The following is a 55031-nucleotide window of genomic DNA, read 5'->3' on the forward strand; positions in this document are numbered from 1 at the left end:
CTGTCTGACACAGAATTAAGGTGGACGAGCTTCATTGACCGCGTATGACCAGTGCAAAACGTACATTATCGACAAAACTCGCGCAACCTTCAACATCTACCCAATGTACATTACCTACAAAATGTACAAAATCCACTTCTTACGGGGGTGCTGAGCTATGAGTGCTGACGAGTTTGAAGGGCTCCCCGGAGCAGCTGTCTCGTTGCTCAAGGGAGGGGTAGGGAAATCCACGATCGCGCTCAACATCGCTGATCGACTCGCTGCTCGTGGCCATGAGACGGTACTATTGGATCTGGATAAGGACGGGCACATGACGACTCAGTTGGGATACGACGATGCGTACGACCGAGATGCGAACCTCGGTGACGCCCTTATCGATGGTGAGGACCCCGAAGACCTGCTTATCGAGACGGACTTCGGCGTTCACCTCCTCCCGTCGAGTAACGAGCTCGAGAATGTTGAGACGAGGCTGAAGGACGAACGGTTCGCAGACGTGAAGCTTCGGCGGAACGTTGTCGATCCGCTCATTCAAAACGGATACGACTACGTGATAATTGATGCCGCAGGCGGCCGTGGGAAACTCTCCGACAACGCCCTCATCGCCGTCCAGCGCGTCATAATCCCGCTAATCCCGCGTGCTGGCTCGATCAACGGCCTCAATAAGATGATTGAACGCCAGATCTCCCCAATCCGGCAGAATATCGGGTTGGATATCCTCGCAGTCACTCCGAATATGATTCGCGAAACAATGGGACAACGCAACGAGCATCGGACTCTCGTTGAAAATCTCAACCGGGAGTTCGGTTCATTCGTCCCCGAGTACGCTCGTGTGGACCCGGAGATCTTCGATGCCCTCGATGATTCGGGACGCACCATCGATAGTATTCCGAAGCCAGGGATTCGCGAACGGACCGCAATTTCCCGCGCCTTCAAGCAAGGAATGCCGGTCTCGGAGTTCGACGAAGATTGCGACCAGATCCCGAATTTCGATCACTTAGCGGACCTCGTGGAGGAACACAGCCATGCCTAATGAGGACGACCGTTTCGGGGACGTCGCTGAACAGCTCAAACAAACGGAGGAAGGAGCCGAATCGGATGACGACGAACGTACTGACGCCCAGGATGAACCGCAACCGGATGAAGAGATAACTACTGAGGACACAGAGTCGGAGACTGAGTCCATTCCTGAGCAGGATGAGGAGGATGTGGACGAATCCACCGGTGGACCGGCCTTCTCCTTTGATGAGACCGATATGCACGGCTTCTATGTCCGGGAGGACACGTGGGATGGCGTCACCCGGATGCGATCATCGGTAACTGCTGCGTGTTCTATGTTTGATGTTCCCGAGTTTGAGGGAAGAGAGTTTCAAGATGCGTGTCTCCGGGTAATTGCGGACCACGGTGATGAGGTTGCCCTCCAGATCCTCCGGGAGCGTGGTATCGAAGCCGATGAGGAACGTGTTCAGGAAGTTGTTGAGATGCTGAGCGAGCAAGCTACGAACGACTAACATTGGATTTGGCTGATTTTCCTCACCATTCAAATTTTGTGCGCATTGTACATTATGCAGATTGTGTAGCAAGCTATCTGCTTGCAGTCTTGCGATTATTCTCAGAACCGGGTCCGAACGGCGGTCGCGCAACAGTTGAGACTGGCAGTCTCAATGCATACGGTTCCGCTCGACTCTATTGGTATAGAATTGGGTAGATACTGGGCGGGATGAAACCGGTGGCGAACATCGCCCGTTTATCTGATCCAACTTATCCGTGAAGGTAGCTGCAACGACCTCTCGGCTCTATTCGATGGCGACGACGGCATCCACGGTAACTGCAGCATCGCCGAGCAGTTCACAGACGCCGATCGTCGTTCGGGCTGGATACGTCTCATCAAAGTACTGCTCATAGGCGTCATTCACACGCTCGTATGCATCCATCTCAGCGAGATACAGGGTGAGCTGCAGAACGTCACTCATTTCTTTCCCGTGCCGTTCAAGCTGGGTTTCGAGGTTTCCTAAACACAATTCGAGCTGACGCACAGGGGATGCATCGCTCGCGATCCGGTCTCCATCCTCCGGCAGTTGGCCTTCGATGAAGAGGAGGTCCGAATCTCCCGTTTTCTTGCCATAGCCGCCGATAAATTTTGTTCCGTCACGCTGCTTGCGGCTACTCTCACTGGCACGACTTAGCTGTGATTCGGTCACTGAGTTCGCCTCCATATTTTGATTTAGAGTATATTCAAGTATAATGTTTTCCGTCTGTTCTCGATTCTCGAGCACCACCGCACTGTGAGGCGCTTGAGTGAACAATACCTCGGCTATACCGCAACAATTAATTGAGAATCTACTCAAGTCGATATTGATGGCACAAACTACAGAACGACTTCGCCGCTATCTCGATGATGAACTCGGGGAGTGTCGCAACGAGGATGTTGAGCGCCGCCTCGACGAACTCAGCACCCTCGAAGCAGCACTCGGGACAGCGCAGGTGAACGCTGAACTCGATGTGCTCTCAGCACTCTCCAACGAGACACGATATACGCTCGTCCGTGTGCTCGTTGCCGCACAAGAGGAACTCTGCGTCTGTGAACTGAATGCGGTCGTCGACGTGACCGAGAGCGGGCTCAGCCACGCGCTCTCGAAACTTCTCGATGCAGGACTCGTTTCGGGCCGAAAAGATGGCCGGTGGAAGAAGTACCGTGCAACAAACCGGGCTGTCGCGCTTATCACTGTCCTCGAGGGGAGCGTGACCGATGAGTAACGTCGATGCTCACGACCATGGGCCGAACTGCGACTGTGAGAGCTGTGGCGACCCGCGGTCGATGGACTTCCTCGATAAGTACCTCACCGTCTGGATTCTCGGTGCGATGGCCGTCGGCGTGGGACTCGGATTCGTCGCCCCGTCGGTAACCCAGCCGATTCAGGACTTCCATCTCGTCGAAATCGGCCTCATCGCGATGATGTATCCGCCGCTGGCGAAGGCTGACTACTCCCAACTGCGGGCCGTGTTCAGCAACTGGCGTGTGCTCGGACTAAGCCTAATTCAAAACTGGTTGATCGGCCCGACGCTTATGTTCGGACTCGCTGTGATCTTCTTCAGTGGACTCGTGCCTGGCCTGCCTGCTCGTCCCGAGTTCTTCCTCGGCCTCGTGTTCATCGGAATGGCCCGCTGTATCGCGATGGTCCTCGTCTGGAACGAACTCGCAGAAGGCTCGACGGAGTACGTGACTGGGCTGGTCGCGTTCAACAGCCTCTTCCAGATCGTCACGTACGGTGTCTACGTCTGGTTCTTCGGGCTATTCCTCCCGCCACTGCTCGGGATGGAAACGCTCGTCGCGGGCATCGAGACGTTCAATGTGACGCCGATGCAGGTGTTCCAGGCGATCGTTATTTTCCTCGGCATCCCGTTCATCGGCGGGTTCCTCACGCGGTACATCGGCACGCGAGCCAAGAGCGAGGAGTGGTACGACGAGACGTTGGTCCCCAAGATCGACCCAGTCACGCTCGTTGCGCTCCTCTTTACGGTCATCGTGATGTTCGCCACGCAAGGCGAGAACATCGTCGCCTCGCCCGGTGACGTCCTCCTGATCGCCGTCCCGCTGACGATCTACTTCGTCGTGATGTTCCTCGTCAGCTTCGGGATGGGTAGGGGCATCGGCGCGGATTACTCGACGACGACGGCCATTGGGTTCACCGCCGCCTCGAACAACTTCGAACTCGCGATTGCGGTGGCGGTCGCGGTGTTCGGTGTCGGCTCCGGCGTCGCCTTCACCACCGTCGTCGGCCCGCTCATCGAGGTCCCGGTCCTATTAGCGTTGGTCAACGTGGCGCTGTACTTCCAGCGCAAGTTCGACTGGAGTGGTGCCACAACCGGACAGCTCAGCACCTCTTCCTCCCCACCGCCCGCTGAAGACGACTGATGGGGGAGCCACTGATGGTATCACACACAGACACCCTCGGTCCGCTTCGCCTCGGGTTCGTCTGCGTGCAGAACGCAGGCCGGAGCCAGATCGCCGCCGCGCTCGCCGAAACCCAAGTTCAGGTTCAGATGCGAAGTGACATCGAGATCGTTTCTGGTGGGACCGATCCCGCTGTCGCGATACATCCGACCGTCATAGAGGTGATGTCTGAGAAAGGCTACGACTTATCTGACCGGTCACCGACGAAGATCACCCGTGAGTCGCTCGAGGCGTGCGATTTTATCGTATTGATGGGCTGTGCACTGTCAATCGAGGACCTTCCACCCGGAGTCGTCGTTCGAGACTGGGGGTTTGTCGACCCAGTAGACTCCGATCGGGAGTCTGTCTGGGCGATCAGTACCGAAATCGAACAGCAGGTGATCGAACTTTTCGACGAGCTGCCGACACAGGCGGAGCGTCGCGCGAACTACGTAACACATGAATGAGAACACAGAATCCGAACCGCTGAGAATTGCCTTCGTCTGCGTGCAGAACGCAGGTCGCTCGCAGATGGCCTACGCGCTCGCACAGCGAGAAGTTGAACAGCGAGGACTCCAGGACGAAATCGAAATCATAACTGGTGGAACACGCCCTGCTGACCATGTCCACGACGAGGTGGTTCGGGCGATGCACGCAGTTGGCATCGATATCTCGGGACGGACACCTCGGGAGATCGCGTTCGAGGAAACACAGGGGAGCGATTACGTCATCACGATGGGTTGTTCGGCCGACGACGTCTGTCCCGCGGGATGGGCGGGCGAGAACCGTGACTGGAATCTCGACGACCCGGACGGGAAGTCGGCTGCTGAGGTCGGTCGCATCCGCGACGAAATCGAACGACGGGTAAACGACCTCTTCGATGAACTCGGATCGACGTAGCAACCCTCGTCACACCGATCGGTACCTGCGGTGTTGATCTCGTTGTTCTATCTTAGACGCAGATATGAGGCACTCTTGACCCTGTTTTGGCTCAACACTTGGTAATGTCCCAATCCCCAAAGTCTAACCGAACCGTGTTTCGTCGGATTGCACGGCAGTCACACGTTGATTATCCGGTGTATGATTCGACACCACTGTACGATAGAACCTCACTTGCAGGATTGGAATCGGATATTCGCGTTGTCTCGGCGACGTGGTTCAGACACGATAGCCACGTCTCAGTCGAGGAGTTCGTCTGTGAACTCCCGCTAGCCTACTTTCGGTTCAACACGCATGACTGCTATGGAGGGCTAACACGCTACGAGATGGACACGCTCTTTCGCGTGTTCGTCCTGAAGGAACTTCACGGATGGGACCACGAAACACCCCTGGTCGAGTATCTCGGTTCTCACCCAAAACTCAGTGAGGGAATCGGGTTGGACACGGTTCCTGATCAGTCGACGCTGTGGCGCAGCTGGAACCAACGCTTCACCACAGACCTTCGCGAAACCGTCGAGACCGCTGCTCGAACGATTCTGATTAAGGCTCAGAATGCGGGCGTCGATGTTCCCCATGAACCAGAGCGAAAGCTGCAACACCGCCTCGACGATTCTGACGAGCCGGAACCGGACGACCAGACTGTCTTGGACCAGGCGGAGAAGCTCACTGACCACGTCAGCCGCGTCGTCTTCCCAGCGTTCTCGTTGGACCGTGGTGGGGGCTGTGAGATCCACGAGAACGCGTACTGGGACTTACAAACGTATCTGGGGCTCCGAGAGAACTTAGCCGCAAATGAAGGCGCTCGCAGCTTCGTCTACGAGTCGACCCGGAAGAGAACACCACTCGGTCACACCCATCGCGAGCACATTCGAGATCTCTCGATCGAACAGATTCGGGAAATGTATCGGCAGGCTATCGGCCAATTGTTGGGTGAGGTAGCAGCGACGGAGGAGTTCTTCCGAGCAGGGGTCGTCGCCATCGACATCACCGAAGCCGATCCGTTCACGGGCGACCGAACCGGCCACGAAGACGAGATTATCGGGACGAAAGAGCAGACCGACGAGTATGCCTATCAGTGGGCAACGGTCCAGCTGGTCGGGAACGCCGTCCCAATCGTGCTGGACGCGCGCCCGGTACGGAAAGGCGAGTCACGAAAGGAGATCGTCGAGGACCTGCTGGATTCGGCTGAAGAGCTCGTCCACGTCGATAACTTGCTGATGGACCGAGAGTTCGACAGTCAGCACGTCTTGGAGAGGATCAGCCAGCGCGGGCTCTCTTACGTCGTTCCGAAGCGGATGCAGACCAGCGAGAAAGCCCAGGCCAAGCGGTTGCTCCAGCGTGACAAGGATCGGTATGAAACCGACCGGAAACTCCATCTCGGAAAGAACGAGTGGCACCAGACGACGCTGATCTATCGTCGAAAAGAGGACTCAGAGCACGACGACCATCGACAGTATTCAGTGTTCATGACGAATTGCGGGAGTGGTCACCTCACGGAGTACGGCGATCGCTGGGAGATCGAGAGCGGGTACCGGTCGATCAAGCGGTTCATGGCGGCGACGACGTCGAAAGATTTCGGGCTACGGTTCTTCTACTTCGCATTCGCGTGTCTCCTGTACTCAATCTGGCGTGCCGTTGATCTGCTTGTACAGGTCGAGTTGACTGGTGAGTACGAACACTCCCCGATGGTGACGGCTGACAACACGCTGACACTGTTGAAGAAAGAGACTGGAATCGGGTAGTGAGCAACTCTGTTCGGGTTAGCGTGCCGCTAAGTGGCTACGCTGCTGGAAGTCTCGAAAATTTGCCCATGTGATTGAGTATGTGACAGGAATAGCCGCTTGGAAAGCCATCTGGAGCAGTTTTCGCTGGCCGAATCGGTCAAATTCACGCATCACAGCCCTGCTAAACCCCCTGTAGTCTCAACTGTTCCCGGCTCAGTTTTGGTATAGCGATATATGGTTTATAGTTGGACGATTTGGCTTATTAGGGCTTGTAATTCCGGAAAACGACACTTTGGGTTGATGCCTGGTTGGTTGTGATTAGAATAGTAATCACGACCACTTTGAAGTACCCCGGCGCCGTCGGTGAAGCACGAATGCTGCAACCGCCTCACGACGACGCTTCCCCCAGGGTAGAGGACCCGAGACCGGGGCTGCAGGACGGTGGAGGGCCGGTGAATGCCTGACCGAGCGCTTTCGACGCCGCTCGACGACAGCTTCGAGCGCTACCTCCAAGACAAGGGGAAAGGCCGGGGCGGCGGCGGTGGGAACTATCGACGTAACGCTGCACGCGAGCTCGAACGGTTCGCCGAGTGGGCCGCCGGCGACCGCGGCGCCGACGACTGGACCGGGATCGCCGACGACGTCGGCCGCGAGCCGACCTTCGACGATCTCGACGAACGCGTGTTCCGGGAGTACGCCCGACATCTCGGTGGAGATCGGGGACTCAAGCAGAACACAGTACAAACCTATTACCGCTATATCTCTGCGTGGTGTGGCTGGTGCGTCAACGAGGGATATCTTGAGGCCCACTACGCGCAGCGAGCGAGTGCGATGGCGCCGCTGCCGGAGGACGACGGCCGCAAGCCCGGCGACCAGCAGGCCTGGACGTCTGAACAGCGCCACGCCCTCACCCGCCACGTCGACGAACGGGCCCGCGACGCTGTCGAGGCGTACACGACACTCCCAGAGGATACTGACCCCCTCGACAAGCAGCGAGCACGCTACGCGGCGCTGAAGGCGACTCGTGACCGGGCTCTGGTGTTCGTTCTCGCGTACACAGCTGTCCGCGTCGGCGAACTGCTCCGGGATCCGAACGACCCGCGCCGGCGCGGCGTCCGCTGGGAGGACCTCTCGCTCGACGACGGGAGCATGGACGTCTACCGGAAGAAACAGCAGTGGGACGCCGCCAGTCTTCCCGATCCGGTGATCTCGCCGCTCCGGAGCTATCGCCAGCTGATGGATCCGCCGACGGAGCGCTGGCCGGTGTTTCCGACGTTTGACCAACGGACGCTCGCAGAGCTCGTCCGGGAAGAGCTAGCCGAACGAGGGGAACGCCCAGAAGCAATCATTGAACGCCGTGCGGAGTACGCTCGCGACCTGCTGCTGGCGCTCGATGTGGACATTCGGCCGCCGTCGATCACGACGGACGGCGCACGGTCGATTCTCCAACGACTCTCGGAGGCCGCGGAGATCGACATCGACCATCCGAAACACGATTATCTTGCTCCGCACGGTGGCCGTCGTGGCATGGGCGAGGTTCTGGTCCGGGCATTCGGATATACTGTGGCGGCCCGATATCTCGATAATTCTGAGGAGATGGTTCGTGAGCGGTACTCGCATATCGAGGCTGGTGAGTTAGGTGATGTCGCTACTGAGGCCCTTGAGGAGATCGATAGTGTACCGCAGTAACTTATTTCGAGTGAGAGGGGTAGACCGTCGCGTTCACACCGCGTCGACGGTGAACAGCGAGTCGTCGCTGAGGACGACCTGTACCCGGCGGTGCCAGGCGTCAGCGAAAGCCTCTCGTTGCTGGTCAGTTGCCGATTCGTCGAGAATCCCTTGGAGGTTCCCGATTGCGGGTCCACCGTCAGGAACGTCGCTGACGTGGTAGGTCACTTCGACGGTCTCGTCCGTGTCGGTTCGCCGGAACCGGAACGTCGGGTCCGCCGTGTCCGGGTCGAACGCGTCGAAGCGCAGGAGGTCGCGGCGGCCGCCATAGCCGCCGGCGAGCCCGCTGAATCCGTCATCGCCGGTCGCGCCAGTCACGTACGAGATGATGCGGCTCATCACGCCGTACGCGGCATCGTCCTGCGGGCCGGCCGTCTGGACCTCGATTTCGCTCCGGACTGGATAGTCGTCGGGATACAGGGCGTCGAGCCCGAGCTGGACGATCCGATAGGCACCCGAGGCTGTCGGACAGGAGTGTCCGGCTTCTTTCACCGCGTCCCGGTAGGTGACGACGAACGGCTCGCCCGGTTCGAGGACGCCGAGGGCCTCCGCGACGGGGTCGCGGATTTCGATCGGGTCGGCGTCGTAGTCGACCTGCCAATTGGTTCTCGTCTGGGTCGTGTCAGTCGCAGTCGAATTCGATGTCATGAGTTGTGGTTGTGATCGTGTCTCGTGGTCAGTAGCGGAGCAGTCGCATCCCGTTGAGGATGACGAGGAGGACGCTGGCCTCGTGGACCAGCATTCCCGACGCGAGGGTGACGTAGCTGGTGAGCACGCCCGCGAGGAGGACGGTCACGGTCAGCACCGCGAGCCCGACGTTCTCGAGGACGTTCCAGCGCGTCGCCTTGCTGAGTTTGACCGCGTACGGGATGCGTTCGAGGTCGTCGGCCATCAACGCCATGTCAGCCGTTTCGATAGCGGTGTCCGTTCCCGCAGCACCCATCGCGATGCCGACATCGGCAGTGGCCAGCGATGGCGCGTCGTTGATGCCGTCGCCGACCATCGCGACGACGTGGCCGTCGGCCTGGTAGCCCTCGATGACGGACTGCTTGTCCTCGGGGAGGAGTTCGGCACGGTACTCGTCGATACCGACCTCCTCGGCAACGGCAGCGGCCGTCCGCTCGTTGTCGCCGGTGAGCATCACCGTCTCGATGCCAGCGTCTTGGAGCGCCGCGACGACCCCAGGAGCGGCCTCCCGGAGCTCGTCCCGCATCGCAATCGCGCCGATGATGTCCCCGTCCCGAACGACGTGGACGACTGTCTCGCCGCGCCCCTCACGCTCGCGGACGTAGTCGGCGACCCGATCGGGGACATCGACGTCGCGGTCGTCCAGCAGCGCGCGGTTGCCGACGACGACTTCCTGGCCATCGGCATGGGCGATGACGCCCTTGCCGGCGACCACGTCGAAGTCGTCGGGATCGGGGACCGACCTGCGCCCCACGTCCGTATCGTCCGCTTGGGCGACCGTCGCTCCACCGTCCGTCGCAGCCGTCTGGCGTTCGCGGGCCATGTCGACGATGGCGTCCGCGAGGTGGTGTTCGCTCTTCTTCTCGGCGGTCGCTGCGAGCGAGAGGACGTCGGCGGCGGCGACGCCGAACCCCTCGATACCGGAGACGGTGGTCTCGCCCTTCGTGAGCGTCCCCGTCTTGTCGAAGGCGACGAGATCGATCTTGCCGGCGCGTTCGAGGTGTTCGCCGCCCTTCATCAGCACGCCCGACCGGGCGGCGTTACCGATGGCCGAGACGATGCTGACCGGTGGCCCGATGACCAGCGCGCCCGGACAGCCGATGACCAGCAGCGTCAGCGACAGGATCGCGTTCTGCGTGACCGCGTACGCGCCGATAGCCAGGGCAATGACGGCCGGCGTGTAGTACTTCGCGAACCGGTCGATGAGACTCTCCGTGGGCGACTGAGCCTCCTGGGCCTCCTCGACGCGACGGATGATCCGTTCGAGAGTCGTATCCGATCCCGCTCCCGTCGTCCGGATTTCTAGCGCGCCCTCCTGGTTGACCGTCCCGGCGTACACCTCGTCGCTGTCGGCCTTGTGGACGGGCGCGCTCTCGCCGGTGACCGGCGCCTGGTTGACTGCGCTCTCGCCGTCGACGACGGTTCCGTCGACCGGGATCTTCCCGCCCGGCTTTACGACGACGACTTCGCCCTCTTCGACATCGCGGGCGGAGACCTTTTGGAGTGTCCCGTCGCGACGGACGGTCGCCGTGTCGGGCGTCATCTCCAGTAGCTCCTGAAGTGCCGTCCGGGTCTTCCGCATCGTCCGGCCTTCGAGGTAGCTGCCAAGGCTGAACAGGAAGACGACGGCGGCGGCTTCCCAGTACTCCCCGATGACGATAGCACCGATGGCGGCCAGCGTCACCAGCGTCTTGATGCCGAGCGTCCGGTTGGTGACCTCGTGGTAAGCGGTCTTGGCGATGTCGTAGCCACCCACGACCGTCGCGAGGACGAGGATGGCGGCGCTTGCCATCTCGAAACTCGTGAGGTAGCCGAGACTCCAGCCACCGCCGTACAGCAGGCCGCTTGTCGCCGTGACGATGGCCTTCCGGTGGTTCCGGTAGTACTGCGTGATCGATTGTTTGTTCATAGTGTTAGGCGGGCTGGGGAGTGTACCCCTGGTTTTCGATGGTCTCTGCGAAGGCGTCGGGGTCAGCGACGCTGTCGTCGTACTCGATCTCGACGCGGCCGGTCGCGTAGTGGACTTCGACGTGCTGGACGCCGTCGACGTTCGACAGGGCGCGTTCGACGGTACTCGCGCAGGTCGGGCAGTCGAAGTCGAGGACGCGGAATTGGGTTGTGTCGCTCATTACAGTTTGAGATAGTGCCCGTACCTCAATAAGTATTTTTTATATGATATGTTTGAATTCGCATACGAGTCGTTGGAACAGTCAAACGGGTCGTCTAGGGCTTTCGCTATCGCGGGTCCATCCTGTACTGGATACCTCGACAGACACCTACCCGACTCCTGCCCCGCTACCTTTTCCCGCGTGCTCGCGCTCAGTCCTCGTATGAGTGATTCCGATACCGACCACCGTCTCGACGACATCGCGGTGCGAGACACTCGGATTTCGGACGCCATCGACGAGCCGATGCGGGCGATGGTCCTCGACATTCTGTCCGAGGAAGCCCTAACTGCGACCGAGGTCCACGAACGCCTCGACGATCGCGGCATCGACCGGACGGAGAACACGGTCCGCCATCACATCAACGAGCTCCGGGATGCGGGCCTCGTCGACGTCGTTCGCTTCGAGGAGGGGCGTGGTGGGACGACGAAGTACTACCACGCGAACACGATCGTCCTCTCGTACTCACTACCAGATTCGGCCGACGCCGCCGTCGAGGAGATGATCGACGCTGCCCAGCCCCAGATCACGGACGCGCTCACTACGCTCACCGACGAGTACGACGACGCTATTGAGGAGATCGTCGAGGATATGCAGCCCTGCGAGCACTGCCAGACCCAGAAGTACGAGACGTACGTTCTTCTGACCGTCCTGCGACGTGCGTTCGTTCGCGCCCACAGAAATTCCTGAGGGGGAACCACCCCTACGCTGGCAGGGTCTTAGAAGGAGAACCGATCACGCGCGGATTGCATCGCGAGGCGAGTCAGGAGTCGCGCAGGGCCACGCTTTGGGAGGTCCCGTACAGTCTCGATGCTGGTCGGCGGTTCACTACCACCAATGTCTAACTCCCAGCCTGTCTCGTCCATGAAGCGTTCGACAGCCTGATTTACTCGCTGTCGCACGTCGTCCGAGTCCATTGTCTCGGGCACACCATTCCGGAGGACGACGTCGCCGTCAACGATCACTGTCTCGACGTCGGCCGGGACCGCGTTGTTCACGACGTGTGCGGGAACGTTGGTCAGTGGCGTGAACTTCGGTTTGTCGACGTCGAGGAGGATAATATCCGCGCGCTTTCCCGCTTCGATACTGCCGATCTCGTCGCCCATCCCCAGCGCGCGTGCGCCCTCGATAGTGAGCATTCGTATCAGTTCCATCGAGTCGAACTGCCCGGCTGAACGCTTGAGATTTGCCGCCAGCCGAGCTTGCCGCGCTTCACCGAACATGCTGTACGAGTCGTGCCAGTAGTGGTCGTCAATCCCTACTCCGACGTCGACGCCGGCGGCTCGAAGCTCGGGAACGGGCGTCCACTGCGTCTCCCCGTCCGGATTCCAGTAACAGAAGACGGACGGGCAGTGCGCAACAGCCGCGTCCGCCTCGGCGGTTCGCTGGATGTCCTCTTCGTCGCCGAGGCGGAAGTGAGCAGCGACCAGTCGGTCGTCCAGGAGTCCAACGTCGTCGAGCAATCCTACCGAGTCCTCGCCACCGTTCGCTCGTGCCATCGTGTTACTCTCCTCGAGTTCGAGCAAGTGCGTGTGGACGAGCAGGTCCGGATACTCTGCGGCGAGGGATGCGGTCCGTTCCCACAGCTGCCGGGTACACGACCAGTCGTCGTGCGGGCAGATCGTCGCCCTGATTCGGCCGTCGTACGTGTCGTGGTACGTTTCGACGAACTCGCGAGCACGGGAGAACTGCTGATCGACTGGTTGGTCCCAGAAGAGGTCCGAGATCGCCGGGCCGAAAAATCCGCGGAGCCCTGCTTCCCCGAACGCCTCTGCACCTGCGGCAGGCCGTGCGTCCATCGAGTTCACGGTCGTGACACCGCCCAAGAGGAAATTGAGCGCTGCGAGCTCGACGCCTGCCTCGACGAGGTACTCGAATTCGCCGTTCCCTAATCTGTTAAACAAGGCCGTCCCACTCCCAAGCATCTCCGTCAGCTCGAGTTCGCTAAACGCACCGATGAGCGGTGTCATCTCCAAGTGCGTGTGGGCGTTCACCAACCCCGGCATCACCAGTTTCCCGTTCCCGTCGATAACGGTGGACGCTTCTAATTCTCCGTCTCCTGCACGTGATGGTCGGACTTCTTCGATACAGCCATCGGTGATGCATACTGTGCCGCGCTCGTACAGGCGGTTCCGCTCGTCGGCTGTGAGAACGAGTGCATCATGGATTGCCAGATCGACAGCCATCGTAAATTAGGAAGTGGATGTGACAGTTACCGTACTGGACAACCGAGCAGGCCGGCGAAGGCTGTTCTTCCAGGTGGTGTTCCCCTCATTTGGGATATCATCGGTCTCTACTGGTCCCATTAGCCTCTAATACGTCGGCGTGATTTAATCAGATTCCCCTTTTGAATCTGAAGTCGGATTCCGTGGAGCTTGTGGAGGTTTGCAATGTTTTCCCCTCTTCACGATAGATCATCTATGGCCGACGGTTACGATGCCATAGTACTGATACCCTCATAGGCAGTATATTCTAATCAAAACCGCAATAGATGATCCCTACAATGATACACCTATGCAGGCGACGATAATCGACGGAGTTCTTGAATCCCTTCGTATCGGTGTCGGATTTCTCTGGACGGCGGCGTGGGCGATCATCATGGGCCTCACGATTACGAGTCTCGTCCAGGTCTACGTCTCGAAGGAGCGGATGGCACAGGTGCTGGGTGAGGGCGATCTAACTGGACTTACCAAGGCGACTGTGTTCGGAGCAGCAAGCAGTGGCTGTAGTTTCGGCGCCGTCGCCATCGGGAAGGGCCTGTTCAAGAAGGGGGCGCACGCGGTGAACTTCCTCGCGTTCATGTTCGCGTCGACGAACCTCATCGTCGAACTAGGGCTGATGATTCTCATCCTGCTTGGCTGGGAGTTCCTCGTCGCGGAACTGCTCGGCGGCCTGATTCTCATCGCCGTCATGGCCGCCATCGTCCACCTCACGCTTCCCGAAAACCTGTTTAACGAAGTCCGCGAGAAGCTCAACGAGCGCGACCGCCAGGCGGGCGTCACGGAAGATCCCACCTGCGGGATGGAGGGGAAAGACGAGTACACGCTCACGACCGACGGCGGTGAGACGCTCAAATTCTGCTCGGAGGGCTGTATGGAGACCTATCGCCAGGAGACGTCGAGTAGCGGCGGGTGGCGTGACGAGTTGCTGTCGTGGGGTGGCTGGTACAAGGTCGGGAATCAGTACCGCAAGGAGTGGTCGATGATCTGGAAAGACATCGTCGCCGGCTTCCTTATTTCTGGGTTCGTCATCGTCTTCGTCCCGCAGTGGGTGTGGAACACGCTGTTCATTCAGGGCGACGGCCTGCTCGTGACTGCCGAGAACGCCGTCATGGGCGTCATCATCGCCGTCCTCAGTTTCGTCGGCAGTATGGGCAACGTCCCGTTCGCCGTCGCGCTCTGGGGTGGTGGCGTCAGCTTCGCCGGGATCATCGCGTTCGTCTACGCCGACCTCATCACCGTGCCCGTCCTGAACGTCTACCGGAAGTACTACGGCTGGAAGGTGATGCTGTACATCCTCGGCGTCTTCTTCGTCACGATGGCGTTCACCGGCTTCCTCATGGAGCTGCTGTTCGACGCGCTGGGTATCGTTCCAGATCTGGCGGGCGGCGAGACGGCGACTGAACAGACGTACTTCGAGCTCAACTACACGTTCTACCTCAATATTATCGCCTTTGCGCTCTCCGGGTTCCTTCTGTATGTCTACCGGCGGGGACTCGGCGCACCAGGTCAGTATCGAGATCCGGTGTGCGGGATGCGAACCGACGATGAGGGCCCGAGTGCGTCCCACGATGGGACGACGTACTATTTTTGCTCAAAGAAATGCAAGCGTACGTTCGAAGAAGAACCAACGGAATTTACTAATCAAAGCCCGCAAATATCGAGCCACGATCACGATCATGACCACTGATGATCGCACTGTGGTTCATCCGCTGTGATGGGGTTCATCATCACAGTTTCAATCCGCAATTGTCACACCTACTGCGCTCAAATAGACGGTATGAATAGTCAAATCCCGCAACTCGGGGCTGTCATATGAATCGCCGTCGAGCAGATACTGTCGTCGGTGTGCTTCTCGGGTTCGTTCTCCTGGCCGGCGGGGTACTCAGTTGGCGGGCCTATCAACAGCGTCGGGCTATCGAGCAATCGATGGGGTCAATGATGGGTTCATCTATGGGAACGATGCACGGCCCAGACCCCCTCTGGTACGTGGTTGGAACCCTGCTGGTTGCTGGCGTTATCGGTGGCGTCTATTACGTGGTCCGGGGAGAACTCACCGATCCAGAAGTGGCCGACACAACGGCGCCTGTCGATCCTGCACAGACATCGGCGGCAACAGCTACGTCGATGGATGATGACGCTGCACCGGCGACGTCTATCAATCCTGAATCGGACCCCCAAGCACGCGTTCTCGATCTCTTACCGGATGATGAACGACGCGTCCTCGAACCCGTCCTGAACTCCCCCGGAATCACGCAGATTGAACTTCGGGATCGATCTGAGTTCTCGAAGAGTAAAGTAAGCCAGACCGTGAGTTCACTCGAGGAGCGAGGTCTGCTGTATCGGGAACGACAGGGTCGGACCTATCGTGTGTATCCGAGTGATGACCTTCGGCAGCAACAACCGGGAAAATAGTCGCTATCTATCGGGCGCTCTCCCTCTCGAATTCCGTAGGTATGAACGGTCTCCCTCGAGCAAAACGGTTAGAAGATGTTATAGACGTTCTCGAACGTTCTCCTGTATGGATTCACACCCATGTCGATAACTCCCGAGCAGGCCTACGAGTAACCGAGGAGAGAGACAATGACCAACTTCAAACTCGGCCGGTGGCTGCTCGTGGCGCTCGCGATTGTCGGACTCGCGTTCGCCGCACCGGCAGTCAGCGCACACGACAACGCAACGACCGCTGACGACGCGCCTACGGACAATGCCACCGCAGATGAATGGGCCACTTGGATGGAGGCACAGATGACCGAACACATGGGCCCGGGTAGCGTCGAGTGGATGGAGTCGCACATGGGTGTGACCGTCGACGAGATGGCCCAGGACATGGCTGACGGGGAATACCACGACGGGGCTGACGACGGCTACAACGGCGGGATGTACGGGCAGGGCCACTGCTGACGGCTCTGGCCGTTTCGATCGCTCCAATCGAACACCACAACTCACCAACGCAAGATAATGACGCAACTCACCACTCACATCGGACGCACTGCTCGGCGACTCGCGATCCTCGCCGTCCCGCTGCTAGTTGCGGCGACTGGACCGGCTGTTGCCCACGGTAGTGGGAGCTACGGCGGCGGCATGATGGGGGGCGGCTGGGGCCTCTTCGGTGGAGCGATGGGGCTCTGGGGGTTCCTCTGGATGGGGCTCCTCATCGCCGTTCCGCTCTACATTGTCTATGCGCTCCTCAATCGAGGCTCCGGTGGGAACGAAGAGCAGTCGCTGTCGGTTCTCCGTGAGCGCTACGCCCGCGGAGAGCTCTCGGATGACGAATTCGATCGGCGGCGAGAACAGCTCGAACGCACCGGATGACTGGAGCAGCTGCTGTTCCAGCCGATACATCATATTCCCAACGGCCGCCGTTGCGGCACCCAACCGTTAACCCCGTAGACGGGGTATGATACTTCATGGAATACACAATACAGACTTCAGTCACCGGTGAGTTCGACGACGTCGTCGACACGACGATTGCGGCGCTCAAAGACGAAGGATTCGGCGTCCTCTGTGACATCGACGTCCAAGCGACGCTCGAGGAGAAACTCGGCGAGGAGTTTCGACAGTACTGCATCCTCGGTGCGTGCAACCCGGGGCTGGCACACGAGGGCCTGAACGAAGAGATCGAACTCGGCGCACTCCTCCCGTGTAACGTCATTGTCTACGAAACCGACGGCGGCGAGGTCATGGTGAGTGCCGTCGACCCACAACAGCTCGTCGGCATCGCCGACAACGAGGCACTCGACTCGATCGCGAACGAGGTCCACGACCGGTTCGAACGCGTTCTCGCCAGCGTCGCGGACGAACTCGAATCATCGACCGAGATCTGAACCATGACATCATCAAACCAACTCGACACCACAACCATCGTCCTCCTCATCCTCGGGGCGATCATCGTCCTCCCCTTGCTCACGATGGGGATGGGATTCGGCGGGATGATGGGATACGGTGGAATGATGGGTGGATACGGGACGACCAGCGGCTGGTGGCCACTCGTCGGGATGCTCGTCCAGCTGGTCTTCCTCCTCCTCCTGCTCGGTGGCGGATATCTCGTCTTCCGTCGCGTGACGGCATCGCAGTCGTCGCGGAATCCCGCAATGGAGGAGCTGCGTATGGCATACGCCCGCGGAGATCTCACCGAGGAAGAGTTCGAGGCGCGTCGGAACAAGCTCGAACGCTCGGAGTGACGGTCCGACCACCAACCTCCGGCGTTACTCACGTCCGGCCCCTTGGAATCCGAAATCTGTGACCCTCACAGCTTTCGGATGTGAATAGAAGTGTGCTAAAAGCATAAGACCATACTAGCTACTATGACGGAAGTTATCCTGTTCACACAGGAGACTTGTGGAGCGTGCGCAACGCAGCGAGAGAAAAACGAGGGTATCGAAGATGCGTATCCGGATGTCGAGTTCCGGGAGGTCGACATCCAGACCGATCTGGAGACGGCCGAGGAGTACGGTGTCCGAAAGACGCCAACGACGCTCGTGTATGCAAACGGGGAACAGACGGCCGAGTTCATCGGCATCGTCGACCGGGACGAATTGGAGGCTGCCATCGAGAGCGCCGGCCAGCAATCGCCCGGACTCACGAACCGGCTCGCCAGCATCATCCGTGGATAACAGAAGCCAACCAGCTACAATGACAGACTACAGTAGACGCCAGTTCCTGGGAGCGCTCGGTGCTGGCACAGTCGCGAGTGCGGGATTCACCCAACCAGTCGCCGCACAGGAGACGCCCGTCGTGAAGATGGGCAACAACTACTTCGACCCGATCGGGCTCCACGTCGAACCTGGCACGACCGTCCGCTTCGAGATAGCAGCCGGAGCTCACTCGGCGACGGCCTATCCGGACCGCGTTCCCGCCGACGCCACCGCCTTCGACAGCGGGACCATCTCGCAGGGGAGCTTCGAGCACACGTTCGAGGTGCCCGGAACGTACGACTACTACTGCATCCCTCACAAGACGGTCGGCATGGTCGGTCGCATCGTCGTTGGTAGCCCTGGCGGTCCAGCTGAAGACAGCCCGATCCCGGACGGCGAGGTCCCAGACAGCGAAACGATCGTCCAGAACGGCGCCGTTGCCGTCGGCTCGGACGTCGACGGCAGTGGGAGTACCGATGGCGGAATGATGGGTCCAGGGATGATGCACGGCCGGAACGGTGGATGGTTCGGTGGGCTGCCGTTCGTCGGCGGGGCACTCGGGATGCTGGGGCTGGTCGGCGGCTTCCTCTACTGGGCAATGGGTCGAGGCGATGCACCTCCAGAGAGTGACGATTCCGCTATGGAAACCCTCCAACGTCGTTACGCACGAGGCGAGATCGACGAAGAAGAGTTCCAGAAGCGTCGTGAACGGTTGGAGACTGGGAGTGAAGACCCATCTCGGTAAGGCGCGGTGTCGTCGCCATTTCTACACGCCTGAGGTCCCTCGCTCAGGAGTCCTTCGAAGACCTGTTCCTACGCCGCGGCACTTCTCCGCGGAACGTAAGCCGCACTCATCGGTGCCCAGAGAACGAGGGACACAGCAGCAACCAGAGTCCACCGAACCGTTTGCCCGATCAGACGGTCGTAGTGAAATCCGAGTCAAACTATCCAATTGAGCGAAGCTGGATATAGTGCTGTTTGGGTCTTCTCCCCTACAGTTACCGGAGTAAGTAGTCTACTGGCCTGATCTTACTTCTCCTGTGTAATTCGGTAGTAGACGCCGATTGTGAGGACAGCTACGAGGAGGAGGTATCCAGTAGCCCACACCAATGAGAGAGTCGTATCTACGTCCGTTGTGAGTCCGGTATCGACCATCACACGGACGGGCCAATAGCCGGGGAGTAGTTTCATCCACCATTCGGGCTCGGACTGGATGAACAGCGGATCCTGGAAGAGTCCGATATCGAGCATCGGGAGAATCAGCATTAGCCACATCCCGGCTAGGCGGTCGAAAACGGCCCCGACGAGCATCCCGATGAGACCATACGTGACCGAGACGACGAGCATCGCTGCGACGAACCACCAGAGATGCTCAGGCTGGAAATCGACGAGCATCACGCCGACTGAGACGCCGGTAACGATGAGAGTGATTGCTGCGAGGACCCCAAACCGGGCAGTGATTACCTGTCGTGCACGATAGCCGGCGACTGCCAGACGACCGTCTGTGTCTTTGGCTTCTCGCATCAGGAACAACCCGGCGAGTCCCGCGATGAGGGCGCTCGTAATCGGCGTCATAATCACGCCGTGGACCTCAGGCATCCCTCGCATGACCGTCACCGTCTCACCGTCGACGAGCGTCCGAACCGGCATCTCGACGTCCTGGGTGACTGCGAACGCCAACGTGATGAACGAGACCGGTAGGACGACCAGTAGAGCGACGAGGACGTAGTTTCGCGCCTGTTCTTTGATGCCGATTGTGAACGCCGTTGTCGTACGACTCATGCGGACCACCCACCACTGGTGCGCATCGTCACTCCGAACACTGCGGTGACGAGTACAAGCAGGACTAGCAGGTATCCGGCGACGAAGCCGAGATCACCCGTCGTATATGTGCCTTGGAACATCGCCTCCTGAAGGAGTTCCTTTGGATGATAGAGCGGGAAGTATTCCACGAACTCGGGAACGTCGGCGGCCAGCGGACTGTCGCCACTGAGGAACGCATCCATCATCGCAAGGAACACCACGACGAGCGAGCCTTCGAACAGTCGTGGAAGGAGCGCCCCGACGAGTGCGCCAAGAAACGCATAGACGAGGCCGGCAAGTACGAGGAATACGAACGTCAGGACAGGGGCTTCCGGTGAAATCGTCAGCCAGAGAACGCCGTAGTTTACGGCAGCCACGACGACGGTCACACCTCCGAGCGTCGCTAATCGAGTCGCAAGCAGTGTTCGGGGTGGATAGCCTGTCTGAACGAGTCGCCGATCGGCTGCACGCGCACTAATCATCTGCGCGAGTCCCATCAGGCCGGCAATGATGGCGACCCCGAATATCGCTCCGAGGAGGCGACCTAGCTCGATCGGAATCGCCTCGACCGTCGGCATACTTGGTAACCCAGCCATTGCTTGTCCCCAGCCTTCGATAACGACAATCGGAAGGAGAAGTGCTAGGACAACATTCAGGGGGGTTCTGAGGAAGGTGGAGACGTTCGCCCGAATCCCCGTCCAAACCCTATTCATCGGTCTCTTCCCCCCGTTCACTGGCCGTTGCATCAGTCTCGCCTTCCTGGTCAGTCACGTCGTAGACCTGTCCGTCACGAACCTCATAGATGCGGTCGAGACGACTTTGCTCTTCGATCAGGTGTGAAATCATCGTGACAGCTGTTCCGTCGGCAGCGAGTTCCTCGGCGAGATCCCAGAACGTGAGATACGTTTCCCAGTCGAATCCAGTGTAGGGCTCGTCCAGCATGAGGACGTCCGGATCGTGCATCAGGGCGATACTGAGATTGATTTTCTGCCGGTTTCCACCACTGAGTTGGTCGATTCGGTAGTCAAGGTACTGCTCGAAATCGAGTTTCGACGCCAAGCGGTGTTTGGCCTCGTCGATTTCTTCGGCGGTCATTCCGTATCCGGAACCGAACAGTCGGAACGTCTCTCCGACCGTCAAGCGGTCGTAAAGCAGTGGTTCCTGTGGACACCAGCCAACGGTTCCCGTCCGTTCGACTGTTCCGGAATCCTGTTCGAGGACACCGACGAGGATGTTCATGAGCGTGGATTTGCCCGACCCGTTCGCGCCGACGATCCCGACGATTTCCCCCGTCCGAATTTCGAGATCGGCATCGGTGAGGACGGTCACTGACCGCGTAAATGGAAAACTCGATCCGTACGTTTTTTCAATCTCATTAGCACGGACGAGTACCTTGTTGCTTGTAGCTTCTCCTTTGGTGGTTGTGGACGCTTCCATAGGTGTATACACACGCTTCTAATTCACTGCGATTACTGTTTCAAATCAAAACTATTTGCAGCAAACTCGTAAGCAATCAGGAATTGAGTATACAGCTAATGCTAGACTCTAAGCATCAGATTTCTCTTGACTTTCTGTATACTGTTCCCTATACGTTGTTTCACAGTTCTCACTGCAAAACTGCTGGAGTGAACCACCGACACGGGTGGCTAGTCCGTCTTCACCGACAGTGGTTCCGCAATTTGCACATTTGAGTGCGGATTCAGTCCCCTCGGCATACGCTGATTGAGCAGCGTTCGACAGCAGTTGTACGTCGTATCGCCGCACGTCAGTCAGTGGTAGATATTGCTGCGCCCAGTTTCCGACTGTATTCCGCGGCGGCGTCGCAACAGCTACGATTTCGCCCTCCGCAGTTGTGAATACGTGTTCTACGGCTGGGGTCTCGAGGATCGATTCTCGAAGAGAATCCGTCTTTCCGAGCTCAGGCTGGAGGCGTACCATGACGTGTATCCGGTTTTCGTACTGTGTGAGGTCGAGATCAACGGTGAATCGACGAATGACATCTTCTTGCTCCAACTGACGGACGCGTGCTGAAACGGACGGGGGTGAAAGATTTACAGCCTCAGCAATAGTGCTGTAGGGTCGTCTCGCGTTCTCCGCTAAAAGACGGAGGATTTCGCGATCCGTGTCGTCAAGTTCTGGTTGGGTCATCGAAAGGCGGAATGGGGGTGGGTGTGGGGGAGCTACGACGCAGGTGTGGGGTGTGACGGTTAGACGTACTCCTCCGGTGTCGAGGTGAACGTCTCCTTGCAGCCCTCGGCACAGAAGTAGTACGTCTGACCGTCGTACTCAGCTGTGGCCGCCGGATCACTTTCATCGACGTCCATTCCACAGACTGGATCAGTTGCCATTCGGTTTCACCCCACATCAATGGTACGAGGGCCTGAATCAAGCAATTTGTTCTTAGCAATCCAAAGTCGGGATACATAGCGATTTGAGCCGTGCTGCACGGTTTGGCTTTTCTGACTCCACAATCAACGGTTAGTACCTCACAATCCCGAACTATCGTTCGAGTATACCAACGGATTCCTATCTGTGTCCTATATAAATACTGGAGTCTGAACCAATTCTAAACCTATGGGTCACGATCCACCACACGACAATCACGAGCAGTGAAGACCCCACAGGTCCATCCAAATTCGTGGATGCTCAAGCGTCGACGTGACGATCCGATTCTTTCTTGCGCCGTGCAAGTAGCAGTCAAGTAGTCTCTAGTTCCGCAACGAAGATAACGTGTCGCAGGAACGGCAGCGCGTGGTGAGCCTTCCGTACCTGCTCAGTAATCGCTGGGGGATCGAGATCATACGCTCCTAACAGTCGTTCAATGAGAGCCCGGAGCGGGCTCGTGAGTAGCTGGAGGTACAGCGTCGTCCACTTTCGGAAGCGTCCGACGCTGTGTTTCGTGATATCTTCGACCGCTTTGAGCTCAAAGCTCGTCTCGTCGAGAGCAGCTTTGTATCCTTCAACAGTACCCAAGGACGGCATATCCCACGCATCCGCAAATGAATCGACCAATCTCCGTTCCGTTTCAGTCACGTCTGACTGCATCACGAGATCGGAGACTACGAGAACCCCCTCGGGTTCGAGGGTATCTGCGACTGTAGCGAAAACGCGATTCCGCTCGGGGAGGTATACGAGTGCGTCGATGGCTGTACACGCGGTAAACGAGTCCCTGGTAAACGGGAGTTGTGTCGCGTCACCGATGATGAACTCGGAATCGAGGTGCTTACCCCGTGCGTTCTCGGTTGCCATCTGGATGTTGTACGGAACGAGGTCGACACCAGTGACGTTGAAGCCGAACTGATAGGCGAGGTGGAGGGCTGGACCCCCCCGACCGCAGCCGACATCGAGGAGGCGCACTCCGTCGGTTGTGGGTAGATGCGACGCGACCCTTGAGCCGACTTCCGTGACGAGGCGACGTTGACTCGAACCGGCTATATGTGGCTGGTACCACTCCGAGTAGCCGAGATTGAGGAACTCGTCAGTATCGAACAGGAGGTCGAACGCCCGCCAGATATCGGCTCGCTCGCCGCGGTAAGAAAACTGGTCGGTGATTCGGTGGCGGAGAGTACTCTGATCCATCGGCCACCTACTCGAGTTCGGAAACCTCCGAATAGCAGTACTCGGATTCGTCGCAGTACGCGAGGTCGGCACACCCGCGAGGACGCTGGTAGTCGATTCCCTTGTGCCGCCGGAGATACGTCACGTAGCCGTCGTCCACGCGGTCTAGGATGTCATGACAAATCCACTTCTCCCCGAACCAAGTGGCGCCCAGATTTCGGTACGGACACAGGAAGATCGTCCGTTCGACCGAATCGATCTGTGGCGTCTCGACGATCCGGACACCGACAAGACGATACGCGATACGAAGACGGGTGACGACCGAGTCCGGCGTATTCGCGCCAAGGAAAAGTACGTACGCGAACACATACCCGAGGCCATGGAGGAGTCGTCGAATCATCGTTCAGGCTGTCGACTGCCGTCCCAAAGTATCTTGACCAGATGTTCTCTGTTCAGATCTCGGTGTACACGTCACCTGTCTTTCCGCCGCCGAGTTTGTAGACGGTGAATGTGTCGGACTTCGTCCCGCCCATCCCCGGCGATCCAGCCGGCATCCCGGGCAACGCGATGCCGTCAATCGCCGGCTCTTCCTCGAGCATCGTCGCGATAACCTCGGCAGGAACATGTCCTTCGACGACGTACTCGTCGAGGACGAGTGTGTGACAGCTCTGTAGATCCGATGGAATACCGTGTTGGCGCTTGAGATCCGTCACGTCCTCGGTTTCGGTTTCCCCGAGCGTCGTGTCGAGCTGTTCCCGCAGGTACGACGCATATTTTCCACAACAGCTACAGCCTGGTGAACTGTATTGTTGGGCGTTCGTCACCGCTAGCGTTCCCTCGATATCCCACTCATCCCCACTCGATGACCCCAAACAACCGGCGGTTCCGAGTGCGACTGTCGTCGCACCGACCCGTAGTAGTTCGCGACGAGTTACGGCCCGTTCCATATGCTCGTCACTTGGCTCGGAAGTATTCAATTGTACGTCGACCTTTCCTGTGTATTGAGAACGGATTCAAGCACGACGGGGAAGGTGACTTTCAGTTCTGAGGAGGAAACCCCAAAGGTCAGAGTCCCGTATTCGTCTCTATGTGGCGACCCTCATCGGTCGAGGGTGCTGCCGTGACGGTTTTCCGTCAACGAGCATATCGGCCTTAAATTGCGCCCAACATGACCCAGAGCATGACTCGTCGCACCGACTCCGACACTTCACTCCTCGAAACTGTGGGAAATACGCTCTCGTCGAACTGATGCGACTCCAAACGACGTCTCCACTCTTTTCGAAATAGACGTGCTATAGCGAGTTACTTGCGATAAAAGCCTCAAGTCACCACCCCAGAGACTGTTCTCCCGGTTTCGATTCTTAACAGAAAGCACGGTAAATCGTCGTTACGTATAGATATGTATGAACTCCCCCAGCCATCTAGAAGTTCGAGAAGGTGCGGACATCAACCTGTACAACCAGATCCTCATTCCACTCTACGGAGCTGATATAAGGGACTCAGTGGTCCAATATGGCCTATCACTTGCAGAAACGTATGATGCGGCTCTCCACGTGTTATATATTCAAGATGAGGAACGCACGGAGGTGGAATCCGATCAAGTCACTAAACAAGAGGAATGGGACGCAGCAGCGGTAATTGAACCCGTGGTGGATCAGGCCCACTCGCTCGGACTCAATGTGATACCAGCAGTGGATAGTGGGCACTCTCCAGGTGTTATTCGGGAATACGCTGAGGAGAATGATATCGATTTGCTTGTCCACCAGAAACCTACACAGACTAGATTAGCACGAATTCTCCGGAGAGACGTCTCCAGCCACATCATTCAAAATATCTCTCTTCCTGTCTTGACGATACCTGATATGGATCCCTCTGATCCGGTAGGAGAGTTATCTACTAGTCAGTTCACAGATATTCTCGTGCCTACGGATGGATACGACGAGGCATCTGTGGCCTTCAAACATGGGCTACAAATTGCTAAACGGTATGATGCAACCCTACATGGACTTTTTATCATTTCCGAACAGTCCTATTCGAGTCGGCCTGGATTCACGTGGGAAGAGGTCACTGACTCTTGGGAACAGCGGGGAACTCGGCTCTTGGAGGACATTACGGAGAAGGCAGCGACCTTGGACGTTCCTGTCCGAACTACGTTGAGCTTTGGTCAACCTCAGCAGGAGATTCTCAAATACACTGAGGTGACTGACATCGACCTTGTTACAATGGGGACACGAGGATTGACTGGCATTCGTCGGCTATTACAGGGAAGCGTCGCAGCTCAAGTGATCGAGGAAGCAGATTACCCCGTTCTAACGATTAACCGAAGGACAGCTGAATTGAAAAAACACCCGTACACCTTTCTTCGAAAGACAAACCAGAATCGGAAGTCAAGGCTATATTGAAATATTATTTGTAATATACTAATTTCAGTCTTAAATTCGGAAATTCTAATTGCGTATTAATCCCCGTTTCTTCTACCAAACCAAAGAGTGTTAAGTTCGTTCTGCTGAATAAAGCGCGCGTACTGACCAGAAGGAAAACCAAGAAACGACAGGGCTACTCCTAAAAATCGTGTTTGTCTTCACGTTTAGGTGCATCAGATGGACGTTAGTGCGAGCAACGCGAAAAGTTAACTGGCAAATGGCTCCACGGACTGAGTTGTTGAACTAGTCGTCCATGCCGGATGGGGTTTGGCCCGTAGTCGATCCCGACGGTGCCGACCCTGCGGCAAACTTGTAAACGGCGACGAGTCCCCAAATCACCAAGCCGAGCAGGATGATGCCCGCCCTAATGTCGATGGGGACCACTGCAGCGTGTTCGATTGCTCCCTCGCTATCGACTGGGTGCCCGGCTCCCAGTAGCATGTCGAGCAGGCCGATCACGACGACGCCCAAGACAACCAGGCCACCGCCGACGTACATGGCGATTTGGTCTGCCGTTGATAAGTCACTCATTGGTAGTCACCCGAGGAGTTTCCGTAATCGCGTGTTCTCGAACAGTTCCATCTCACGCAGGCGGTTATCGACTGCCAGGACGCCGCCCGCTCCAAGTGCCACAATGGTTCCGAAGACCATGATCCCAAGGAGTTCACCCGTGACCATACCGTTGGCCCAGCCGCCACCGTAGCCGTTGATGAAGTAGAAGAACAGCATCATGAAGGCACCAAAGAAGGCGGCGGTCCTCGTGAGGACACCGAGTATCAGCCCGAGACCGATGGCGGTTTGCCCAAGCGGTACCGCCACGTTGACGAACGCCAACAGGATGCCGTCGCTGAACGGCGTGACGAAGGGGGCGAGAATCGTGCCCTGAGCGGCTCCGCCGACGAACCAGCTGGCGTCGAAGGGCCACGCCCAGATTTTGTCAAGGCCAGCGTGGAGCATCCACCACCCGGCGGTCAGCCGGAGCAGCAGGATCCAATACGACACACAGTATCGGAAAGTAGAACGCTACCAATCGCTTGGTTTCCACCTCTATCGGCTCGAATCCATCCTCTCGTCTCTGTTCGGCACTTTTCATACTTGATCTGACGCCTGTATTCGGGACAATATGAGGGAGTCGCGTCTATGACAAAGATATGGGATTTTCAGCAAGCGAGTCACTGTCGACCACATTTCCAACACTACCCCTTTCCGACCCGGAAGAGAACGAACAGCCATGCCCAGCGATTCCGACTCGAACGGTGTCCGCGTCTGGCTCGTCGAGCGGACGTACTCCGACGACGAGCAGAATCTCATCATCCTCACCTATGCAACCCCAGACGGTGAACGATACTTCCGGAAAGAACGGGCGCTCACTTCCTTCACCGACGTCCGCGACACGACGGCCGCCGTCGACGCCGACCCGGACAATCTCGGCTCGGTCAATGACGCCGATCTGCAGGAGCAGTACGCCGCCGAGGCCCAGCGAATGCGGGAGGAACACGACCCCGACGACGTGATCTGACTCCAGTCGACACGATGGCAGCACCGAGCCCACGTGTTATATCCAGCCGCCCTCTACGCGTGGGTATGCGCGAACTCGTCTTCGCCCTCGAATACGAGCCGGGGTGTAACAGGGTGGCGGACGCCCTCGCTGACCACCCCGACGCCCGCGTCCGCTCGCTCTCGCTGCACGCCACTGCGGAGCAGCTCTGGCGAGTCGACCACGCGACCGGCATTCCGGACGCACTCGACGCCATCGAGGACGCCTTTCTCACCAGCGACTACTACGCCGACTGTCTGGCTACCGAGGACTGCGGCGCCACACAGACCACTCGCGTCCTCGACCGCACGGACGACACGCTCGTCCTGTACTCCGACTGGGAGCGCACCCCCTCCTGCGCGTCCGTCCCCCACATCGCCCGCGACCATCTCGGCAAGAGCGTGTTGTTCGAGACCCGTCACGAGGGCCGCCACTACACGTGGCGACTCATCCACTCCGGAGAGGGCGACGTGGCCGCGTTCTTCGACGCCCTCGAAGTCGCCGTCGGGGACTGCGCCCGGATGGAGATGCTCCGAACCGCGGACACGACTGCGTCGGTGGGGGGAAGCGACGAGACGCAAAGTGGTCTGTCGCCGGAGCAGGAGGCCGCACTCCGGGCAGCCGTCGAACACGGGTACTACGAGTCCCCACGCGAAGTCGACGTCGGCGAACTGGCCGAGCATCTCGACGTGCCGCGGTCGACGCTCACCTACCGACTCCGCCGGGCGGAGGAACACTTGGCGAAGCAGCACGTCGCCGACGAACGGTTGCCCGAAGATCCCCCGGCAACACGCTGAACCTCGATTTGGAATATTCCAACAAAGGCTTATCGAACTGACGCCCCTACTGTGAGGTGATGACAGAGAATCCGGACGCAGCGGGGGAGACGAGCGGGGGCGGGCAGCGACGGGAGCTGACCGCCCGCCTCGTCGTCCCCGAGATGGACTGTCCGTCCTGCGCCCAGAAAGTCGACAAGAGCCTCCAGCGCGTCGACGGCGTCGTTGACGCCACGCTCCAGCCGACCACCGGTACGGCCAACGTCACGTACGACTCAGACCGCATCAGCGAGGCCGATGTGGTCGACGCAATCGAAGGCGCCGGCTACGAGGTCGTCAGAGAGTCGGATTCCGACCACGATGAGTCAGAGGATGCGGCCGGTGGCGCCGACATCGCGCCACCGTCGGAGGTCTGGACGAGTCCTCGCGCGAAGAAGACGTGGCTCGGCGCGGCGTTCGTCACGCTCGGCCTCCTCTTCGAGTTCCTCCTCACCGGGCAGAACGTCACGGTGGCGAGCGTCCTCGAGTACCCGCTCCACATCGCCGACGTCCTGTTCCTCGGCGCTGTCGCCGCCAGCGGCATCCCCGTCGTCCGCAGCGGGTACTACTCCGCGAAGAACCGAAGCCTCGACATCGACCTGCTGATGGGGACGGCGATCATCGCGGCGACCGGTATCGGCTACTTCGTCGAGGCGGCGACGCTGGCCGTCCTGTTCAGCATCGCCGAGCTGCTCGAGGATTACGCGATGGACAGGGCGCGGGACTCCCTGCGCGAGCTGATGGAACTCTCGCCCGACGAGGCCACCGTCGTGCGCGACGGCGAGGAAGTCACGGTGCCCGCCGACGAAGTGGAGGTGGGTGAGACCGTGGTCGTTCGCCCCGGTGACAAGATTCCGTTGGACGGCACGGTCGTCGAGGGCGAGAGCGCGGTCGACCAGTCGCCGATTACCGGCGAGAGCGTCCCCGTCGACAAGACCGCCGGCGACGAGGTGTACGCGGGCGCGATCAACGAGGAGGGCTACCTCGAAGTCGAAGTCACGTCGACGGCGGGCGACTCGACGCTCTCGCGCATCATCGAGATGGTGCAGGGCGCACAGGCGAAGAAGACCGACACCGAGCAGTTCGTCGACCGCTTCTCGGGCTACTACACGCCGGTCGTGGTCGTGTTGGCAATCCTGACCGCCGCCATTCCACCGTTGGTCATCGCCGACCCCGTCTCGGTGGACGTGGCCGGGTACGGGTTCACCTTCGCCGGCGACTGGCAGACGTGGTTCATCCGCGGACTCACCCTGCTGGTGATTGCCTGCCCGTGCGCGTTCGTCATCTCGACGCCCGTCTCCGTGGTGTCGGGGATCACCAGCGCCGCGAAGAACGGCGTGCTGATCAAGGGCGGCAACTACCTCGAAGCGATGGGCGAAGTCGATGCCGTCGCGCTCGACAAGACGGGGACGCTCACGAAGGGCGAACTCGCCGTCACCGACGTCGTCCCGGTCGGCGACACCACTGAGGACGATCTGCTCCGTCGCGCCGCCGGGCTGGAGCGGCGCAGTGAGCATCCCATCGCCGCAGCGATTCTCGCCCGTGCCGACGAGGCGGGCGTGGGCAACCTGCCCGACCCGACTGGCTTCGAGAGCCTCACCGGGAAGGGCATCCGCGGGGAGATCGACGGCGAGACGTACTACGCGGGCAAGCCCGCACTCTTCGAGGAGTTGGGCTTCGACCTCGCTCGGGCACGCCGCGAGACGGACGGCGGCGTCGTGGCGGAAGAGGCGGCCGAGTCCGACGACGGGGCGTTCGCCGAGGACGCGCTCGCCGCGCTGGAGCGGGAGGGCAAGACGGTCGTTATCGTCGGAACGGAGTCGGAGTTGCTGGGTGCCATCGCCATCGCCGACGAGGTGCGCCCGGCCTCGAAGCGGGCCGTCCAGCGCCTGCAGGAGCTTGGTGTCGAGCGCGTCGTGATGCTGACGGGCGACAACGAGGGCACCGCCCGCGCCATCGCCGAGCAGGTCGGCGTCGACGAGTACCGCGCCGAACTCTTGCCGGAGGAGAAGGTCGACGCCGTCGAGGAGTTGCAGGCGGAGTACGGCGAGGTGGCGATGGTCGGCGATGGCATCAACGACGCGCCCGCGCTCGCCACCGCGGAGGTCGGTATTGCGATGGGAGCCGCCGGCACCGACACCGCGCTCGAGACCGCCGACATCGCGCTGATGGGCGACGACGTCGGGAAGCTGCCGTACCTCTACGAACTGTCGCACACGGCCAACGGCGTCATCCGGCAGAACATCTGGACGAGCCTCGGCGTGAAGGCGCTGCTTGCCGTCGGCGTGCCGATTGGGCTCGTCAGCGTCGCCGTCGCTGTCGTCGTCGGCGACATGGGGATGAGTCTCGGCGTCACCGGGAACGCGATGCGGCTGTCACGGATCGAGCCCGACCGGTTCTCCGACACCTGACGGCCTCCTTCACTCTCCAAGTCTGCTGTACTCCCGGAGCTGTTCCCGGAGGCCGTCTTCCTCGACTGGAGGATCGAACTCTCCCTCGTTCTCTCGTGCCCACTCCGTCAGCTCCCCGACGTCTTCGTCGAAGTGCCGGCGTAACGCTTTGATCGTGCGGTACCGCTCCGTGAGACCTGTGTGGTCGAGGTAGAGGCGGAGCTTTGCGCCCGCCTCGGTCAGGCGGTATGCGTGGGAGGTGCCGCGCCCCTCGATTTCTCGGCGCTCGTACAGTCCGAGTTCCTCGCCCTCCCGCAGGCGGGTCGAGACCGTCGACCGGCTGACCGTCGATTCCTCCACTAACCGTGTGAACTGGCTCCCGTTTGGTTCGATTTCACAGAGCAGTTCGACCGCGCCCTTGGCCTCGAGGTAGGCCGACAGGGGTGCGTCCGAGCCGTCTTCACCACTCATGGCACCAATAGTACAGTACATACTATACTAATACTTGGGGATTGTGCCGCCGCTGAACGGTGCAGAGCGGATAGAATACCGACACGCGTTTACGCGTCCCTCCACTTCACAGGCATCAGTCACCGACGGGGTCTGCTTCCCGGAAACACGGAAACGACACGCCCTCAGTTTAGTACAAATCATACCATTGATCGGCAAAATGATGCTCGCGAACGCGGCGGACGCGGCGACAGCCGACCCGAGGAGACACCGAGTCGTCACCGTCTCGAACCCTCCATAGATGCCGCTGGACGACTCCCTCCGAGACGCCGTGAACGACGTGCGGCTGCAGGCGGAGGAACTCTTCCCCGAACACGGCAATCTCACGTACGTCATCGGAAAGATCGTCCTCCCGACCCACCTCCTCGCGGACGGACACGACCACCAGACCAACACCCCCTTCGACTTCGAGGGGATGCTCAAACTGGCCATCTACAGGCGCGTGACCGGGATGAGTCAGGAGGCCATCTCCGACCAGCTCGAAAGCTGGCCCTACCTCCAGCAGCGGTTCGGCTTGGACGGTGCCCCGTCGCAGGAGACCATCTCCTACACGAAGCGACACCGGTTCGAGGATCTGGACACGCGCCATTTCCTGCGGGCGGTCGCCGACGAGTTTGCCGAGTTGACCGAGGAACACGACTCCACGTACAGCCCCGACCAGCCGCCAGACAGCGATCCGTCACCGGAGGAGGTCGCGGCGAGCGGCGAGCCGATTCACCACTACGTGGATCGGCACGCCAAGCACGTCATCACCGGGGCGCAAAACGAGGTCTGGCCGGTGCTTGACACCGGCCGCGCCGACAACACCAAGCACGCCGACAGGCGGGTGTGGGAACACCAGACCGCGATGAGCCTCTCGAAACGCGCGGGGACGCACAGCGTGTTCCGGACGTTCAACAAGTTCCGCCGGGACGCACTCCACCACGACACCCACCTGTACGCAGTCCAGATGCTCGGCCTCCCCGACGATCACGACTACGACCTCTCCGAGTACCCCGGAGCCCGCCTCCCCACGCCCGACTGGCGAGACGTCGCCTCCTCTGTCACGAACCAGTTCAACGCCGCCGTCGACAGGCAGATGGCCAACATCGCGCCGACCGCGCTGTTCACAGAGCCGGTGGTGGCCGCCCTCGACACGACCCACGACCCGTTCAACGTCTCCCCGTGGAAGGACGAAGAGGACATCGAGCCGGAGGACGACCGGATCGCGGTCGGCAGAGACACGGGAAGGACGAAGGTGCCAAAGGACGACTACCCCGAGATGGTGAACGGCGGCGAGGACAGCCACACCTACCAGTACGAGTACGCGACGCTCACGGTCGTCGGTCGGAACGCACCCATCGTGCTGGCGGTCGAACCCGTCCGTCACGACTCGACGTGGGAAGGGGAGGAGGGGGAGACCGTCAGCTGGGCCGAAGTGGTCGACCGCTTGCTCACACAGGCGCGGAAGCACGTCGACATCCAGCTCGTGATGGCCGACCGGGCGTTCGACGGACACGCCGTCGGCCACGTCATCGACCAGTACCACGGCGTGAACTACCTGATTCCCAAAAAGAAGAACGCGACCGTCGGGGGCGAGAACGTCGCCGACAAGTTGGGCGACGTGAAGGAAGACATGACGCTGCGGAGTCGCGTCGAACGGGACGCGTCCCTGTACCTGACCTCGGACACCCCGTACGTGGACGTGGCGGACGACCCGACCGTGGGCGAGGACGGCTACAGCCACGACGCGAGCTTTCTGTACGTGCCGGCGGAGGACGAGGACTGGGCCGTGGACGAGGACAACGAGTACGCCGTGTTCGTGACGAACGCGGACGACGTGTCGCCGATGGAGGCCATCGGGCTCTCTGACGAGTACTCCAAGCGGTGGGACATCGAAATCGAGTACAAGATGGTCAAGCCGCTGCTGCCGTCGATCCGGTCGACGGACTACCGGATGCGGTTCTTCACGTTCGCGTACAGCCTGCTGCTGTACAATCTGTGGCGGATGGTGGATCACTCGCTGAAGACGTTGGTGTCGGAGGTGTACGACGAGTACGGCCGAGGGCCGCACGAGGAGCGGTTGGATCCGTTGCTGACGCTGGCCGACCTCCACATGACCGTGGTGGCGTTGATGCTGTTGCCGGACGGGGTCGACCCGCCGTTCTGACGGGGGCAACTTTCTAGTAATTATTCTGACCGATTAGCGACTCGTAGCTCTGCCACACTCCGTTTTCGCCGGTATTTATCGGAAAGAGTATGTTTTCGTCGGTGGTGGCCGGAGCAAGTCCCGACTGACCTCCCAAATACCGATTCACCCCCGATAATCGGTTGATTCGGTTGGTAGCTACCCCTACTTTCCGAAACTATGGACAACCAGGCTCCCGAGACCGAGAACGACGTCTCGGTTCCGAGAAAATTCGTACGGATGGATTGAGTTGACATGGCATACTTCACCTCACGGCTGATTTTGTCAGATGTAGTAAAAAAGATTGATGGTGTTCGTGATTTCTAAGAGTCGGGGCTCATTTCAGGAACGCGGATATCCGAGGTGAGTTGGATGATTCTCAAGAAGGAATTCGGTCACCCTCTACGGACTGATTGTGTGCTGGGGCGTGTAAGCGGGAACACTGATGAAGCCGAGCCCACCGAATTCTGGATCTCGGAAAATTCGCTTGAGGGACTCCATTTGCTGATTTAATCCTCTGTACTTACCGATCCTCCCAGTAGCTAACAGATTCTGAGAATTTAACTCGAGCGGATGTCAATTAATCAACTCCCATTGGTTAGTCATTCCTCCATAGACACGGTTTAAAACTCGTCGTCTCGAGAAAATACGGGCAAACAAAACAGGGTGGCGGAGGAGACGCAGTAGAACTGTACTCGGAGACCGGTCAACGTCTTCAATATCGATCCCGGCAGCGGCACGAATTGCTGCTCCCAGAACCTTGGGATTACGAGTTTCAAGAAAGTATCTCACAACTGTGGCGAAAATGTACTCCGTTTTCATCCTCTGATATAAACTGTCAGGAAAATTGTGTAATTGGCCGCTGTTAGCCAACTCTGCGGCCAAGAATCCCGATTCAACGGCCTGTGAGATCCCCTTTCCGGTGAGTCGGTTTGCGATACCTGCAGCATCACCCACCCGTACGACGGAATGCTCCGGTAGATAGGTTCTGTCGGGATCAAGGCTTGGTCCCTCGGGAATGATTGCGACGTTCGTCCGTTCCTGCGACGGGACTGGCCACCCATTCCGCTTACAGGCTTCCCTCAATGCCTTCATATAATCACTAGGCCGGTCACTGACCGTCCAGCCGATACCAACGTTGGCTCGTTGCGATGTCTTCGGGAATGCCCACGAGTACCCTGTATAGTTCTCCAGAATTATCCGGCTGTTCGGGTACAACTCGGTGAAGTCCCCTTCGACATCACTGTTAAGCGCTACCATATATCCTGAATACTCGTTGGTTGTTCCGAGCGCTTTACTAGAGAGTGATGGCTGACCGGTTGCATCAACGACGAGATCATACTCATCGGTGAACTCGTGGAAATCTGTCCGTGTGATAGACTGGTTTTCGTGGATGTCAACACCCTTCTCTGAGAGTTGTTCTGCCCAGGACTGCTCAACGACATTTCGGTCCGTTATATATGTATCCGCAGCAGGAAAGGTGCCGGCTCCAGTGCGGTGGCGATCGGCGTCGATTCCGTCATACACCTCCACTTCCATCGCTGGCAGCGGATTGAGAAAGCCGTTCTCTACAGTCGGCTCGAGTGGGATCTTCGATACCGCTGTCATCGCTTCTCCGCAATTAACGCGTTTGCTATCGTAGGACTGCCGCTCATATAGTTCGACGACGAATCCAGCGTCGTCGAATCCAGCAGCTGCTGCAAGCCCGGCCATCCCTCCACCTATTACCGCAATTTTGGACGTTCGTGTCATCGGTTTTTGCCAATCTTTGAGGCCATCGTTAAGCTCCCAACAGCATCCGAAGTGACCCACGAACGCCCATCGGGAGTCCGATCGCTCCGATGAAGAACGTCATAAGCCACCACCACGTGTGATTCATCTCCTCTTTCGCATCGGCGAGATACCACACGATGCCGACAGTCACGACGAGTTTCAGCACGAACGTCGATCCGGAGAATCCAGTCGCCTGGTACACGAGATTCGTCACGACCAGCTTTGGGGAGTAGCCGAGGAACGTCACACCGATGAGATTCTGCGCAGCGTCCCACAACTGGCCGAAAACGGCCAGCAGAATTAGCGGGTGTCGAAGGTGTGTGATATTGACGAAACTCGCGCCCCAGTAGTAGAGTGCGGTTACGCCGAGCGCTATCCCCGTCGTCGCGACAGGAACCCATAGGCGGAGTGGGGTCGATGTCGAGAGGCCGTGCCAAACAGCCCACCAGACGGCCCCGACAGCCCACACCGACCCGACGAGCCCGACTGTTAGCGGGATAGATCCGATATTTTGGTCACGCAAGAGTGCACCGACACCGAGCGCGAGGATGGTGACAGCGGTGACGACGATGTAAATCGATGGCGTGATGAACCACACCGCGTAGTCCCCGAGCAGCCCGAGATCCTCGAGGGCGCGCATCGCCCCACCTGCGATGATGATCGGAGCGAACCCGTAGGCCAGTCGTGCGTCGAACGTGACGTCGAGTTGGTCGAGATACGCACGTAGTCCGGGGAGGCTGTATACGACTGCCGCGAGGTAGATTACCGTGTTCACCGCGTTGTAGCCCTGGACAGCACGAACCCCCTCGTGCGTGACTGGCTGACCGGCCGCATCGGCGACGACTGGTCCCCAGAGATACTGCCAGATGAACCGGTCGTAGACCAACGTCGGAAACACGAGGATGCCCCCACCGAGAAGGACGAGCGGGGCCAGCAGGTACAGCGCCCACCACTCGCGTGAGCCGGTCTCCGGAAGGACAGTCTCGACGCGGCGGGTGACAGTACTCACGACCCGTTCACCTCCAATCGCCACGTCGTGCTTTTCGAGCGCCCCCACTGTTCGAGTGAAACGATTGTGAGTTCGTCCTGGAGCTGGCTGAGATACTGCGCGACTGCCTTGGGAGATCCGTCGAGGTCGCTGGCAATCTCGCGAGCCCGGAGGTATGTCGGTTCGCTACTGGCTGTCTCGACGAGGTACCTTCGAACCGTGTGCCGGGAAATATTCGACATTGATCTAGAGGTGACGGTTAGCGAAGAAATCCGAAGAGCTTGTAGTCGTGATCGGGGGTGTACCGCCGGAACAGGAGACTGTTCGTCAGCACCGACACCGACGAGAACGCCATTGCTGCTGCAGCGAGCACGGGCTGGAGGAGGCCGAGCGACGCTAACGGAATCATCGCCGTGTTGTAACCGAGCGCCCACACGAGGTTCTGTTTGATCTTCTGGAGTGTCGCGTCTGAGATTCGGATCGCCTTTACCACGTCGAGCGGGTCGTCTCGCATCAGCGTGACGTCTGCAGCTTCGATGGCGACGTCGGTGCCGGAGCCGATTGCTGTCCCGACGTGTGCGACCGCGAGTGCCGGAGCGTCGTTGACGCCGTCACCGACCATCATCGCCTGCCGGCCCTCGTCTTGAATACTGTCGACCGCGTTGGACTTGTCCTCAGGAAGGACTCCTGCGCGGACGTTCTTCGGGTCGATACCCACCTGTTTAGCGACCGCACGGGCAGTTCGCTCGTTGTCGCCCGTAATCATCATCACGTCAACTCCCCGCTCTTGGAGTGCTGTGACAGCCTGCTTGGAGCTTTCCTTCACTGTGTCGGCGTCGGCGACCACACCCACGAGCTCCCCCTCGTAGGCGACCAGCATCGCCGTCTTCCCCTCGTTCTCGAGGCGTTCCATCGTCTCCTCAGCGGGAGAGGGGTCGATCCCGTTGTCCCGCAGCAGCTTGCGGTTGCCGACCAGCACCTCGCTGTCACCAATGACTGCTTTGATCCCGTGGCCCGGAACGTTCTCGAAGTCGTCAGGCTCAGTCACGTCCAGGCCGCGTTCTTCGGCCCCTTCGACGATTGCACGGGCGAGCGGGTGTTCGCTGCCGCTTTCAGCTATCGCCGCCAGTCGAAGCACATCATCCTCTGAGAGGCGCTCACGGGTGCTGAGCTGTCCACCATCTGGGGTCGGCTCGCCACCGTCAGTCACCACATTTCCATCGCTATCAAAGACGACCACGTCGGTGAGTTCCATTTCACCCTCCGTGAGGGTGCCCGTCTTGTCGAAGACGACCGTGTCGACGTCTTTTGCGCGTTCGAGGATGTCACCGCCCTTGAACAGGACGCCGTTCTGGGCACCAATCGTCGTCCCGACCATCGTCGCTGCGGGCGTCGCCAGCCCCAGCGCACAGGGACAGGCGATGAGGATCGAGGACGCGAAGACAATTATCGCGAACTCGAAGACTGAAACGGTCCCACCGACCGGGGCCGGGCCGCCAGCAACCTGACCCCACAGCGGGAGCCAGTCGACGAAGCCAGCGAGAGCCTCGGGGAACAGGAACCAGACGACACCCCAGAGAAGGGCGTTCGCGATGACCGCAGGCACGAAGTACGCGGAGATGCGGTCGGCGAGATTCTGGATGTCGGGCTGGCGCGACTGGGCCTCCTTGACTGTCTGGACGATCTGTTGGAGGGCCGTGTCTTCTCCAACCTTCGTCGCCTCCACGACAAGGACGCCGTTCTCGTTAATCGTCGAGCCGACGACCTCATCGCCCTCCTCTTTCTCGACAGGCACAGATTCGCCAGTGACCATTGACTCGTCGACGGCAGACTGACCGTCGACAACGACACCGTCTGTGGGAATCTTCTCACCTGGACGAATTTTCATCCGGTCACCAGTTGTGACCTCTTCAAGCGGAACTTCTTCTTCACTGCCGTCCTCGCGGACAATGGTCGCCGTTTCGGCTTCCATTTCGAGGAGCTTTCGGAGGGCCTCACCCGCTTGGCCCTTCGACCGAGCTTCGAGATAGTTACCCAACGTGATGAACACGAGGATGAGGGCTGCCGTGTCGAAATAAAGTCCACCTGCAATGAGTTCAGCAAGGACTGCCACAGAGTATAGATAGGCCGTTGTTGAACCGATCGCAATCAGCACGTCCATATTGGCGCGGCCGTTCTTCACGATCGCCTTGTACGAGTTCTTATAGAACGGCCAGCCGAGGATCGCCTGTACCGGCGTGGCGAGGAGGAACTCAACCCAGCCAAGTTCCACACCGAAGACGGCTTCAGGGACGATCGCGCCACCGAGCAGATAATTGTCGATGAGGAAGAAGAGCAACGGTGCCGATAACACTGCCCCAAAGAGGGTCAACCTGAGTTGCTTCCGAGTTTCGGCTTGACGGGCGGCATCTCGTGCGTCCTGGCCCGACTCTTCGTCGGCACCATCTTCGCGGACGGGCGAGTAGCCAGCCTCCTCGATAGCATCGTACAGCGCACCAATAGATACTTCCGCAGGATTGTAGGTGACCTGTGCTTCGTCGGTTGCGTAATTGACCTCCGCATTAACGACGCCCGGAATATTTTCAAGAGCGGTTTGGTTGGTCTCGGCGCAGTTGGCACAGGTCATATCGGAGATGGCAATCGTTACCGTCTCAGAGACTGCGCCGTACCCGGCCTCGTCGATCGCGTCGTAGATTTCTTTGAGCGATACCTCTTCAGGGTCGTAGGTGACGGAACCCTCGTCGGTGGCGAAGTTCGCATCCGCCTCCGATACCCCGTCGAGCGATTCGAGAGTGTCCTGGATCGTCGCCGAACAGTTGGCGCAGGACATTCCCGTGATATCAAGATGGATTGTTTGGCTTGTCATGCTTGTTCTACTATACGGGGTCTAGGTTTAGGCGATTTACTGCTTCGAGAGGCGGGGTTTCGACTGCAGGAAAATTTGGATTCCAAAGACGGCGTTACGCTCCCTCTTCGAGTCGCTGATACCGATCGTCGAACCGTGTGAGACAGGACGGACAACAGAAGTGATAGATCTCTCCGTCGATTCTCGTCGTTTCACCTTGATTATCAACGGTATTGTTACATTCAGCACAGGTGAGTGCAAATTCGACGCCATCAACGGACGGCGTCCATTCAAGCTCGTCAATTAGTGTGACGGTGTAATCTGCTACATCGATCTCGTTAAAGAGTCCATCTACCCACTGACGTACGTTCTGGGCTTCAACACGGGCATAGAACCAAAGATCTCCTTCGGAGGTCGTGAAGACGTGTTCAACGCCATCTGACTCTCGAGCCCGCTCGCGGGCGGCCTCCAACGACGCTGAGCCGATTTCGGCCTGAATAAATACCGGTACACCAGCTCGGAGATGAGCCCGGTTGACGTCAATCGTGAAGTTGTTAATGATGCCAGCTTCCTGTAATCGCTTTACCCGGTCAGAAACGGCTGGCCCCGACAAGTCGACCTCCTCGCCAATATCGCTGAACGGGCGGCGGGCGTCATCAGCGAGTAACGAGAGGATTTCTAAGTCGGTTTCATCCAAATTGCGCATACGACCGCTTCGTCTCGCAGGATACATTATTGTTGCCCACAACACACCTTCGAAATCGGTGATCTAGGGCTGCGACAACATTGGATTCTAAGCAGAAAACCACATAGAATACTCGCCCCTATCTACGAATGGATATGACTCAGACAATCACCGTCGAAGGAATGACCTGTGAACATTGCGAGCAGACCGTCGAAGAGGCACTCGAAGAAGTTGAGGGGGTTACGTCCGCTACTGCGGATCGTGACTCAGAATCCGCGACGGTCGAGGGGTCCGCTGAACGGGATGAGCTTGTGACTGTGGTCGAAGACGCTGGATACGATGCCTCTGCGTAACAAATCCCGATTCTCGTCGAATCGGATTCGGAGAGGGATTGATACGACTGCCAATCCCAGGTGTAGATACTATGACTGATACACTTCCGTTCGATGCCGTCCGCGAGCTCGACGTCGACGGGACGACGTACAAGATGGCCGATCTTCGAGCACTCGAAGAGCAGGGGCTCTGTGACCTCGACACGCTCCCTGTGAGCATCCGTATTCTGCTTGAGTCGGTGCTCCGGAACGCCGACGGCGAAACTGTTACTGCAGCGGATGTCAAGAATGCTGCTGGCTGGAAGCCAGACGTACCGGACGCAGAGGTTCCGTTCTCTCCATCACGAGTCGTCCTGCAAGATCTCACCGGTGTACCCGCAGTCGTCGACCTGGCGGCCCTTCGATCCGAGGTCGACCGCAAAGACCGAGATCCCACCCTGGTCGAACCGGAGATTCCTATTGATCTCGTGATCGACCACAGCGTCCAGGTCGACTACTTCGACTCCGAGGACGCCTACGAGAAGAACGTCGAACTGGAGTACGAGCGAAACGCCGAACGGTATCGCGCGATCAAGTGGGCGCAGAACGCCTTCGAGAACTTCAACGTCGTCCCGCCGGGGACCGGTATCGTCCACCAGGTGAATCTCGAACATCTGGGTCGGGTCGTCCACGCCCGCGAGCAAGACGGCGAGAACTGGCTCCTGCCGGACACGCTCGTCGGCACGGACAGCCACACCCCGATGATCGGTGGCATCGGTGTGGTCGGTTGGGGCGTCGGCGGCATCGAAGCGGAAGCGGCGATGCTCGGTCAACCGGTCACGATGAAACTCCCCGAGGTCGTCGGCGTCCGTCTCGAAGGCGAATTACCCGAGGGCGCGACGGCTACGGATCTCGTGCTCCACATCACCGAACGACTCCGCGAGGTCGGCGTCGTCGACCGGTTCGTGGAGTTCTTCGGTCCCGGTGTGGAGAATCTCACAGTCCCCGACCGGGCCACGATCGCCAATATGGCGCCCGAACAGGGCTCGACGATCAGTATGTTCCCGGTCGACGAGCAGACGCTCGAGTATCTCGAACTCACCGGGCGTGATCCCGACCACGTCGACCTCGTTCGCGAGTACCTCGAAGCCCAAGGGCTGTTCGGGGAACAGGAACCAGAATATACTGAGGTCGTCGAGTTCGACCTCTCGACAGTCGAACCGAGTCTGGCCGGACACAAGCGGCCACAGGACCGGATTCCGATGGGGGACGTGAAACAGAGCTTCCGGGGACTTCTCCACGGGGAGTTCGAGGACGACCTCGATGATGTCGACGAGGACGCCTTGCAGCGGTGGCTCGGTGAGGGTGGTGCAGCTGATGCGGAGACCGACGGTGGCGTTCAGGTCGAACCCGAATCGGAACTGCACCCGTTAACCAAACGTGTCGAGGTCGACCTCGACGGTGAGACGGTCGAAATCGGACACGGAGACGTCCTCGTCAGCGCCATCACGAGCTGTACGAACACGTCGAACCCGTCGGTGATGATCGCTGCTGGACTGCTCGCCCAGAACGCCGTCGAGAAAGGCCTAGACGTCCCGCCGTACGTCAAGACGAGTCTCGCACCGGGTAGCCGTGTCGTCACGCAGTATCTCGAAGAATCGGGGCTGCTTCCGTATCTCGAAGAGCTCGGGTACGCCGTCGTCGGCTACGGCTGTACCACCTGTATCGGTAACGCTGGGCCGCTTCCCGATCCCATCGAGCAGGCAATCGACGACCACGACCTCTGGACGACGAGCGTTCTCTCCGGGAACCGGAACTTCGAGGCGCGTATCCACCCGAAGATCCGCGCGAACTACCTCGCGAGCCCGCCGCTCGTCGTCGCCTACGGGCTCGCAGGGCGGATGGACATCGATCTCGAACACGAGCCGCTGGGCACTGACGATGAGGGTAACCCAGTCTATCTGGCGGACATCTGGCCGGACGCAGCGGACGTGCAGGCCGCAATCCACGAGAACGTCTCTCCGGAGATGTTCGAGGAGAAGTACGCCTCCGTGTTCGAGGGCGATGAGCGATGGGCTGCTCTCGACGCGCCCACGGGTGACGTCTACGAGTGGGATGAGGACTCGACATACATCCGTGAACCGCCGTTCTTCAAGGACTTCCCGGTAGAGAAACCCGGCGTCGCCGATATCGAGGACGCACGCTGTCTACTGACGCTCGGCGATACCGTTACGACCGACCACATCAGTCCAGCCGGCCCGTTCGGTCCCGACCTCCCCGCAGGTCAGTGGCTGCTCGATCACGGTGTCGAGCCACACGAGTTCAACACCTACGGCGCACGTCGGGGCAATCACGAGGTGATGATGCGGGGGACGTTCGCCAACGTCCGAATCGAGAACGAGATGCTCGACGACGTCGAGGGTGGCTACACGATCCACCACCCGACCGACGAACAAACCACGGTGTTCGAAGCCAGTCGCCGCTATCGGGACGAGGGGATACCGCTCGTCGTGATGGCTGGCGAGGAGTTCGGAACTGGGTCTAGCCGGGACTGGGCGGCGAAAGGAACGGACCTGCTCGGTGTCCGCGCAACCATCGCCGAGAGTTACGAGCGCATCTACCGCGACAACCTCGTCGGCATGGGTGTGCTTCCCCTGCAGTTCGATGATGGCGACTCGTGGGAATCTCTCGGTCTGGATGGGTCGGAGGTCTTCACGATCCACGGCCTCGATGACGGGCTCGACGTGATGGACGAACTGACCGTTATCGCCGAGCGTGCGGACGGGTCGACTGTCGAGTTCCCGGTCACAGCACAGGTCGGCACGCCGGCCGCCGTAACCTATATCGAACACGGCGGAATCCTCCACTACGTCCTCAGACGCCTCCTCAGACAGTAACACCAACGCGGTCAGAAACGATCGTCGTCGGACACCAGGCGGGCGCGACGGTGATCAAACTCCTCGTCGTCGATTTCGCCACGAGCGTACCGTTCTTGGAGAACAGCGAGTGCGCTGTCATCAGTATGGCCGTCCGTAGGGGACCGCGTTGTCAGCCAGTAAACGGCGTAGACTGGGAGGGCGATCAGAAGTGCCATCCACAGGAGCCCGAACAGTATCATCCCCCAGCCCCAGCCACCCCAGCCGGCCATGTGGCCGCTGTTCCACATGCCGTCGTGCCAGCTCCACATCATTGATTCTGGGACGGTCGCGTGCGTTAGCGCCATTCCGGCGACGACGGCCAGAGTCAGTGCCCCAACGACGATGAATCCCAGAGAACGAATCCCGCGTGCTTGAATTGGATTTTGCATTGTTGTACTCCCAACGGTCTCGGCGTGGTTAGCCGAGGATGTATTCGAGGGCGGGGTAGCGCTCGACGAGCGTCTCGCCGCCGACGTCGTAGTTCTCGATGTACTGGTCGAGGCCCAGGATGCGGCCCGCGGCGAACGCGGCGACCGCGAGGAACACGAGCATGTACGCGAAGTCCCCGTTGATGAACCCGTGACCCATGTCCCAGTTGCCGAAGTAGAACATGAGCATCATCAGCGCGCCGAAGAACGCCGCGAGGCGGACGAACGCGCCGACGAGGAGGCCGAGGCCGATGAACAGCTCGCCGTACGGCACGGCGACGTTCGCGAACTCGACAAACCACGGCGTCGAACCCATCCACGCGAACAGGCCCGCCAGCGGGTTGCCGTTCGTCGCCGCAACGTTCGAGAGGTAGCCGCCGGCCGCGAACTCGCCGGTGATCTTCGTGAAGCCGGAGTACGCGAACGCGTAGCCCATCATGAGACGGAGCGCCAGCACGAACCACGCGCTGAGGCTGTGGACTTTCCCGCCGACGGTCAGGCCGCCGACTCTGCTCTCAAGCTGGTTCATGCCGGAGTCGAGTGTGGACATAATTATTGCACCTTCAACTATCAGTAGGCGGGTAGAGACGATATAATAGCGAGCCGGCGTTCTGAGTCAGAAAACCGGCGGGCTATATTACCCTCCTGTAGCGAGTACGGACGTGTGACTGAGGAGGCCGACCCGTCGGACATCTTCGCCACACTCGACGACGAGTACGCCCGCAACATCCTCGTGGCGACGAAGACCGACCGACTCTCCGCGAAGGAGCTCAGCGAGGAATGCGATATGTCACGCCCGACCGTCTCGCGGCGTGTCACCCGCCTCGTCGAGCAGGGCCTCCTCGAGGAGTACACGCACGTCGACCCCGGCGGACGGCACTACAGCGAGTACGAGGCGCGACTCGAGCGTGTCGAAGTACTCCTCCAAGCAGAGGGCTTCGACGTGCAGATCGATGTTCGGCCGGACCCCGCCGACCGGATTACGTCCATCTTCGAGGAAATGCGGGGAGACTGACTCATGGAACACACGTTATTCGTCATCGGCAAGCTGTTCACGACCGCCCTGGCGCTGGTGATCGCCTACCAGGCCTATCGCGGATACCAACGGCATCACACGCAGTTACTCCTGTACGTCGCCGCCGGCTTCGCATTGGTCGGGCTTGGCGGCCTCCTTGAAGGCGTCCTCTTCGAACTCCTCCAGGTGTCGATCTTCGAAGCAGGATTCGTCGCAGCACTCGTCACCGCAGCCGGGATGCTGTCTATCCTCTACGCCCTGTATGCCCCGAATCCATAAGGATTCAGGACGCCCATTCGACAAGCGGCCTCTGCGCGTCGTGCCCGGTTCGAAGCCGCTACTGTTCGGACTCCCCTCGTTCTCGATAGTGTAGCGTCGCAGTGGGAGTTATATCCATATCGGTCGTACCATATCGTATGATTCGAACACTCGTCGGTGTCCTCGGCGCTATCTCAGCGCTGTTCCCGGACGAAATCGTCGAGCTCTTCGAGAAACTCGCGATTTCGAATCCAGACGAGGGAACAGTGAGAGGGTGGATACGTCCAGCAGTCCGGTCGGAGGGTGTTCTGATAGCTGCGCTTTCACTCTTTAACGGGCGAGCATACGCGTTGCTGATGAATCTTACCGGCGTGTTCGGCGCGATAGTCCTCTTATTTCCCGACCTGTATCAGAGATTTGCCACCGCGTTCCTGTACGAGCGTCCAGAGTCGATAGAATGGAACGAGCGATTCCGCTTGGGCATTCGGGCTATCGGCGCACTCTATGTCTTTTTAGCGGCGAAGACGTACAGGGAGCGTCACAACGATACTTGAGCCTTCTCGCTATTGACACCTGGCGCATCCGATGTCTAGTTCGTTACGGCCGCAGGTATCGCTTTGAATCTAAAGTTTGAGCCCCACGATATCAGTATGATCGAAGGGGAAATCCGCTAAAGAGAGGAGGCCGTGTGTATCCCTGTATGACGACGACGATCATCGTGGAAGGCATGACGTGCGGTCACTGTGAGCAGACGGTCGAAGAGGCCCTCGAAGAGGTATCCGGCGTGACTGACGTGACCGTCGACAGGGAGAGCGAACAGGCGAGCGTCGATGGCGAGGTAGAGGTCACGACCCTCGTGGAGGCCGTCGAAGACGCCGGATACACCGCTCACGCCTGAAAGTAGTTCTCCCCCTCGCCAGGAACCCCAGTTTACTCCCCCATCAAGGAGATGATTGACGCCGTCCAGCCCTAAATTGCGGATTTACTTGCGACGTTAACGGACAAGATAGTCCGGATATTCGAAGCCAAGTACTGAGATATTTCACAGGCAAACTGCAAATCCGTAATGCTTTAGGGTTGTTTTCGGTGGTCTCGTCGCTCCCAAAAACGAGCGAGAGGACCATGGGAAATCGAGCCTTCGATATACTGTCTTCCCAGCTCTGTAATCCGGTATTTTCCGCGCTCAACCTTTATGACAAACCCGCGGTTTTCAAGTTCACTAAGCCGGCGGTTTACTTCCTCACGACTGTAATCAATATTGTACGCTATAATTGTAGGAGTTAGAATCAGCTCCTTTGAGTGGAAGAGGCCGAGAATAGCATCGTCAATCGGCATCATCCATTCATCCTGCTGTCGAACCTGAATCGGTTCTTGGAGAAAAACATCTGCCCACGCGTCTCGGCGCAGGTCGTTTTCAAGTGGATTATAGAGACCAAAAATGACCAAGAGGGCTGCAACTCCGTGTACCCAATGAACCAGTGACGGGAATAATAGCTCAGTGATTGGCCCACCAATCAGGAATAGTATCAGTCCAGCGACAGTGAGTAAGAGGAACCGATGGTAATCTACGACAGTGGGCTTGAAGAACAGAAAATAGAAGACCCCGAAACCTGTTATAAGGCCAACTGCGAGGTTATAATAGGTGAACAGAGAGTTTTCGAGCACCGCTAATCACCCTTCTACCGCGCTATTCTTGATTTGCTGATGGGTTGCGATAACTAACCAAAGAAAGATAGCCACGATAGTATAGAGGGCGCTTCGAATAGTGGCAAATAGTACGGTATCTGGTTCAAGGATGAACAGGATAACGTGATACACGATCGTCGCGGTCATCGTTACTGAGAGAAGCGCAATGACCGTACCAAAAGGGGATTCACGGAGAATGCGCCAGAAAAAGAGCGCTAAGAGCCCGGCTCCTGTTCCACTCATGATCGCAAAAATCGCGCTGAGTGTGTGAATCGTAGAATCGACCATAGTCGGGCTACGGTCCCAACAACCTTTAGTCCAGTTGCAAAATCCGTAGGCTGCCGATCACTTTTCCCTTGGAACGTCAAAGAGACGTCTCTAACACGGTATTAATAGGAAAATCGGATCTGCAGGACCTGCTTCTCTAGATATCACTCCCGACGATGCAGGGGAAATACGATATTACTCTCCGTCTCACCTATTGTGTAAATCAGGGTTACGCAGCAATAGGCCGTCTCACTAGTTCTCGTTAGGGCTCGGGGTGCTGATAACAAAGTGTGGTCGCGTTAGATGAGATAGTGAAATGGCTCTGACCCAGATCGACCACGTAGGCGAGAACGAACAAATGGCTGAATGTATCGATAACTGTCTCGCAGCGGCCCAAGCATGCGAGTGGTGCGCTGATGAGTGTCTCGGTGACGAGGAGATGGAAGAGTGTGCCCGTCTCTGTCGAGACGTCGCTGATCTCACTACGCTGCACGCGCGCTTCATGGCACGGGACTCGAACTACAGTCCGCAGCTCGCCCAGGCCTGTGCCGGGGCCTGTGAAGAATGTGCTGAGGAATGTGAGCGTCACGATGCAGAACACTGTCAGGTCTGTGCTGAGGTACTCCGCGACTGTGCGGAGACCTGCCGCGAGATGGCTTCATAAACGTAGAGTTCCATAACTGTCCATATTTGTTGGACCCGTTTTCATGGATACACCAACGAAGTCTATTACAGTCTTCACCGGGGCCCTCGGGATCTGGCTCATGGCTTTCCCGTTCATAGTGGGCTCACCGTCTCCTGCCAAGTGGAACGACGTAGTTGTAGGTGGAATGATCGCCACATTAGCAGGGTATAATTACTCACGTGAGCGAATACAGGGTGGACCCAGCAAGGGAATTTCTGGGATACTCGTGCTGCTTGGCGGGTGGCTTCTGTTTGCCCCGTTTGTCACCGGAGTCACTGGAGGTCTTCTTTGGAATGACGTGGCTGTCGGCGTTCTAGTGACCGCGTTTGCAGGATACAACGTGTACGTAGCCCCGTCTGAAGAACAGACGGTTACTCATACGCCAACCAATGATACCTGAATTCCCAGCTACAACTGACCGTGTAGATGCCTTTCAGACAATGAGCGCCCACACGGGCAACGTTCGAAAACAGCGCGGGGTGAGCTAGTAAATGGATATCTGGAAATTGGTAGCGATGGGTGTCGCTGCCATTGTCGCGATTCTCGTCGCTACACAACCGGTCTTCGTCGTCGGGCTGACGTTGTTCGACTACGGGCAGGCACCGAGTGAATCGTACACCACGATGCAGACTAAGGACGTGAGCAGATTCCCTGTCAATGATCCACAGCGCCAGAGTGAACTCACTGCCCGGGCTGCACGGCCACCTGACTCAGGTCTCAATTATTCAACTGTGGTTCGTGTTCCCGAGAACGACTGGCAGACGGCTATGGCGGCATCTCGACTACGGGCGAGCGAAGACGCTCTTCTCCTCTTCGGGAACGCCACTCCCCCCAGTAGCGCAAATGGAACGAACACGTCCAGCGTCTCTACTGTTGACATCTCTGGTGGAAACCCCGCTGAGACAGCCGCTTCTATCGCCACCCGTGGGAACGGATCTGACGACATCAGTCAGAACAACGTCATCATTGTGAACTCTGACGAGCCACAGTGGGCACTGCCCGCTGCCGCCTGGAGCGCCTACTCTGGTGACCCAATTCTATACGCGAACGAAGACGGAGTCCCAGATGCCACCCAAGAGGCAATTGAGGAACTGAACGCCTCACACGCCTATGTCCTCGCACCGCCCGGCCTCGTGAGTGACGAAGCGCTCTCTGACCTCAACGTCGAGTGGACACGAGTTTCAGGGGACACCCCACAGGACCACGCCATCGAGGTGGCAGAGTTCCGTGATGAGTCGCGAGACTTTGGCTGGGGAATCCATGAACGTGATAAAGTCGGTTACTACAACTTTATGCTCGTCAATCCCAGTGAGCCCGAGCACGCAGTCTCGTCGACAAATCTTCAGTGGGGGAAAGCTGGCCCAATCCTACTCGTCAACGATGACGGGAGCCTGCCAGCGGTAACTGAAAACTACGCGTGGCAGTCACAGCCGGCCTGGTTCTCGACCCCCGCAGAAGGGCCGTTTAACCACCTCTTCGCAATGGGGTCGACGGATCAGGTTTCCTGGGTGTCCCAGGGCCGGCTCGATTACGCGGTTGAGATCACGCAGTACCGCCATCAGGGGGCCGGCCTCAGTCCGCTAGAATCGCTCGCTGCGATCTGGGCCGGGTTCAGTATCCTCGGGGCGTCGTTTGTGTTCGCCCATGCACGTCACCGGCTACCTGAGATGAACGACTGGACGACGATGGTCTGGCCGCTGCTAACCCTTGTCCTTGGCCCATTTGGGCTGGCCCTCTACTGGCTCTCCTACAGGGGAAGACAGATCGTTACAACTGATCAGGGACCACGCGTCCTCCGCCCGTACTGGCTTCGAGCAGCCACAGCGACTGCAATGGGCGTTGGCTTTGCTGCAAGTACGATGATCGCGACGGGGTTCCTCCTCAACTACTTCGGCATACCGATGATCGTCCTCGACGGGCCACTATTCTGGCTCGGGAACGCGATGACGATCCTCATCGTGCTCGTGTACGTCATTGCGTTCCTCGTATCGTGGCTCGTCTTCCACATCCCGATGCTAAAGGACTCACAAGGGCTCGATACCGGATCGGCAGCGAGGAAAGGTGCGAAGATCGTCGCCGTGAGCATGACGAGTGTCTCTGTCGGAATGATGGGCGGAATGTGGGTACTCATGATGCTCAACCTACCAATGATGCCAGGAGACGACAACATCCTCTGGTTCGGCGTGATGGTGTTCGCTACGCTGGTCGGGTTCCTCATTGCTTGGCCAGTGAACGGACTGCTCGTTCGGAAAAACCTCAAACCGGGTGGTGCACTGTGAGCGACCGTAGTCGCCGGACGTTCCTGCGCGATCTCGCCGCGCTACCAGTTGGAGCAACTCTTGGGGGTGCCGCACTCACGTATCGGGAAGTCCGGTCCTCAGGCGAGCGTAGCCAGGGCGGACCCGCGTCGGCTGACTTCGACGAGGAGACCGTCACGAGCATGACGACCCGTCTCGCCGGGAGTAACGACTACGAGACGGCGACAGCGTTCACACAGAACGTCTATCCCGCCATTAACGATCACACCCGACCGGGGGCAGCGATTCTCATCAGCGACAGCGATCTCGCTGCAGCACTTCCCGGCGTGGCGTTCATCCATCACCCTATCGACGGTGCGGTCCTCCTGACGGAGCCGGACTCCTTGCCGGAGGTAACGCGCGAGGAGATCGAGCGCCTCCACCCGGAAGGCGTTCACGTCGACGGAAACATGCAGGTGTACATCGTCGGGGGCGAGCGCTACATCAGCAGTGACGTTCAGCGGACCGTCGAACAGATGGGGCTGAAGACCAGACGTATTGAGGGAGACACACCGATCGAAGTCGCGGCCAATGCAGATCAGTACCTCAGTACGATTCACGCCAACCACCGGGACACCACGTTTATCGCCGATCTCGACGATCTCCAGACCGCCATCCCGGCGCAGTCCTGGAACGCTCACGGCGGTGACGGCTTCCTCTACATTGACGGGAACCGCATCCCCGAGGCAACCCAGGAACAGCTTGAAGCCCGCTTCGACGAGGCATACATGTACCTCCTCGGCGACGAGAGCAAGATCAGCGAACAGGTCGCTCGCGACCTCGCACGTTTCGGCCACGTACAGCGAATCCCGAGGGGATCTGATCCGTACGAACTAAGCGTCGGCTTCGCCGGGTACAAGGACATCGGACGGAATCAGGGGTGGATCTTCGGCGAGTGGCCCCGTAACATTGGTTGGGGGATCGCTGAAAGCGGTCACAACTTTATCTTTGCGAACCCTGACAACTGGCAGACGGCACTCCCGGCGTGCGTCGAAAGTCATCGCGGGAAACACGGACCAATGCTCCACGTCGAGCAGGATACAGTACCAGACGCCGTTGAGAACTATCTCACAAACCTCACTCGGCCACACGAGTCCGCGCCGTATGACAGGAAGTACAATCACGGATGGATCGTTGGGGACACAGATCAGATTAGTCAACGAGTCCAAGCCCAGCTCCATGCAATGCTCCAAGAACCACGAGGTGACCAATGAGACGAATCGTCGCCACATTCGATGATTCCGAGGAAACAACAGAGGCCAAGCAAGCACTCCGTGAAGCAGGCTTAGAACCCGATGAGCCGGATATCGATAATCCCTTCTTCGATCCAGCCACAAAGATGCCAGAAAGACGGGGACTTCTTTGGGGTGGACTACTTGGTGGACTCATCGGTGCTGTACTGCTATTTATGATGGATCAGAACATGTTCTGGATTCCCCGTATCAGCCCAATTATGACCGCTGGCCAGTACATGCTTATCCTCCTCGGGTTCGGGCTCGGTGCCGCAATCGGTGGATTTCTTGGGGGTGTAGTAGGCACGTCTCGCCAGGTTACTGCACTGGATCAACCGAGAGTCGCTGTCATGGTCCCGGATAATCGCGTGGGTGAAACGGAGGATCTCCTCCGGGATCAGGGTGCGACAGCAGTCGACGGTACCGTCACCCACCACGAGCATCCCCAGCAAACACAGGCAAAATCAAGTACCTCTACTGACTGAGCTTCTCCCTACGTTCGTTCTGTGACTTTCGTTCCCGCTACGTCCTCGGTAGTTACGACCGTTCATAGTGAAAGAGGTAGGTTTGGGCATAACCAGCATACTCGCCGAACCGATCCCGAAACGCAGTAGCTGTGGCGTCATATGAGTCCGCCACATCACCGGGGTAGTAGCGCTCGATAAGTCGCCGTGTCCACGTATCGATTGGAACTGCTTCGAGGTGTCCAAAGGCAAACAGCGAAACACAGTCTGCTATTTTGGGACCAACGCCCGGGAAGGACTGAAGATCTTCATGGACCTCTGCGTACGATCTGTCGCGTAGGAACGCCTCCGTAATATCCCCGTCTGCAACCATCTGAGTCGTCCGTTCAACGTATGGTGCACGGAATCCCAGACCGAGATTTCGGAGGTCGCTTTCCGATGCGGCCATCAACTGGTCAGGGCGGGGAAAGGCATAGTACGTGGACCCATCAACGTGGACGGGACTACCAAACTCCTGTGCGAGGCTACTCTGGAGGGCGTGAATCCGTTTGACGGGCATCCGTGCTGAACAAACAAACGAGATCAGACAGGGGAAGAACGGATCACGAACGACTCGGAGGCCAGGATACTGGCGTTTGGCCTTTTCGAGCGTAGGTTCCTCGGGGAAGCTGGTAAAGATTTCGTCGAGATCGTCGTCGAGTCTGAGTTGGCGACGTAGAATGCCAGCTGCATCCGTTGTTGCTTGCCAGTCTAACCGACCTGATTGCTGCCGTGCGAAGACAAGGTCATCCTCAACGACCGTGTAGTACCAGTGACCGCCACCAGACACAGCTGTTTCCTCGTACATCCCTCCATCAACACGTTGCCAGAGAAATGATTGGGCGCTCTCAAGTGTCGCCTGTAAATCAAGTCGGCCAACACTACCCGGAATTGAAAGTGAGCCCGAATACATCGCCTTCTGGTGAAGTTGATATGGTCAGAACTCACTCGTCGACCAATCGTGGTCTTGAGCTACTACCTAGCTGATCTCCTCAATACTGGTCGTTTCCATCGACCCGTCCTGTTCTTCTCGCTGGACACGGAGTCGTATTCCTTCCTCCGTGTCGCTTCCCTCCACGGTATTCACTATTTTCGGAGTCGCTTCCGAGTCTAGAACAGTCAACCGATCGTCTTCGGTTACGATACCATAGCCACTTTCGACACAGTGACCCATCAGCGCACACTCCCGCGAATGCGTACGAGCCTTTTCGAGGAGCTCATCGCGAGCGTTTTTCCGGATACATCCAACGTCGATAACGTACCCGTCGAGGGTCTCAGAAGCCATGGTGTCCCTAGTGTCCTGCCGCCTTTGGATGTTTGGGCTACTCATCAAGTTCACGTTCTGAGAGGGGGCTATTTGCAGGCCCATTGAGGACTGAGCCATCACAGGCAAATCGAGAGCCGTGACAGGGACAATCCCAAGACTGCTCACCGTCGTTCCAGTAGACGAGGCAGCCCATATGCGAGCAGATCGCTGACACTGAATGAGTGTCGCCATCCTCGTCACGGTGTACTGCGGTCAGTCCGTCATCAAGCTCGAGAACAGCCCCATCCCCTTGCTGGACCGACTCAACGTCGCCGGACTGCGGATGCTCCGTGTAGTCTTCGAGGTAGTGTTTCACGTCGTGTTGATTGTGGTGAAGGAAGGGGTCTGCTGACGCGTTTTCATTGAACCGCATCGGCTGATAGACGTCTTCCCATTCGCTCTGTCCATCGACGATAAGATCTGAAAGCAACATCCCTGCGACGATCCCGTTCGTCATCCCCCAGCCGCCAAATCCCGTAGCCGTGTACACGTTCTCCGACTGGGGTCCGAGAAGGCCGATGAACGGGACTCGATCAATGGAGACGAAGTCCTGTGTCGACCAGCGATACGCAATCTCGTCGACGTTCAGGCGGTCGAATGCTTCCTGTTCGAGTTTCCGGTAGCGATCAACTGTACTATCACTATGGCCAGTTCGATGATTTTGTCCTCCGACGAGGACCATCGATTCCTCGCCAGCAGGGTGCGGCCGAACCGAGAAGTACGGATCTTCCGGTTTGTAGTGCATTCCTGCCGGCGCGTCACCCTGCAAGCGTACCGCCAGCACGTAGGAGCGCTTGGGATACAATCGCTCATAGTACCGTGCACGGTCGAACACCGGGAAGTGCGTCGCGACGACCACCGCATCTGCGGTGATCGACCCGCAATCGGTCGATACCTGACAGGGACTACCATCCTCGACGTCCATCGCTGTCGTGTTCTCGAAGATGTAACTGCTCTCTCCTGGGATTTCTTCGGCCAGTGCGAGAAGGTACTTTCGAGGATGGAATTGTGCCTGATCGTCGAGGCGGATTGCTGCTTCAATGTCAAAAGGCAGGTCCGTAGACTCTTGGAATGAAGCAGCGAGACTCAGTTGCTGAGCGGCATCGACTTCGGCCTGAATTTGGTGGCGGTTGTCGGAGGATTCAGTAAAGGTGTATGCGGCTGTCCTTTTAAAGTCGCAGTCGAGGCCCCGGTCCTCTACCGTGGCCTCGACGTGGTCGATGGCGGCTAGGTTCGCCTCAGCGTACTGTCGGGCCCGTTGCTCGTCGAAATATTCGATGAGATGGTCGTAGATGAGGCCATGGAGAGCCGTCAGCTTCGCTGTAGTATGGCCAGTCACTCCTTCGAGAATGTGGTCACGTTCGACAATTGCGACTGATTTTCCCGCTTCTTGTAATTCAGCGGCGGTAGTGATACCTGCGATGCCACCGCCGATGATGGCGACGTCGACCTCAATTTCTCCGTCGAGGGTGTCGTACTCTGTTTTAGGTGTCGTCTCTATCCACAACGATTCATGTGCGCCCTGGAGTGGGGGTTGGGAAGTACCATCGTTTGAGTCCATCTTGAGAACCTCCGATAAGCCACGACGTATGGCATCCTATAGCACGACCGCGGCGTCAATAAACCTGAGGACCGTCTCTCCTGTATGGGGCGAGCAACTGTTGAAATGAAGGACGAGGCGTTCGATCCAGTTCGGAAGTTGGTAGCACCGGGGACGACGGTCATCTGGAGAAACACTGGGTCAGCCGACCACGTCGTTGATAGTGTACAGTTTCACGATACCGCAGACCAGTGGCAGTTCCGCACGCAAACCCTTCGATCCGGGGATAGCGTCGTCTACGCATTTGATCAAGAAGGGATCTACGAGTACTACTGCGGCCTCCAGGGAGAGGAGATGTGCGGGGTGATTCTCGTCGGCGATGTCTCACTCTCCAATTCACTTCCCTGTGAATGACGAAGAGAGTGGTACGCAGTTTGCTACCCTAAGTCCCCTTATAGATGAACCCTGGGCAAAGGAAGTTTCCCGCGAGCAACCGTACCTAGAGATATGACGACGACCGAAGAGCTTGCCAAGTTTGTTCAAGAGGTCTCCGCTGAGGGACTCTCCGAGGACACACGGGAGGAACTGAAAAAGCGCGTACTCGACTCGGTCGGGATCGGGATTAATGCACTTGGGGCAGATCCGGTGGAGGTCGTCCACCAGACGGTCCAGCGAGCTAATGCTGGCGACGACTGTACGCTCTGGGGACGTGACGAGACCGCATCGGCGGTTGGAGCCGCGATGCACAATACTGCGCTGACGCGCTATCTCGACTTCATGGACTCCTTTCTCGCGCCCGGCGAGACGCCCCACCCGAGCGACAACATCGGCGCGGTCGTCGCTGCTGCTGAGGCCGTCGATGCCTCTGGCGAGGAACTTCTAGAAGGAATCGGTGTCGCGTACGAGGTCCAAGGCGAACTCGCCTGGAATGCCCCAGTCCGTGACAAAGGTTGGGACCACGTGACCCACACGGTCATCTCGGCGACCTGCGGCGTCGCGAAGGTACTTGATCTCGACGTCGAGACTACCAGAGACGCCATCGGCATCGCCGGAACCGCCCA

General features: G+C 58.7%; 63 protein-coding genes (1 of these 63 running past the window's edge). 35 read left to right on the forward strand and 28 right to left on the reverse strand.

What is annotated here, in order from left to right; all coding sequences use genetic code 11:
• Window positions 1–157: 157 nt before the first annotated feature.
• A complete protein-coding gene (locus K6T36_RS17945) occupies window positions 158–1030 on the forward strand; it encodes a ParA family protein (protein WP_004594451.1) in 873 nt (290 codons plus the stop codon).
• Window positions 1023–1508, forward strand: coding sequence for a DUF7970 domain-containing protein (locus tag K6T36_RS17950; protein ID WP_121513335.1), 486 nt, complete (start codon window positions 1023–1025; stop codon window positions 1506–1508). The genes K6T36_RS17945 and K6T36_RS17950 overlap by 8 nt, the downstream gene beginning before the upstream one ends.
• Window positions 1509–1793: 285 nt before the next feature.
• Here the strand turns inward: K6T36_RS17950 and K6T36_RS17955 are convergent, their stop codons facing one another.
• Window positions 1794–2213 (reverse strand): RidA family protein, encoded by a 420-nt coding sequence (locus tag K6T36_RS17955; protein ID WP_135306283.1) that lies wholly within the window; start codon window positions 2211–2213, stop codon window positions 1794–1796.
• 142 nt (window positions 2214–2355) lie between these two features.
• Here K6T36_RS17955 and K6T36_RS17960 point away from each other — a divergent pair, with 142 nt between their 5' ends.
• The 6 genes from K6T36_RS17960 (at window position 2356) to K6T36_RS17985 (ending at window position 8283) form a co-directional block, all read left to right on the forward strand.
• Window positions 2356–2754 (forward strand): ArsR/SmtB family transcription factor, encoded by a 399-nt coding sequence (locus K6T36_RS17960; RefSeq protein ID WP_135306282.1) that lies wholly within the window; start codon window positions 2356–2358, stop codon window positions 2752–2754.
• A complete protein-coding gene (arsB, locus tag K6T36_RS17965; RefSeq protein ID WP_135306281.1) occupies window positions 2747–3913 on the forward strand; it encodes an ACR3 family arsenite efflux transporter in 1167 nt (388 codons plus the stop codon). The genes K6T36_RS17960 and arsB overlap by 8 nt, the downstream gene beginning before the upstream one ends.
• Window positions 3913–4398 (forward strand): arsenate-mycothiol transferase ArsC, encoded by a 486-nt coding sequence (locus K6T36_RS17970; RefSeq protein ID WP_135306280.1) that lies wholly within the window; start codon window positions 3913–3915, stop codon window positions 4396–4398. The genes arsB and K6T36_RS17970 overlap by 1 nt, the downstream gene beginning before the upstream one ends.
• The gene (locus tag K6T36_RS17975; protein WP_135306279.1) at window positions 4391–4831 is read left to right on the forward strand and encodes an arsenate-mycothiol transferase ArsC; all 441 of its coding nucleotides are present in this window, start codon (window positions 4391–4393) and stop codon (window positions 4829–4831) included. The genes K6T36_RS17970 and K6T36_RS17975 overlap by 8 nt, the downstream gene beginning before the upstream one ends.
• Window positions 4832–4935: 104 nt before the next feature.
• Complete coding sequence (locus K6T36_RS17980) at window positions 4936–6612, forward strand: transposase (RefSeq protein ID WP_136689350.1); 1677 nt, start codon at window positions 4936–4938, stop codon at window positions 6610–6612.
• Between the two features lie 438 nt (window positions 6613–7050).
• Window positions 7051–8283, forward strand: a complete 1233-nt coding sequence (locus K6T36_RS17985; protein ID WP_222923991.1) for a tyrosine-type recombinase/integrase — start codon at window positions 7051–7053, stop codon at window positions 8281–8283.
• A 33-nt stretch (window positions 8284–8316) separates the two neighbouring features.
• Here the strand turns inward: K6T36_RS17985 and K6T36_RS17990 are convergent, their stop codons facing one another.
• From K6T36_RS17990 to K6T36_RS18000, 3 genes are read right to left on the reverse strand one after another with little or no spacing between them, the layout of a single operon-like run.
• Entirely contained in the window at window positions 8317–8970 is a 654-nt protein-coding gene (locus K6T36_RS17990) for a hypothetical protein (protein ID WP_004594625.1), read from the reverse strand.
• 28 nt (window positions 8971–8998) lie between these two features.
• On the reverse strand, window positions 8999–10918 hold the full coding sequence (locus K6T36_RS17995) for a heavy metal translocating P-type ATPase (protein WP_004594624.1): 1920 nt from the start codon (window positions 10916–10918) through the stop codon (window positions 8999–9001).
• 4 nt (window positions 10919–10922) lie between these two features.
• Window positions 10923–11138, reverse strand: coding sequence for a heavy-metal-associated domain-containing protein (locus K6T36_RS18000; RefSeq protein WP_004594622.1), 216 nt, complete (start codon window positions 11136–11138; stop codon window positions 10923–10925).
• A 201-nt stretch (window positions 11139–11339) separates the two neighbouring features.
• Here K6T36_RS18000 and K6T36_RS18005 point away from each other — a divergent pair, with 201 nt between their 5' ends.
• Window positions 11340–11864 (forward strand): ArsR/SmtB family transcription factor, encoded by a 525-nt coding sequence (locus tag K6T36_RS18005; protein WP_004048660.1) that lies wholly within the window; start codon window positions 11340–11342, stop codon window positions 11862–11864.
• Window positions 11865–11893: 29 nt separating this feature from the next.
• On the opposite strand, the gene K6T36_RS18010 is transcribed toward K6T36_RS18005, so the two are convergent.
• On the reverse strand, window positions 11894–13360 hold the full coding sequence (locus tag K6T36_RS18010) for an amidohydrolase family protein (protein ID WP_011222406.1): 1467 nt from the start codon (window positions 13358–13360) through the stop codon (window positions 11894–11896).
• A gap of 328 nt (window positions 13361–13688) precedes the next feature.
• On the opposite strand from K6T36_RS18010, the gene K6T36_RS18015 reads away from it, so the two are divergent.
• The 8 genes from K6T36_RS18015 (at window position 13689) to K6T36_RS18050 (ending at window position 18775) form a co-directional block, all read left to right on the forward strand.
• A complete protein-coding gene (locus tag K6T36_RS18015) occupies window positions 13689–15083 on the forward strand; it encodes a permease (RefSeq protein ID WP_004594620.1) in 1395 nt (464 codons plus the stop codon).
• Between the two features lie 125 nt (window positions 15084–15208).
• Complete coding sequence (locus K6T36_RS18020; RefSeq protein ID WP_011222408.1) at window positions 15209–15808, forward strand: helix-turn-helix transcriptional regulator; 600 nt, start codon at window positions 15209–15211, stop codon at window positions 15806–15808.
• Between the two features lie 168 nt (window positions 15809–15976).
• Window positions 15977–16297, forward strand: a complete 321-nt coding sequence (locus tag K6T36_RS18025; RefSeq protein ID WP_004594618.1) for a hypothetical protein — start codon at window positions 15977–15979, stop codon at window positions 16295–16297.
• A 57-nt stretch (window positions 16298–16354) separates the two neighbouring features.
• A complete protein-coding gene (locus tag K6T36_RS18030) occupies window positions 16355–16708 on the forward strand; it encodes an SHOCT domain-containing protein (RefSeq protein ID WP_004594617.1) in 354 nt (117 codons plus the stop codon).
• A 95-nt stretch (window positions 16709–16803) separates the two neighbouring features.
• On the forward strand, window positions 16804–17220 hold the full coding sequence (locus K6T36_RS18035) for a DUF302 domain-containing protein (protein ID WP_004594616.1): 417 nt from the start codon (window positions 16804–16806) through the stop codon (window positions 17218–17220).
• 3 nt (window positions 17221–17223) lie between these two features.
• Window positions 17224–17577 (forward strand): SHOCT domain-containing protein, encoded by a 354-nt coding sequence (locus K6T36_RS18040; RefSeq protein ID WP_004594615.1) that lies wholly within the window; start codon window positions 17224–17226, stop codon window positions 17575–17577.
• 123 nt (window positions 17578–17700) lie between these two features.
• Window positions 17701–18009 carry a thioredoxin family protein gene (locus K6T36_RS18045; protein ID WP_004594614.1) on the forward strand — a complete coding sequence of 103 codons (309 nt, stop codon included), beginning with the start codon at window positions 17701–17703 and terminating at the stop codon, window positions 18007–18009.
• Window positions 18010–18028: 19 nt separating this feature from the next.
• Entirely contained in the window at window positions 18029–18775 is a 747-nt protein-coding gene (locus tag K6T36_RS18050) for a plastocyanin/azurin family copper-binding protein (protein WP_004594613.1), read from the forward strand.
• Between the two features lie 284 nt (window positions 18776–19059).
• Here K6T36_RS18050 and K6T36_RS18055 read toward each other — a convergent pair whose 3' ends face one another.
• The 8 genes from K6T36_RS18055 to K6T36_RS19135 form a co-directional block, all read right to left on the reverse strand.
• Window positions 19060–19812 carry an ABC transporter permease gene (locus K6T36_RS18055; RefSeq protein ID WP_004594612.1) on the reverse strand — a complete coding sequence of 251 codons (753 nt, stop codon included), beginning with the start codon at window positions 19810–19812 and terminating at the stop codon, window positions 19060–19062.
• On the reverse strand, window positions 19809–20411 hold the full coding sequence (locus K6T36_RS18060) for an ABC transporter permease (protein ID WP_225935280.1): 603 nt from the start codon (window positions 20409–20411) through the stop codon (window positions 19809–19811). Before K6T36_RS18060 ends, K6T36_RS18055 begins: the two co-directional genes overlap by 4 nt.
• Window positions 20412–20538: 127 nt before the next feature.
• Window positions 20539–21162: an ABC transporter ATP-binding protein gene (locus tag K6T36_RS18065; protein WP_004594610.1), complete on the reverse strand. Its 624-nt coding sequence runs from the start codon at window positions 21160–21162 to the stop codon at window positions 20539–20541.
• 216 nt (window positions 21163–21378) lie between these two features.
• A complete protein-coding gene (locus K6T36_RS18070) occupies window positions 21379–21981 on the reverse strand; it encodes an AsnC family transcriptional regulator (protein WP_004594609.1) in 603 nt (200 codons plus the stop codon).
• Window positions 21982–22040: 59 nt separating this feature from the next.
• On the reverse strand, window positions 22041–22181 hold the full coding sequence (locus K6T36_RS18075; protein ID WP_011222411.1) for a YHS domain-containing protein: 141 nt from the start codon (window positions 22179–22181) through the stop codon (window positions 22041–22043).
• 349 nt (window positions 22182–22530) lie between these two features.
• Window positions 22531–23412 carry a class I SAM-dependent methyltransferase gene (locus K6T36_RS18080; protein ID WP_004594607.1) on the reverse strand — a complete coding sequence of 294 codons (882 nt, stop codon included), beginning with the start codon at window positions 23410–23412 and terminating at the stop codon, window positions 22531–22533.
• Between the two features lie 7 nt (window positions 23413–23419).
• Entirely contained in the window at window positions 23420–23791 is a 372-nt protein-coding gene (locus K6T36_RS18085; protein ID WP_135306274.1) for a hypothetical protein, read from the reverse strand.
• 52 nt (window positions 23792–23843) lie between these two features.
• Window positions 23844–24104 (reverse strand): DUF411 domain-containing protein, encoded by a 261-nt coding sequence (locus tag K6T36_RS19135; protein WP_345778309.1) that lies wholly within the window; start codon window positions 24102–24104, stop codon window positions 23844–23846.
• 690 nt (window positions 24105–24794) lie between these two features.
• Here K6T36_RS19135 and K6T36_RS18095 point away from each other — a divergent pair.
• Entirely contained in the window at window positions 24795–25793 is a 999-nt protein-coding gene (locus K6T36_RS18095; protein ID WP_004594604.1) for a universal stress protein, read from the forward strand.
• 264 nt (window positions 25794–26057) lie between these two features.
• On the opposite strand, the gene K6T36_RS18100 is transcribed toward K6T36_RS18095, so the two are convergent.
• Both K6T36_RS18100 and K6T36_RS18105 read right to left on the reverse strand, forming a co-directional pair.
• Entirely contained in the window at window positions 26058–26345 is a 288-nt protein-coding gene (locus K6T36_RS18100; protein ID WP_004594603.1) for a hypothetical protein, read from the reverse strand.
• 6 nt (window positions 26346–26351) lie between these two features.
• A complete protein-coding gene (locus K6T36_RS18105) occupies window positions 26352–26816 on the reverse strand; it encodes a DoxX family protein (protein WP_225935281.1) in 465 nt (154 codons plus the stop codon).
• Window positions 26817–27045: 229 nt separating this feature from the next.
• On the opposite strand from K6T36_RS18105, the gene K6T36_RS18110 reads away from it, so the two are divergent.
• The 3 genes from K6T36_RS18110 to K6T36_RS18120 all read left to right on the forward strand — a co-directional run bounded on the left by K6T36_RS18110 (window position 27046) and on the right by K6T36_RS18120 (window position 30577).
• Window positions 27046–27333 (forward strand): DUF7967 family protein, encoded by a 288-nt coding sequence (locus K6T36_RS18110; RefSeq protein WP_092817284.1) that lies wholly within the window; start codon window positions 27046–27048, stop codon window positions 27331–27333.
• A gap of 65 nt (window positions 27334–27398) precedes the next feature.
• Complete coding sequence (locus K6T36_RS18115; RefSeq protein WP_092817285.1) at window positions 27399–28148, forward strand: helix-turn-helix domain-containing protein; 750 nt, start codon at window positions 27399–27401, stop codon at window positions 28146–28148.
• A gap of 59 nt (window positions 28149–28207) precedes the next feature.
• Window positions 28208–30577 carry a heavy metal translocating P-type ATPase gene (locus K6T36_RS18120; protein ID WP_177167484.1) on the forward strand — a complete coding sequence of 790 codons (2370 nt, stop codon included), beginning with the start codon at window positions 28208–28210 and terminating at the stop codon, window positions 30575–30577.
• A gap of 9 nt (window positions 30578–30586) precedes the next feature.
• On the opposite strand, the gene K6T36_RS18125 is transcribed toward K6T36_RS18120, so the two are convergent.
• A complete protein-coding gene (locus K6T36_RS18125; RefSeq protein WP_162498094.1) occupies window positions 30587–31027 on the reverse strand; it encodes a winged helix-turn-helix transcriptional regulator in 441 nt (146 codons plus the stop codon).
• A gap of 280 nt (window positions 31028–31307) precedes the next feature.
• Between K6T36_RS18125 and K6T36_RS18130 the strand changes: the two genes are divergently transcribed.
• A complete protein-coding gene (locus K6T36_RS18130) occupies window positions 31308–33215 on the forward strand; it encodes a hypothetical protein (RefSeq protein ID WP_092817287.1) in 1908 nt (635 codons plus the stop codon).
• A gap of 594 nt (window positions 33216–33809) precedes the next feature.
• Here the strand turns inward: K6T36_RS18130 and K6T36_RS18135 are convergent.
• The 5 genes from K6T36_RS18135 to K6T36_RS18150 form a co-directional block, all read right to left on the reverse strand.
• Window positions 33810–34985 (reverse strand): NAD(P)/FAD-dependent oxidoreductase, encoded by a 1176-nt coding sequence (locus K6T36_RS18135; RefSeq protein ID WP_011222414.1) that lies wholly within the window; start codon window positions 34983–34985, stop codon window positions 33810–33812.
• Window positions 34986–35013: 28 nt separating this feature from the next.
• Window positions 35014–36015: a DUF63 family protein gene (locus K6T36_RS18140; RefSeq protein WP_004594600.1), complete on the reverse strand. Its 1002-nt coding sequence runs from the start codon at window positions 36013–36015 to the stop codon at window positions 35014–35016.
• A complete protein-coding gene (locus tag K6T36_RS19230; protein ID WP_004594599.1) occupies window positions 36012–36236 on the reverse strand; it encodes a DUF7123 family protein in 225 nt (74 codons plus the stop codon). Before K6T36_RS19230 ends, K6T36_RS18140 begins: the two co-directional genes overlap by 4 nt.
• Window positions 36237–36253: 17 nt before the next feature.
• Window positions 36254–38860: a heavy metal translocating P-type ATPase gene (locus tag K6T36_RS18145; protein ID WP_004594598.1), complete on the reverse strand. Its 2607-nt coding sequence runs from the start codon at window positions 38858–38860 to the stop codon at window positions 36254–36256.
• A 94-nt stretch (window positions 38861–38954) separates the two neighbouring features.
• On the reverse strand, window positions 38955–39545 hold the full coding sequence (locus K6T36_RS18150) for an AsnC family transcriptional regulator (protein WP_049986206.1): 591 nt from the start codon (window positions 39543–39545) through the stop codon (window positions 38955–38957).
• A gap of 134 nt (window positions 39546–39679) precedes the next feature.
• Between K6T36_RS18150 and K6T36_RS18155 the strand changes: the two genes are divergently transcribed.
• Complete coding sequence (locus K6T36_RS18155) at window positions 39680–39877, forward strand: heavy-metal-associated domain-containing protein (RefSeq protein WP_049938510.1); 198 nt, start codon at window positions 39680–39682, stop codon at window positions 39875–39877.
• A gap of 71 nt (window positions 39878–39948) precedes the next feature.
• On the forward strand, window positions 39949–42732 hold the full coding sequence (gene acnA, locus K6T36_RS18160; RefSeq protein ID WP_011222418.1) for an aconitate hydratase AcnA: 2784 nt from the start codon (window positions 39949–39951) through the stop codon (window positions 42730–42732).
• Window positions 42733–42743: 11 nt separating this feature from the next.
• Here the strand turns inward: acnA and K6T36_RS18165 are convergent, their stop codons facing one another.
• Window positions 42744–43142, reverse strand: coding sequence for an SHOCT domain-containing protein (locus K6T36_RS18165; RefSeq protein WP_089649904.1), 399 nt, complete (start codon window positions 43140–43142; stop codon window positions 42744–42746).
• A 28-nt stretch (window positions 43143–43170) separates the two neighbouring features.
• Window positions 43171–43731, reverse strand: coding sequence for a DoxX family protein (locus K6T36_RS18170; RefSeq protein WP_011222420.1), 561 nt, complete (start codon window positions 43729–43731; stop codon window positions 43171–43173).
• Window positions 43732–43845: 114 nt separating this feature from the next.
• Here K6T36_RS18170 and K6T36_RS18175 point away from each other — a divergent pair, with 114 nt between their 5' ends.
• The 4 genes from K6T36_RS18175 to K6T36_RS18190 all read left to right on the forward strand — a co-directional run bounded on the left by K6T36_RS18175 (window position 43846) and on the right by K6T36_RS18190 (window position 45352).
• The gene (locus K6T36_RS18175; protein WP_049938495.1) at window positions 43846–44196 is read left to right on the forward strand and encodes an ArsR/SmtB family transcription factor; all 351 of its coding nucleotides are present in this window, start codon (window positions 43846–43848) and stop codon (window positions 44194–44196) included.
• 3 nt (window positions 44197–44199) lie between these two features.
• Complete coding sequence (locus tag K6T36_RS18180; protein ID WP_004515576.1) at window positions 44200–44475, forward strand: DUF7521 family protein; 276 nt, start codon at window positions 44200–44202, stop codon at window positions 44473–44475.
• Between the two features lie 137 nt (window positions 44476–44612).
• Window positions 44613–45008, forward strand: coding sequence for a hypothetical protein (locus K6T36_RS18185; protein WP_004594583.1), 396 nt, complete (start codon window positions 44613–44615; stop codon window positions 45006–45008).
• A 146-nt stretch (window positions 45009–45154) separates the two neighbouring features.
• Window positions 45155–45352, forward strand: coding sequence for a heavy-metal-associated domain-containing protein (locus K6T36_RS18190; RefSeq protein WP_134671634.1), 198 nt, complete (start codon window positions 45155–45157; stop codon window positions 45350–45352).
• A gap of 173 nt (window positions 45353–45525) precedes the next feature.
• Here K6T36_RS18190 and K6T36_RS19015 read toward each other — a convergent pair whose 3' ends face one another.
• Together K6T36_RS19015 and K6T36_RS18200 are read right to left on the reverse strand one after the other, a co-directional pair.
• Window positions 45526–46119 (reverse strand): ArsR family transcriptional regulator, encoded by a 594-nt coding sequence (locus tag K6T36_RS19015; RefSeq protein ID WP_167599472.1) that lies wholly within the window; start codon window positions 46117–46119, stop codon window positions 45526–45528.
• Window positions 46120–46125: 6 nt separating this feature from the next.
• Complete coding sequence (locus K6T36_RS18200; protein WP_134671635.1) at window positions 46126–46428, reverse strand: hypothetical protein; 303 nt, start codon at window positions 46426–46428, stop codon at window positions 46126–46128.
• A 295-nt stretch (window positions 46429–46723) separates the two neighbouring features.
• Here K6T36_RS18200 and K6T36_RS18205 point away from each other — a divergent pair, with 295 nt between their 5' ends.
• From K6T36_RS18205 to K6T36_RS18225, 5 genes are all read left to right on the forward strand, one after another.
• Window positions 46724–47071, forward strand: coding sequence for a four-helix bundle copper-binding protein (locus tag K6T36_RS18205; RefSeq protein ID WP_134671636.1), 348 nt, complete (start codon window positions 46724–46726; stop codon window positions 47069–47071).
• 43 nt (window positions 47072–47114) lie between these two features.
• Entirely contained in the window at window positions 47115–47492 is a 378-nt protein-coding gene (locus tag K6T36_RS18210) for an SPW repeat domain-containing protein (RefSeq protein ID WP_134671637.1), read from the forward strand.
• Between the two features lie 91 nt (window positions 47493–47583).
• On the forward strand, window positions 47584–49371 hold the full coding sequence (locus tag K6T36_RS18215; RefSeq protein WP_134671638.1) for a DUF4396 domain-containing protein: 1788 nt from the start codon (window positions 47584–47586) through the stop codon (window positions 49369–49371).
• Window positions 49368–50603: a cell wall-binding repeat-containing protein gene (locus tag K6T36_RS18220; protein WP_134671639.1), complete on the forward strand. Its 1236-nt coding sequence runs from the start codon at window positions 49368–49370 to the stop codon at window positions 50601–50603. The genes K6T36_RS18215 and K6T36_RS18220 overlap by 4 nt, the downstream gene beginning before the upstream one ends.
• Entirely contained in the window at window positions 50600–51106 is a 507-nt protein-coding gene (locus K6T36_RS18225; protein WP_134671640.1) for a hypothetical protein, read from the forward strand. Before K6T36_RS18220 ends, K6T36_RS18225 begins: the two co-directional genes overlap by 4 nt.
• A 52-nt stretch (window positions 51107–51158) precedes the next feature.
• On the opposite strand, the gene K6T36_RS18230 is transcribed toward K6T36_RS18225, so the two are convergent.
• The 3 genes from K6T36_RS18230 to K6T36_RS18240 form a co-directional block, all read right to left on the reverse strand.
• Complete coding sequence (locus K6T36_RS18230) at window positions 51159–52037, reverse strand: DNA-3-methyladenine glycosylase family protein (RefSeq protein ID WP_134671641.1); 879 nt, start codon at window positions 52035–52037, stop codon at window positions 51159–51161.
• Window positions 52038–52103: 66 nt separating this feature from the next.
• Window positions 52104–52409, reverse strand: a complete 306-nt coding sequence (locus K6T36_RS18235) for a hypothetical protein (protein ID WP_134671642.1) — start codon at window positions 52407–52409, stop codon at window positions 52104–52106.
• A 37-nt stretch (window positions 52410–52446) separates the two neighbouring features.
• Window positions 52447–53991 (reverse strand): FAD-dependent oxidoreductase, encoded by a 1545-nt coding sequence (locus tag K6T36_RS18240; RefSeq protein ID WP_134671643.1) that lies wholly within the window; start codon window positions 53989–53991, stop codon window positions 52447–52449.
• A 105-nt stretch (window positions 53992–54096) separates the two neighbouring features.
• Between K6T36_RS18240 and K6T36_RS18245 the strand changes: the two genes are divergently transcribed.
• Together K6T36_RS18245 and K6T36_RS18250 are read left to right on the forward strand one after the other, a co-directional pair.
• On the forward strand, window positions 54097–54384 hold the full coding sequence (locus K6T36_RS18245; protein ID WP_134671644.1) for a cupredoxin domain-containing protein: 288 nt from the start codon (window positions 54097–54099) through the stop codon (window positions 54382–54384).
• Window positions 54385–54477: 93 nt separating this feature from the next.
• On the forward strand, window positions 54478–55031 hold the 5' end (the start) of the coding sequence (locus K6T36_RS18250) for an MmgE/PrpD family protein (RefSeq protein WP_134671645.1). Its footprint extends 799 nt past the window's final position; only the first 554 of its 1353 coding nucleotides appear in the window; its start codon is at window positions 54478–54480; its stop codon lies beyond the right edge, outside the window.

It is taken from the genome of Halobaculum roseum (assembly GCF_019880245.1).
GTDB classification, from domain to species: Archaea; Halobacteriota; Halobacteria; order Halobacteriales; family Haloferacaceae; genus Halobaculum; species Halobaculum roseum.

Excerpts from the sequence above, each read along its gene's own strand:
- K6T36_RS17945 (WP_004594451.1), top strand. The coding sequence starts at position 158 with ATGAGTGCTGACGAGTTTGAAGGGCTCCCCGGAGCAGCTGTCTCGTTG.
- K6T36_RS17950 (WP_121513335.1), top strand. The coding sequence starts at position 1,023 with ATGCCTAATGAGGACGACCGTTTCGGGGACGTCGCTGAACAGCTCAAA.
- K6T36_RS17955 (WP_135306283.1), bottom strand. The coding sequence starts at position 2,213 with ATGGAGGCGAACTCAGTGACCGAATCACAGCTAAGTCGTGCCAGTGAG.
- K6T36_RS17960 (WP_135306282.1), top strand. The coding sequence starts at position 2,356 with ATGGCACAAACTACAGAACGACTTCGCCGCTATCTCGATGATGAACTC.
- arsB (WP_135306281.1), top strand. The coding sequence starts at position 2,747 with ATGAGTAACGTCGATGCTCACGACCATGGGCCGAACTGCGACTGTGAG.
- K6T36_RS17970 (WP_135306280.1), top strand. The coding sequence starts at position 3,913 with ATGGGGGAGCCACTGATGGTATCACACACAGACACCCTCGGTCCGCTT.
- K6T36_RS17975 (WP_135306279.1), top strand. The coding sequence starts at position 4,391 with ATGAATGAGAACACAGAATCCGAACCGCTGAGAATTGCCTTCGTCTGC.
- K6T36_RS17980 (WP_136689350.1), top strand. The coding sequence starts at position 4,936 with ATGTCCCAATCCCCAAAGTCTAACCGAACCGTGTTTCGTCGGATTGCA.
- K6T36_RS17985 (WP_222923991.1), top strand. The coding sequence starts at position 7,051 with ATGCCTGACCGAGCGCTTTCGACGCCGCTCGACGACAGCTTCGAGCGC.
- K6T36_RS17990 (WP_004594625.1), bottom strand. The coding sequence starts at position 8,970 with ATGACATCGAATTCGACTGCGACTGACACGACCCAGACGAGAACCAAT.
- K6T36_RS17995 (WP_004594624.1), bottom strand. The coding sequence starts at position 10,918 with ATGAACAAACAATCGATCACGCAGTACTACCGGAACCACCGGAAGGCC.
- K6T36_RS18000 (WP_004594622.1), bottom strand. The coding sequence starts at position 11,138 with ATGAGCGACACAACCCAATTCCGCGTCCTCGACTTCGACTGCCCGACC.
- K6T36_RS18005 (WP_004048660.1), top strand. The coding sequence starts at position 11,340 with ATGAGTGATTCCGATACCGACCACCGTCTCGACGACATCGCGGTGCGA.
- K6T36_RS18010 (WP_011222406.1), bottom strand. The coding sequence starts at position 13,360 with ATGGCTGTCGATCTGGCAATCCATGATGCACTCGTTCTCACAGCCGAC.
- K6T36_RS18015 (WP_004594620.1), top strand. The coding sequence starts at position 13,689 with ATGCAGGCGACGATAATCGACGGAGTTCTTGAATCCCTTCGTATCGGT.
- K6T36_RS18020 (WP_011222408.1), top strand. The coding sequence starts at position 15,209 with ATGAATCGCCGTCGAGCAGATACTGTCGTCGGTGTGCTTCTCGGGTTC.
- K6T36_RS18025 (WP_004594618.1), top strand. The coding sequence starts at position 15,977 with ATGACCAACTTCAAACTCGGCCGGTGGCTGCTCGTGGCGCTCGCGATT.
- K6T36_RS18030 (WP_004594617.1), top strand. The coding sequence starts at position 16,355 with ATGACGCAACTCACCACTCACATCGGACGCACTGCTCGGCGACTCGCG.
- K6T36_RS18035 (WP_004594616.1), top strand. The coding sequence starts at position 16,804 with ATGGAATACACAATACAGACTTCAGTCACCGGTGAGTTCGACGACGTC.
- K6T36_RS18040 (WP_004594615.1), top strand. The coding sequence starts at position 17,224 with ATGACATCATCAAACCAACTCGACACCACAACCATCGTCCTCCTCATC.
- K6T36_RS18045 (WP_004594614.1), top strand. The coding sequence starts at position 17,701 with ATGACGGAAGTTATCCTGTTCACACAGGAGACTTGTGGAGCGTGCGCA.
- K6T36_RS18050 (WP_004594613.1), top strand. The coding sequence starts at position 18,029 with ATGACAGACTACAGTAGACGCCAGTTCCTGGGAGCGCTCGGTGCTGGC.
- K6T36_RS18055 (WP_004594612.1), bottom strand. The coding sequence starts at position 19,812 with ATGAGTCGTACGACAACGGCGTTCACAATCGGCATCAAAGAACAGGCG.
- K6T36_RS18060 (WP_225935280.1), bottom strand. The coding sequence starts at position 20,411 with ATGCCGACGGTCGAGGCGATTCCGATCGAGCTAGGTCGCCTCCTCGGA.
- K6T36_RS18070 (WP_004594609.1), bottom strand. The coding sequence starts at position 21,981 with ATGACCCAACCAGAACTTGACGACACGGATCGCGAAATCCTCCGTCTT.
- K6T36_RS18075 (WP_011222411.1), bottom strand. The coding sequence starts at position 22,181 with ATGGCAACTGATCCAGTCTGTGGAATGGACGTCGATGAAAGTGATCCG.
- K6T36_RS18080 (WP_004594607.1), bottom strand. The coding sequence starts at position 23,412 with ATGGATCAGAGTACTCTCCGCCACCGAATCACCGACCAGTTTTCTTAC.
- K6T36_RS18085 (WP_135306274.1), bottom strand. The coding sequence starts at position 23,791 with ATGATTCGACGACTCCTCCATGGCCTCGGGTATGTGTTCGCGTACGTA.
- K6T36_RS18095 (WP_004594604.1), top strand. The coding sequence starts at position 24,795 with ATGAACTCCCCCAGCCATCTAGAAGTTCGAGAAGGTGCGGACATCAAC.
- K6T36_RS18100 (WP_004594603.1), bottom strand. The coding sequence starts at position 26,345 with ATGAGTGACTTATCAACGGCAGACCAAATCGCCATGTACGTCGGCGGT.
- K6T36_RS18110 (WP_092817284.1), top strand. The coding sequence starts at position 27,046 with ATGCCCAGCGATTCCGACTCGAACGGTGTCCGCGTCTGGCTCGTCGAG.
- K6T36_RS18115 (WP_092817285.1), top strand. The coding sequence starts at position 27,399 with ATGCGCGAACTCGTCTTCGCCCTCGAATACGAGCCGGGGTGTAACAGG.
- K6T36_RS18120 (WP_177167484.1), top strand. The coding sequence starts at position 28,208 with ATGACAGAGAATCCGGACGCAGCGGGGGAGACGAGCGGGGGCGGGCAG.
- K6T36_RS18125 (WP_162498094.1), bottom strand. The coding sequence starts at position 31,027 with ATGAGTGGTGAAGACGGCTCGGACGCACCCCTGTCGGCCTACCTCGAG.
- K6T36_RS18130 (WP_092817287.1), top strand. The coding sequence starts at position 31,308 with ATGCCGCTGGACGACTCCCTCCGAGACGCCGTGAACGACGTGCGGCTG.
- K6T36_RS18135 (WP_011222414.1), bottom strand. The coding sequence starts at position 34,985 with ATGACACGAACGTCCAAAATTGCGGTAATAGGTGGAGGGATGGCCGGG.
- K6T36_RS19230 (WP_004594599.1), bottom strand. The coding sequence starts at position 36,236 with ATGTCGAATATTTCCCGGCACACGGTTCGAAGGTACCTCGTCGAGACA.
- K6T36_RS18145 (WP_004594598.1), bottom strand. The coding sequence starts at position 38,860 with ATGACAAGCCAAACAATCCATCTTGATATCACGGGAATGTCCTGCGCC.
- K6T36_RS18150 (WP_049986206.1), bottom strand. The coding sequence starts at position 39,545 with ATGCGCAATTTGGATGAAACCGACTTAGAAATCCTCTCGTTACTCGCT.
- K6T36_RS18155 (WP_049938510.1), top strand. The coding sequence starts at position 39,680 with ATGACTCAGACAATCACCGTCGAAGGAATGACCTGTGAACATTGCGAG.
- acnA (WP_011222418.1), top strand. The coding sequence starts at position 39,949 with ATGACTGATACACTTCCGTTCGATGCCGTCCGCGAGCTCGACGTCGAC.
- K6T36_RS18165 (WP_089649904.1), bottom strand. The coding sequence starts at position 43,142 with ATGCAAAATCCAATTCAAGCACGCGGGATTCGTTCTCTGGGATTCATC.
- K6T36_RS18170 (WP_011222420.1), bottom strand. The coding sequence starts at position 43,731 with ATGTCCACACTCGACTCCGGCATGAACCAGCTTGAGAGCAGAGTCGGC.
- K6T36_RS18180 (WP_004515576.1), top strand. The coding sequence starts at position 44,200 with ATGGAACACACGTTATTCGTCATCGGCAAGCTGTTCACGACCGCCCTG.
- K6T36_RS18185 (WP_004594583.1), top strand. The coding sequence starts at position 44,613 with ATGATTCGAACACTCGTCGGTGTCCTCGGCGCTATCTCAGCGCTGTTC.
- K6T36_RS18190 (WP_134671634.1), top strand. The coding sequence starts at position 45,155 with ATGACGACGACGATCATCGTGGAAGGCATGACGTGCGGTCACTGTGAG.
- K6T36_RS18200 (WP_134671635.1), bottom strand. The coding sequence starts at position 46,428 with ATGGTCGATTCTACGATTCACACACTCAGCGCGATTTTTGCGATCATG.
- K6T36_RS18205 (WP_134671636.1), top strand. The coding sequence starts at position 46,724 with ATGGCTCTGACCCAGATCGACCACGTAGGCGAGAACGAACAAATGGCT.
- K6T36_RS18210 (WP_134671637.1), top strand. The coding sequence starts at position 47,115 with ATGGATACACCAACGAAGTCTATTACAGTCTTCACCGGGGCCCTCGGG.
- K6T36_RS18215 (WP_134671638.1), top strand. The coding sequence starts at position 47,584 with ATGGATATCTGGAAATTGGTAGCGATGGGTGTCGCTGCCATTGTCGCG.
- K6T36_RS18225 (WP_134671640.1), top strand. The coding sequence starts at position 50,600 with ATGAGACGAATCGTCGCCACATTCGATGATTCCGAGGAAACAACAGAG.
- K6T36_RS18230 (WP_134671641.1), bottom strand. The coding sequence starts at position 52,037 with ATGTATTCGGGCTCACTTTCAATTCCGGGTAGTGTTGGCCGACTTGAT.
- K6T36_RS18235 (WP_134671642.1), bottom strand. The coding sequence starts at position 52,409 with ATGGCTTCTGAGACCCTCGACGGGTACGTTATCGACGTTGGATGTATC.
- K6T36_RS18240 (WP_134671643.1), bottom strand. The coding sequence starts at position 53,991 with ATGGACTCAAACGATGGTACTTCCCAACCCCCACTCCAGGGCGCACAT.
- K6T36_RS18245 (WP_134671644.1), top strand. The coding sequence starts at position 54,097 with ATGAAGGACGAGGCGTTCGATCCAGTTCGGAAGTTGGTAGCACCGGGG.